This is a genomic window from Bacillus sp. DX3.1, from assembly GCF_030292155.1.
Classification (GTDB): Bacteria; Bacillota; Bacilli; order Bacillales; family Bacillaceae_G; genus Bacillus_A.
On sequence record NZ_CP128153.1, the window covers coordinates 327501 to 385171 of the forward strand.

A 57671-nucleotide genomic window follows, 5' to 3' on the forward strand; every position below is an offset into this window, starting at 1 on the left:
ACTCTGCGCCGAAAATGTACCGGGGCTAAATACACCACCGAAGCTGCGGATTGATACCTATGGTATCAGTGGTAGGGGAGCGTTCTAAGGGCAGTGAAGTCAGACCGTAAGGACTGGTGGAGCGCTTAGAAGTGAGAATGCCGGTATGAGTAGCGAAAGACGGGTGAGAATCCCGTCCACCGAATGCCTAAGGTTTCCTGAGGAAGGCTCGTCCGCTCAGGGTTAGTCAGGACCTAAGCCGAGGCCGACAGGCGTAGGCGATGGACAACAGGTTGATATTCCTGTACCACCTCTTTATCGTTTGAGCAATGGAGGGACGCAGAAGGATAGAAGAAGCGTGCGATTGGTTGTGCACGTCCAAGCAGTTAGGCTGATAAGTAGGCAAATCCGCTTATCGTGAAGGCTGAGCTGTGATGGGGAAGCTCCTTATGGAGCGAAGTCTTTGATTCCCCGCTGCCAAGAAAAGCTTCTAGCGAGATAAAAGGTGCCTGTACCGCAAACCGACACAGGTAGGCGAGGAGAGAATCCTAAGGTGTGCGAGAGAACTCTGGTTAAGGAACTCGGCAAAATGACCCCGTAACTTCGGGAGAAGGGGTGCTTTCTTAACGGAAAGCCGCAGTGAATAGGCCCAAGCGACTGTTTAGCAAAAACACAGGTCTCTGCGAAGCCGTAAGGCGAAGTATAGGGGCTGACACCTGCCCGGTGCTGGAAGGTTAAGGAGAGGGGTTAGCGCAAGCGAAGCTCTGAACTGAAGCCCCAGTAAACGGCGGCCGTAACTATAACGGTCCTAAGGTAGCGAAATTCCTTGTCGGGTAAGTTCCGACCCGCACGAAAGGTGTAACGATTTGGGCACTGTCTCAACCAGAGACTCGGTGAAATTATAGTACCTGTGAAGATGCAGGTTACCCGCGACAGGACGGAAAGACCCCGTGGAGCTTTACTGTAGCCTGATATTGAATTTTGGTACAGTTTGTACAGGATAGGCGGGAGCCATTGAAACCGGAGCGCTAGCTTCGGTGGAGGCGCTGGTGGGATACCGCCCTGACTGTATTGAAATTCTAACCTACGGGTCTCATCGACCCGGGAGACAGTGTCAGGTGGGCAGTTTGACTGGGGCGGTCGCCTCCTAAAGTGTAACGGAGGCGCCCAAAGGTTCCCTCAGAATGGTTGGAAATCATTCGTAGAGTGCAAAGGCATAAGGGAGCTTGACTGCGAGACCTACAAGTCGAGCAGGGACGAAAGTCGGGCTTAGTGATCCGGTGGTTCCGCATGGAAGGGCCATCGCTCAACGGATAAAAGCTACCCCGGGGATAACAGGCTTATCTCCCCCAAGAGTCCACATCGACGGGGAGGTTTGGCACCTCGATGTCGGCTCATCGCATCCTGGGGCTGTAGTCGGTCCCAAGGGTTGGGCTGTTCGCCCATTAAAGCGGTACGCGAGCTGGGTTCAGAACGTCGTGAGACAGTTCGGTCCCTATCCGTCGTGGGCGCAGGAAATTTGAGAGGAGCTGTCCTTAGTACGAGAGGACCGGGATGGACGCACCGCTGGTGTACCAGTTGTTCTGCCAAGGGCATAGCTGGGTAGCTATGTGCGGAAGGGATAAGTGCTGAAAGCATCTAAGCATGAAGCCCCCCTCAAGATGAGATTTCCCATAGCGTAAGCTAGTAAGATCCCTGAAAGATGATCAGGTTGATAGGTTCGAGGTGGAAGCATGGTGACATGTGGAGCTGACGAATACTAATAGATCGAGGACTTAACCATATAATATGAAGCAATGTTATCTAGTTTTGAAGGAATATACCTTCATCAGTTTGGTGATGATGGCAGAGAGGTCACACCCGTTCCCATACCGAACACGGAAGTTAAGCTCTCTAGCGCCGATGGTAGTTGGGACCTTGTCCCTGTGAGAGTAGGACGTCGCCAAGCAAAAACCTAAGTCGATTCGACTTAGGTTTTTTTGTGTTTATTTTTATCCCGCTATTCGTGGGCAGCAATATCCCCACCTCAAGATTCAGAGTAAAATCAGTGGGGGATGAAGAAAAAACCATTGATCAAAGTTTCATTTTATATGGAAGAGATTTTCATAAACTAGGTTCACCATTGAAGTTGAAAAAATCTTATTACAAGTGGAAATTTCAAACTTGTTCTTTTTTCATTTAAGCTGTTTGTGCTAAACGTGTAGTCCCCTCTTTATCCAACTCTAATGGGTAGAAAAACTCATATTATTCCATCTTCTAACACCTGTAATACTGATTCAAGGTGCAGAATGCATATATTCTCGTATTTTCATCTGAATTTACTATTTTACCTGCATATATTTTCACTTCTTCTTTTGATTATAACTAAAACACGAACGTTATAGATTAGTAATAAAAAAACATTCGATTATTTGTTGACATTGTTTATGAAATATTGTTAATATAACCATAGAAACAATATTATATCGCACCTCATATAATCGCGGGGATATGGCCTGCAAGTCTCTACCTAACGACCGTTATTCGTTAGACTATGAGGGAAAGTCACTCGGTATTTTTCTATTCTCATGGGATACGTATGCCTGAGTAGAGCGCTTTCTCTCATAGTAAAAGAGAAAATGTTCTATTTCAGGCTTTTTTTATTTGAATCGGGGGGATTCTAATATGAAATCACTAGTTGGAGTCATAATGGGAAGCACGTCAGACTGGGAAACAATGAAATATGCTTGTGACATCTTAGATGAATTACACATTCCGTATGAGAAGAAAGTTGTATCCGCTCATCGGACTCCGGATTATATGTTTGAATATGCAGAAACAGCTCGTGAACGTGGGTTAAAAGTTATTATTGCTGGAGCTGGAGGAGCCGCTCATTTACCAGGTATGGTTGCCGCTAAGACAAATCTTCCTGTAATCGGCGTTCCTGTTCAGTCAAAAGCGTTAAATGGTCTAGATTCGTTACTATCCATTGTTCAAATGCCAGGAGGAGTTCCAGTTGCAACTGTTGCGATCGGCAAGGCTGGGTCAACAAATGCAGGACTACTTGCAGCGCAAATACTTGGGTCGTTTCATGATGATATACATGATGCATTAGAACTGAGACGAGAAGCTATCGAAAAAAATGTGCGCGAAGGTAGTGAACTGCTATGACGAAAATCATTTTACCTGGAAGAACGATTGGTATTATTGGCGGTGGCCAACTTGGAAGAATGATGGCACTTGCAGCTAAGGAAATGGGTTATAAAATTGCTGTGTTAGATCCGATAAAACATTCACCATGTGCACAAGTTGCTGATATTGAAATTGTTGCATCGTATGATGATTTGAAAGCGATTCAGCATTTAGCAGAAATAAGCGACGTTGTGACATATGAATTTGAGAATATTGATTATAACTGCTTACAATGGCTCGAAAAGCATGCATATTTACCGCAGGGTAGTCAGTTATTGCACAAAACGCAAAATCGTTATACAGAAAAAAATGCGATTGTAAAAGCTGGTTTACCAGTAGCACCGTACAAACTCATTCAGAAGCAAGAGGAGCTGTTAGAAGCAATTGCTGAGCTTTCCTTACCTTGTGTGTTGAAGACAACAACAGGAGGATATGATGGAAAAGGGCAAGTTGTTTTAAGAAGTGAAGCTGATATTGTGAGAGCGGTGGAGCTCGTAAATCAAGCTGAATGTATTTTAGAAAAGTGGGTACCGTTTGAAAAAGAAATCTCTGTCATTGTAACCCGCAGTGTAAGCGGTGAAACAAAAGTCTTTCCAGTAGCTGAAAATATTCACGTAAATAACATTTTGCATGAATCCATCGTACCGGCTCGCATTACAGAAGAGCTATCACAAAAAGGAATTGGGTATGCACAAGTGCTCGCGGATGAACTTCAGCTTGTGGGAACACTAGCGGTAGAGATGTTTGCTACGGCAGATGGTGAGATTTATATTAATGAATTAGCACCGAGACCTCATAATTCTGGGCACTATACAATCGATGCATGTGAAACGAGTCAATTTGGGCAACACATTCGAGCAATCTGTAATTTACCTCTTGGAGAAACAATTTTGTTAAAACCAGTTGTCATGGTAAACATTTTAGGCGAACATATAGAAGGGGTCCTAAAGCAAGTGAATAGATTAACCGGGTGCTATTTACACTTGTATGGAAAAGAAGAAGCAAAGCTGCAACGTAAAATGGGGCATGTAAATATTTTAAATCAAGATATTCATGTTGCTTTAGAAAAGGCGCGAGCATTGCATATTTGGGACCATCAAGAACAACTGTTGGAGGGAAAAAGATGATTAATCGTTATACACGCCCTGAGATGGGTGCAATTTGGACGGAAGAAAACAAATTTAAAGCGTGGTTAGAAGTTGAGATTTTAGCTTGTGAAGCATGGGCTGAACTTGGTGATATTCCGAAAGAAGATGTAAAAAAGATTCGTGAACATGCATCATTTGATATGGATCGTATTTATGAAATTGAAAAAGAAACACGTCATGATGTAGTTGCTTTCACTCGTGCTGTATCTGAAACACCAGCATTAGGTGAAGAGCGTAAATGGGTTCACTACGGCTTAACATCTACAGACGTAGTAGATACAGCGTTATCTTACATCTTAAAACAAGCAAATGAAATCTTATTACAAGACTTAGAAAACTTTACTAACATTTTAGCTAATAAAGCAAAAGAGCATAAATACACAATTATGATGGGAAGAACGCACGGTGTTCATGCTGAACCAACAACATTTGGTTTAAAACTTGGTCTTTGGTATGAAGAAATGAAACGTAACTTAGAACGTTTTAAACAAGCAGCTGATACAGTTCGCGTTGGTAAACTTTCTGGTGCGGTTGGTACATATGCAAATATCAATCCATTTGTAGAAAAATATGTTTGCGAACAATTAGGCCTAGAAGCAGCGCCGATTTCAACACAAACATTGCAACGTGATCGTCATGCGCATTACATGTCAACACTTGCATTAATTGCAACATCTATCGAGAAAATGGCAGTTGAAATTCGCGGTTTACAAAAGAGTGAAACACGTGAAGTAGAAGAGGCCTTTGCGAAAGGACAAAAAGGTTCTTCTGCAATGCCACATAAACGTAATCCAATCGGTTCTGAAAATATGACTGGTTTGGCACGTGTCATTCGCGGCTATATGATGACTGCTTACGAAAACGTTCCATTATGGCATGAACGTGACATTTCACATTCATCTGCAGAGCGTATTATCTTACCAGATGCAACAATCGCATTAAATTATATGTTAAACCGTTTCGGTAATATCGTGAAAAACTTAACGGTATTCCCAGAAAACATGAAACGCAATATGACACGAACATACGGTTTAATTTACTCTCAACGCGTAATGCTTACGCTAATCGATAAAGGTATGGTACGTGAAGAAGCTTATGATATCGTACAGCCTAAAGCGATGGAAGCGTGGGAGACACAAGTACAATTTAAAGAACTTGTAGAAGCTGATGAGCGTATTACAAGTAAATTATCACAAGAAGAAATTAATGAATGTTTCAACTATGAGCATCATTTGAAGCAAGTTGATACAATCTTTGAACGTCTTGGCTTAAACGGATAATTTTATATGGCACAGAATAGAGTCATTCTGTGCCATTCTTTATAAATATACTATTCATATTTTTCAAACTACAGGGGGCTTGCGAAATGCAAAAGCTAGAATTGCTGTATGAAGGTAAGGCAAAAAGAATTTATCGTACAGAAGCAGCAGATATGGTTTGGGTAGAGTACAAAGATAGTGCTACTGCTTTCAATGGGGAGAAAAAAGCGACGATTACAGGAAAAGGTCGTCTGAACAATGAGATTACAACTCTCTTATTCAGAAAGTTACAAGAAGTAGGAATTAATACACACTTTGTTGAGAAGTTATCTGAAACAGAGCAAATTGTGAAAAAGGTAAGCATTATTCCATTAGAAGTTGTCACTAGAAACGTAATTGCAGGAAGTCTTTCGAAAAGATTAGGAATGGAAGAAGGCACTGCACTTGCAGCACCAATCGTAGAATTTTACTACAAAGATGATGATTTAGGAGATCCACTTGTAACAGAAGATCATATTCGCGTGTTAAACGTTGCAACGCCAGAGCAAGTTAGTACATTACGAGAGAAAGCTCTACAAATCAATCAAGTATTGATTGAGCATTTCGCAAGCTGTCGTGTAAGACTAGTAGATTTTAAATTAGAGTTTGGTTTAACAGAAGAAGGCGAAATATTATTGGCAGATGAAATTTCACCGGATACTTGCCGCTTATGGGATGAAGCGAGCAATGAGAAATTTGATAAAGATGTATTTAGACGTGATCTTGGTAATTTAACAGATGCGTACGAAGAGATTTTAAAACGTTTAGGGGGAGCTTCACATGTATAAAGTAAAGGTATATGTAACGTTAAGAGAGAGCGTATTAGATCCACAAGGAACTGCAGTAAAAGGAGCTCTTCATAGTCTTGCTTTTACAGAAGTACAAGATGTTCGCATCGGTAAATATATGGAGTTAACAATTGACAAATCAGTATCTGATCTGGATAGCAAGATAAAAGAAATGTGTGAGAAACTATTAGCGAACGTTGTAATGGAAGATTATCGTTACGAGGTTGAGGAGGTTGTCGCACAGTGAAATTTGCAGTAATCGTTTTTCCAGGTTCGAACTGTGATGTCGATATGTTTCATGCGATTAAAGATGAGCTGGGCGAAGAAGTAGATTACGTTTGGCATGATACAGAGAATTTAGATGAATATGATGCGATTCTTTTACCAGGAGGTTTCTCTTACGGAGATTACCTTCGCTGTGGTGCAATTTCTCGTTTCGCTAATGCGATGAAGGCTGTACAAAAAGCCGCTCAGCAAGGAAAACCAATTTTAGGTATATGTAATGGATTCCAAATTTTAGTTGAATCTGGATTGTTACCAGGCGCATTAATGCGCAATAAAAACTTAAAGTTTATGTGCCGTACGGTTCAATTACGTGTTGAAAATAACGAAACGATGTTTACATCACAATATGAAAAAGGTGCAGTAATCAACATTCCAATCGCACACGGCGAAGGAAACTACTACTGTGATGAAGCAACACTCAAAGAATTAGAAGAAAAGAATCAAATTGCATTCCGTTATGTAGAAAATCCAAACGGAAGCGTTTCAGATATTGCTGGTATTGTAAATGAAAAAGGAAACGTACTTGGCATGATGCCACATCCAGAGCGTGCTGTCGATGAACTTCTTGGCGGTGCTGAAGGTTTAAAAGTCTTTCAATCTATTTTGAAACATTGGAGGGAAACATATGTCGTTACTGCTTGAACCAAATCCAACACAAATTAAAGAAGAACGCATTTATGCGGAAATGGGATTAACAGACGAAGAGTTTGCCATGGTTGAAAAGATTTTAGGCCGCTTACCAAACTATACAGAGACAGGATTATTCTCTGTTATGTGGTCAGAGCATTGTAGCTACAAAAACTCAAAACCAGTTCTTAGTAAGTTTCCAACAACAGGAGAACATGTACTGCAAGGACCTGGTGAAGGTGCAGGAATTGTAGACATCGGTGATAACCAAGCGGTTGTATTTAAGATGGAAAGTCATAACCATCCTTCTGCGATTGAACCATATCAAGGTGCTGCAACAGGTGTTGGCGGTATCATTCGTGATGTGTTTTCTATGGGTGCACGCCCAGTCGCTCTATTAAACTCACTTCGTTTTGGTGAATTACAGTCACCACGCGTGAAATATTTATTTGAAGAAGTTGTGGCTGGAATTGCAGGATACGGTAACTGCATCGGGATTCCAACTGTTGGTGGAGAAATACAATTTGATCCATGCTATGAAGGGAATCCGCTTGTAAATGCAATGTGCGTTGGCTTAATTAACCATGAAGATATTAAAAAGGGGCAAGCGCACGGTGCTGGCAATACTGTTATGTACGTTGGTGCTGCAACAGGTCGTGACGGCATTCACGGTGCAACTTTCGCATCTGAAGAGCTGTCTGAGAACTCGGAAGCAAAACGTCCAGCAGTGCAAGTAGGCGATCCATTTATGGAAAAACTTCTAATTGAAGCTTGCTTAGAGCTTATTAAATCTGATGCGCTTGTTGGGATTCAAGATATGGGAGCTGCAGGCTTAACATCATCTGCTGCGGAAATGGCAAGTAAAGCAGGTATGGGTATTGAAATGTACTTAGATGATGTACCGCAGCGTGAAACAGGCATGACACCATATGAAATGATGCTGTCCGAGTCACAAGAGCGTATGCTAATTGTCGTGAAAAAAGGTAGAGAGCAAGAGATTGTAGATTTATTTGAAAAGTATGGCCTTGCAGCGGTTACGATGGGGAAAGTAACGGAAGATAAAATGCTTCGTTTATTCCATAAAGGCGAAATGGTTGCTGAAGCGCCAGCAGATGCGTTAGCAGAAGAAGCGCCAATCTACCATAAACCTTCAAAAGAAGCAGCATACTTTGCAGAGTTCCAACAAATGAAGATGGAAACACCAAAAGTGGATGATTATAAAGAAACATTGTTCGCTTTATTACAACAACCAACGATTGCAAGTAAAGAGTGGGTATATGATCAATATGATCACCAAGTACGCACAAGCACAGTTGTCAAACCGGGATCGGATGCAGCAGTTGTACGTGTACGTGGCACAGAAAAGGCATTAGCAATGACAACAGATTGTAACTCTCGCTATATTTACTTAGACCCTGAAATGGGCGGTAAAATTGCGGTAGCAGAAGCAGCACGTAACATCATATGTTCTGGTGGGGAGCCACTTGCGATCACCGATTGCTTAAACTTTGGTAACCCAGAAAAACCAGAGATTTTCTGGCAAATTGAAAAATCAGTAGATGGTATGAGTGAAGCTTGTCGTACACTACAAACGCCAGTTATCGGCGGAAACGTATCAATGTACAACGAACGCAGCGGCGAAGCTGTATATCCAACACCAACTGTTGGTATGGTCGGTCTAGTTCATGATTTAAAACATGTTACAACACAAGAGTTTAAGCAAGCTGGAGATCTTGTTTATGCAATTGGCGAAACGAAGGCAGAATTTGGTGGAAGTGAATTGCAAAAAATGCTACATGGTAAAATTTTCGGTCAATCACCAAGTATCGATTTAGAAGTAGAATTAAAACGCCAAAAACAAGTGTTAGCAGCGATCCAAGCAGGGCTTGTTCAATCAGCACATGATGTTGCAGAAGGTGGCTTAGCGGTTGCGATTGCTGAAAGTGCAATGGGTGCAAAAGGCTTAGGCGCTACTGTGAAGTTAGATGGAGAAGCAACAGCAGTATTATTTGCAGAATCACAATCTCGCTTCGTTGTAACAGTAAAACGTGAACAAAAAGAGGCATTCGAGAGCATGGTAGAAGCGCTTCACATTGGGGAAGTAACAAATATGAATGAAGTGACAATTCTGGGTGAAGAAAGTGAAGTATTACTTACAGCAAATGTTGATGAAATGAGAACGGCTTGGAAAGGGGCAATTCCATGCTTGCTGAAATAAAGGGGCTAAATGAAGAATGTGGCGTTTTCGGAATTTGGGGGCATGAAAATGCAGCACAAGTTACGTATTACGGATTGCATAGTTTACAGCACCGTGGTCAAGAGGGCGCAGGCATTGTTGTAAATAATGGGGAGAAAATCGTTGGTCATAAGGGGCTTGGTTTAGTATCCGAAGTGTTTTCACACGGTGAGTTAGATGGTTTAAACGGAAAATCAGCTATTGGGCACGTGCGTTATGCAACAGCAGGAGGAAATGAAGTTGCAAATGTTCAGCCGCTGTTATTCCGATTTTCTGATCATAGTATGGCACTTGCACATAACGGTAACTTAATTAATGCGAAAATGCTTCGCCGTGAATTAGAAGCGGAAGGCAGTATTTTTCAAACAAGTTCAGATACAGAAGTATTACTCCATTTAATTAAACGTAATACAAAAGGCTCACTTATCGAAAGTGTGAAAGACGCATTAAATAAAGTAAAAGGTGCATTTGCCTATTTGTTACTAACAGGAAACGAAATGATTGTTGCATTAGATCCAAACGGATTCCGTCCTCTTTCAATCGGAAAAATGGGGGATGCATATGTCGTAGCATCTGAAACATGTGCTTTCGATGTAGTTGGTGCAACCTATATTCGTGATGTAGAGCCTGGAGAATTACTTATCATTAATGATGAGGGCATCCAGGTAGATCGTTTTACAAATGAAGTAGATCACGCAATTTGTAGCATGGAGTACATTTACTTTGCTCGTCCTGATTCTAATATTGCTGGTATAAATGTCCATGCAGCACGTAAAAATATGGGGAAAACTTTAGCGAAAGAGGCTCCGATTGAAGCGGATGTTGTAACAGGTGTACCGGATTCTAGTATTTCCGCGGCAATCGGTTATGCAGAAGCAACAGGAATTCCATATGAACTAGGACTTATTAAAAATCGTTATGTCGGACGTACCTTTATTCAACCTTCTCAGGAATTGCGTGAGCAAGGGGTAAAAATGAAGCTCTCAGCAGTACGAGGTGTTGTAGAGGGAAAACGTGTAGTGATGATCGATGATTCCATTGTACGTGGTACAACAAGTAGACGAATTGTTCGTTTACTTCGAGAAGCGGGAGCAACAGAAGTACATGTACGAATTGCTTCACCACCACTTAAATATCCATGTTTTTATGGAATTGATATTCAAACGAGAAAAGAATTAATTGCAGCAAACAATTCGGTGGAAGAAATACGTCAAATCATCGGCGCAGATTCCTTAACGTTTTTAAGTGAAGATGGCTTAGTAGATGCAATTGGACGTCCATATGAAGGGAAATACGGCGGTCTATGTATGGCTTACTTTAATGGAGATTATCCAACGGCCCTTTATGATTATGAACAAGAGCTTTTAGAGAGTATGAAATAAGAAAGCATAAAGGCTTCTACCACACGCTGTGTAGAAGCTAGCTTTTTTCTTGAAACATACAGTGCTGATAATAAGAGAAAGTATGGGGTCTTACTGCCCGCTTGGGTGGGAGAAATTAAAAGACGAGGTGTATATAAACGATGGCGAATGCATATAAGCAAGCAGGAGTAGATATTGAAGCTGGATATGAAGCGGTATCTCGCATGAAAAAACACGTGCAAACAACAATGAGAAAAGAAGTACTAGGCGGTCTAGGCGGTTTTGGAGGTATGTTTGATCTATCAAAATTTGCACTTAAAGAGCCGGTACTAGTATCTGGAACAGACGGCGTGGGAACAAAATTGATGCTCGCTTTTATGATGGATCGACATGACACAATTGGCATTGATGCAGTTGCAATGTGTGTGAATGATATTGTTGTCCAAGGAGCAGAACCGCTTTTCTTCCTTGACTATATTGCTTGTGGTAAAGCAGAACCTAGTAAAATTGAAAACATCGTCAAAGGAATATCAGAAGGATGTCGTCAAGCTGGCTGTGCACTAATTGGTGGAGAAACAGCAGAGATGCCAGGCATGTATTCACAAGAAGAATATGATTTAGCTGGTTTTACAGTTGGTATTGTTGATAAAAAGAAGATTGTTACAGGTGGATCTATTGAAGCGGGTCATGTATTAATCGGATTAGCATCTAGCGGTATTCATAGTAATGGTTATTCTCTAGTACGAAAAGTGTTGTTAGAAGATGGACAGCTTTCTTTAGATAGTATACATGGTCGTTTGGAGCTACCTCTTGGTGAAGAGTTATTAAAACCAACGAAAATTTATGTCAAACCTATTTTAGAACTATTGAAGAAATTTGAAGTGTACGGCATGGCACATATTACTGGCGGCGGTTTTATTGAAAATATTCCACGCATGTTGCCAGAAGGAATTGGGGCAGAGATTGAGCTAGGTTCTTGGGGAATTCAGCCGATTTTCAGCTTACTTCAAGAGGTTGGACAGCTAGAAGAACAAGAAATGTTCAATATTTTTAACATGGGTATTGGTATGGTAGTAGCAGTGAAGGAAGAAGATGCACAATCTGCGATTAAACTTCTAGAAGAACAAGGAGAAAAAGCGCATATCATCGGAAAAACTGTACAAGGATCAGGTGTTACATTTCATGGAGGAGCTGGACTATGAGTAGATTGGCAGTCTTTGCTTCTGGAAGCGGTTCTAACTTTCAAGCGCTGATTAATGCAGTGGAAGAAAAAAGACTAGATGCTGATATCAGTTTACTAGTATGTGATCAGCCTGAGGCACGTGTTGTTGGACGAGCGCATTATCATCATGTTCCTTGCTTTGCTTTCTCACCGAAAAAATATGAGTCAAAAGAAGTATTTGAACAAGAGATATTAAAGAAATTACAAGAATATGAGATTGATTGTATCATTTTAGCTGGTTATATGCGTCTAATTGGTCCGACTTTACTGGAGGCATACGGTGGAAAAATCATCAACATTCATCCGTCATTATTACCGAGTTTTCCAGGGAAAGATGCTGTCGGTCAAGCGCTAGAAGCAGGTGTGAAAGTAACAGGAGTGACTATTCATTACGTGGATGCAGGTATGGATACAGGACCAATTATTGCACAAGAATCCGTAACTGTTTCTGAAACGGATACAAGAGAGAGTTTACAAAAGAAGATTCAAAGCGTTGAGCATAGATTGTACGTAGATACGGTGAACGAAATCGTTCAATCTATGGAAAAGCCGACTGTTAAATAACATTCAACTAGGGGTGAAGGATAAATGAAAAAGCGTGCATTAGTAAGTGTTTCAAATAAAGCTGGAATTGTAGAATTTGTAAAAGGGTTACTTGAGCAAGGAATTGAAGTTATTTCAACAGGCGGAACGAAAAAATTATTAGAAGAAAATGGTTTACAGGTCATTGGAATTTCTGAAGTAACAGGTTTCCCGGAAATTATGGATGGCCGTGTAAAAACATTACATCCAAACATTCATGGTGGCCTGCTTGCAGTACGTGATAATGATACACATGTAGCGCAAATGAATGAATTAGGTATTCAGCCAATCGATTTTGTTGTTGTAAACTTATATCCATTTAAAGAAACGATTACGAAGCCAGACGTGACGTTTGCAGATGCAATTGAAAACATTGATATCGGCGGCCCAACAATGATCCGTTCCGCTGCAAAAAACCATAAATTCGTATCAGTTATTGTTGATCCAGTAGACTATGATGTTGTATTAGCTGAGTTAAAAGAACATGGTGAAGTTGCAGTTGAAACAAAACGTAAATTAGCAGCAAAAGTATTCCGTCATACAGCAGCATATGATGCATTAATCTCAAACTACTTAACAGAACAAATGGGAGAAGAAAGCCCAGAAACACTGACGGTTACGTTTGAGAAAAAACAAGATTTACGTTACGGCGAAAATCCACATCAAAAAGCAACATTTTATAAAGCGCCGTTTGCAGCAACTTCTTCTGTTGCATATGCAGAACAATTACATGGAAAAGAGTTATCTTACAATAATATTAACGATGCAGATGCAGCGCTTAGCATTGTCAAAGAATTTACAGAACCAGCAGTTGTAGCAGTGAAACATATGAATCCATGCGGCGTTGGTGTTGGTGCTGATATTCATGAAGCATATACACGTGCTTATGAAGCTGATCCAGTATCAATCTTTGGCGGTATCATTGCGGCCAATCGTGAAATTGATAAAGCAACAGCAGAAAAGCTACATGAAATTTTCTTAGAAATCATCATTGCACCTTCCTTCTCAAAAGAAGCGTTAGAAGTGTTGAAAAGTAAGAAAAACTTACGTCTTTTAACTGTAAATATTGAAAAAGCAGTATCAGCAAGTAAAAAGCTAACTTCTGTACAAGGTGGTCTCCTTGTTCAAGAAGAAGATACATTATCATTAGATGAAGATACAATCACGATTCCAACAAAACGTGAACCAACAGAGCAAGAATGGGACGATTTAAAATTAGCTTGGAAAGTTGTAAAACACGTGAAATCGAACGCAATTGTATTAACGAAAGATAATATGACAGTTGGTGTTGGTGCAGGGCAAATGAACCGTGTTGGCTCTGCGAAAATTGCAATTACACAAGCTGGCGACAAAGCACAAGGAAGTGCACTTGCATCTGATGCATTTTTCCCAATGCCAGATACGGTGGAAGAAGCAGCAAAAGCAGGTGTAACAGCGATTATTCAACCAGGTGGATCGATTCGCGACGAAGATTCTATTAAAAAAGCAGACGAGTTTGGCATTGCGATGGTGTTCACTGGCGTACGTCATTTCAAACATTAATAGAGGGAGTTTAAAAAGTCCGGTCAAGATAACCTTCGCATTTCTTCGTTGCATTGCCAGTCCGGTACTCATGTAGTTCCAGCTACACTCCGTGTCCTCCTGGCTGCAGCGCCTCGAACTGCTCGGTTCTCTTGATCCTCCTTTTTAAACTTGTATTAATAGAGGATGTTCAAAAAGTCCGGTAAAGATAGCTGTCGCATTTCTTCGTTGCATTGCCAGTCCGGTACTCGTGTAGTTCCAGCTACGCTTCGTGTCCTCCTGGCTTCCGTGCCTGGAATTGCTCGGCTCTCTTGATCCTCCTTTTTGAACACGAACTATAGGAAGTTCAAAAAGTCCGGTAAAGATAGCTGTCGCATTTCTTCGTTGCATTGCCAGTCCGGTACTCGTGTAGTGTCAGCTACACTCCGTATCCTCCTGGCTTCTGCGCCTCGAACTGCTCGGCTCTCTTGATCCTCCTTTTTGAATACGAACTAATAGAAACAAAATAGGAGCTATGCTCCTATTTTGTACTTATGAATAATGGAGGTTGAAATATGAATGTTTTAGTAATCGGCCGCGGTGGACGTGAGCATGCGTTAGCATGGAAGTTTGCACAATCAGAGCAAGTAGAAACAGTGTATGTAGCGCCAGGAAATGAAGGAATGAAAGATGTCGCAACACCTGTTGCGATTGATGAAAATGATTTTGATGCACTTGTTGCATTCGCGAAAGAAAATCATATTGGCTTAACGTTTGTCGGTCCGGAGATTCCGCTTATGAATGGGATTGTGGATCGTTTTGAAGAAGAGGGACTTCGCGTTTTTGGTCCTAATAAAGCGGCAGCTGTGATTGAAGGAAGTAAAGCTTTTACGAAAGAGCTTATGGAAAAGTATGAGATTCCAACAGCAGCATATGAGACGTTCACAAACTATGAAGAAGCAGTAGCATATATTGAAAAAGTTGGTGCGCCAATTGTCATTAAAGCGGACGGATTAGCAGCTGGTAAAGGTGTAACGGTTGCGATGACATTAGAAGAGGCACTGCAAGCTGTAAAAGAAATGCTACAAGATGTGAAGTTTGGCGACGCGAGTAAAAAAGTTGTCATTGAGGAATTTTTAGATGGACAAGAATTTTCTCTTATGGCATTCGTGAATGGAACAACTGTATATCCGATGGTGATTGCGCAAGATCATAAACGTGCTTTTGACGGTGATAAAGGTCCAAATACAGGAGGAATGGGTGCTTATTCTCCAGTGCCACAAATTCCAGGGGCGGCAGTGAAGCAAGCGATTGAAACAATTCTATATCCGACTGCTGAGGCAATGATACAAGAAGGACGCTCGTTCACAGGTATTTTATATGCAGGTCTTATTTTAACAAACGAAGGCCCGAAAGTGATTGAGTTTAACGCTCGTTTTGGTGATCCAGAAACAGAAGTGGTACTACCTCGCCTAGAGAGTGACTTAGTAGACGTATGTAACGGTGTGTTAGATGGAGAAGACCTCACACTTGGATGGTCTGAGGAAGCAGTGATTGGCGTTGTACTTGCTTCAAAGGGATATCCAGAAGCATATGAAAAAGGTGCTGTCATTGGCGGACTAGATACATTAGAAGATGCAATTGTCTTTCATGCAGGTACAGCTGTGAAAGAGGGAGAGTTTGTTACAAACGGTGGCCGTGTTTTATTTGTTGCTTGCAAAGCGAAAGACTTACAAGAAGCGAAAGCTACAGTGTATAAAGAAATTACAAAAATCGAGAGTGATGGTTTATTTTATCGAAGTGATATTGGATATCGGGCGACTGCAAAAGTGGATTGTTAAGAGCTAACATACTTTATGTTAGCTTTTTTTTTGATTTCTCTATTTGGGATATATATAAATACAAATTAAAAAATCGATATAAAACCCTTCTTTTTAGGTGGAAGAGAGCATCCGGCCATGCATAGAAGCGGTCAGATCCTTTTCCTGCCCAGACACAGTGAAAACAAAGAGAGAAAACAAGTGCAGGTCACCTTTTGTTATCCATAGCCGCGGCTTATATGTCGAAAAATCAAAATGGATTTATATAGTATACATTTTTGATTTTCACACAAGAAATAATTTCTCCTAATACTGGTGGGAATGTTGTAATTGGAGTAACTCTTATAGGTTTTCTTCATAAAAATATCCCTTTTAGGTAAACAGTATGGCTCTTTCTCTGAGCTGTCTACTTAAAAGGGATAATATCATCCATCATAACAGACGGACTCTTTTTTTACTGTCTACCTAAAGGGGATAATACTACTCTTCACTTCTTTATCCCGCTATTCTTGGGCAGTAATACCCCCACCTCAAAGTTCAGCAAAAAGTAAAGAAGTTAGGTGAGGGCTAATGATCAATGGGGGATGAAGAAGACCCCCACTGATCAAAGTTTCACTTTATATTGTCAAAAAATGTTTGCGCCAGAACCGAAAGAATGATTGGCGGCTCTTGTAACTCTAAAAATTCATTTGTTTAAATGGGAGCTGTTCCTGTTGATTCTCTAACCATAAGTTTAGTAGATAGTAAAATTTCCTGAAAAGGCTCATCACGATGATTAAAACGCCAGAAAAGCTGTTCGACAGCTTTTTTTCCGTATAACTCTAAGTCAATATCTACGGTCGTAATTTTGGGAGTGGTCATACGGGATAATAAACCATTATCAAAACTGCAAATGGATGCTTGAGATGGGATTTGGATTCCTTTTCTTTGTAAACAAGAATTTACAAAAAATCCAAGTCCATCATTCACACAAAACCATGCCGTTGGTAACGAAGGTAAATTCGTTAGCTGTTCCCAAACTACTTCTTCGGATTCCGTTATATCCGTCAATAGAAATGCTGGATTAACTTCTATATTAGAATGTTCCAAAGCAAGAAGATATCCATCAAGCCGCTCTCTATAGCTTGGAGAATAGTTAATATTTCCTACGAATGCTATATTTTTATGTCCTTGCTCTATTAAGTGGTGAACTGCTGTGTACGCTCCGAACCGGTTATTCGTTAATATAGCATCAGCATGAATAAAAGGATGGTGATGATCGATAAGTACAGTTGGAATATCCTGCTGAGTGACCTTTTGAATATAAGCTGTACTTAAATGAGAAAGAATGAGTACTCCATCAACGGATCTGTCTTCAATAAAACTTGGAAGTTCTAAATTATTAATGGCTTCTTTATTTATAGGTTGTATAAAAAGATTTAGGTTACGCTTCCGCGCTTCTTTTTCTATACTCAGATAAATTTCCCCAAAAAAACTTTTAGCAGAGAACGCAAAATCAGAAGCGATGAGCGCTATATCCTTTGTCTGTTTTCTTGTTTTCAGCACTGTTTTACTTTTAGGATATTCATATCCTAATTCTTGAGCTGCTTGTTGAACGCGTTTTCTCGTTTCTTCGCTTACACCAGGTTTTCCGGTCAATGCTTGCGAGACTGAGTTTTTAGATATGTTCAAATGATTAGCTATTTCTTGCATTGTTACTTTTCTAGTCATAGTATCACCTTTCAGTTTAATGGAAAATATTTTAAATTATATTACCAAAAAGGTAACGTTTTTGAGAATATAAATCAACTATTGACTTAAAACGCTTTCAATAGTATAAATATATTGTAACGTGACTTTTATAATTATAAAACATTTATTTTTTATAAGTAACGTTACAAAACTATTTATGTAATGTTACTTAGGTTGAGATTTTGTAGAATAATAGTTAAATGAGGTAAATGCAAATTTTTTTGCTGATACTAAAAATAAGGAGGGGACGAAGGGATAGTCGCTTTATTTATTAAGATAATTATGGGAAACGTTTTCATATCGGAGTAAGAGGAGTGGAGAGAACATCGATCATCTTACACATAAATATGGAAATTATCTTTTGCAATTCTTAGTATTTATATATTTTTAAGAAATGATATTAGTATCATTGTCAATAAAGTAGAGTGTAGTGCTATAAGAGGAGGAGAAATTTGATGAAGAAAAAGCTTTTATCCAAGCTAGCTGTTCTTGTGGGAGTAAGTGTATTAACAATAGGGGGAATTGCTGGATGTTCAAGTAATAAAGCTGACACAGCAAAGAAAGATGGTCCAGTGGAGTTGAAAATTGCTACATGGGCAAATGAACGTGAATCAAAGGAATTCGATGAAATTATTAATAAATTAAATGCTAAGCAACATGATTATAAGCTTAAACAGATGGTCATTCCAAAAGATTACTATGCTAAAGTTCAAACGATGATAGCTGGGAAACAAGCACCAGATTTGATGTGGTTAGCTCAGGAATATATTCCGGCTTACGCTGCAAACAATGCACTTGTAGATATTTCAAGTGAACTTAAATCTCAGAAACAAATTAATATGGATGATTATTTTTCCGGTTCTTTAGATACTGCAAAGTATGAAGGTAAAACATATGGATTACCTTGGATTGGTCAAGCATATGTAGTTTATTACAATAAATCAATGTTTAAGGAAGCAGGAATTCAGGATCCGAGCTTAACTTGGAAGTGGAATGATTTTCATAATACAGCTAAAACGCTAACGAAAGACGACAAATATGGATTTGCTACAGCAGGAAGTCCACCACTTTCTGTGTTTGCCTGGGGTGAAGGTGGAGACATTATTAATAAAAAAGGAAAAGTAGTGTTAGATTCACCGGAAACAATTAAAGGGCTAGAAGTAGGTAAAGACATAATTACTGATAAAAGTGCAACGATGCCATATGAAGATGTTAAATCTATGGGATCCGAACAAGCATTTGTCAATGGAACAGTTGGAATGATAATTGGTGGAGCAAACGATGATGTTGAGCGAAAAGTAAAAGAGGCGGGAAATAAATTTGAAGTAGGGATGGCGGTAATGCCAAGTGGTTCAAAAGAGCAAGTTACTTTTAACTGGACAGCTTCAACGGTGATCTCTTCCCAAACAAAAAATAAAGAAGCAGCATCTAAAGCATTACTTGATGTAACAAATGAAATGATGGAATGGAAAGTGCCATCACCATTAAAATCAAAATTACAAAATATTGCAGAAATTAATCCGCATAAAGCGTATGCACTAGAGGTTATTCAAAAATCTACTGAAATGTCACGTGGATTTAACAATGCTGTACAACAAAATGAAATTGCGGCTACTCAAGGACAAGGATTAGATGAGGTTATTCTTTCTAACAATAATGGTAAAGGGAACGTGGATGTAAGTAATTTAGCAAAAGATGTTGCGAAAAAGTTGAGAAAAATAACAGAGTAAAATAACTGAATTACTAATGTTTGTGAAGTCCTGGTAATTTTTTTAGGGGGAAGTGAACATGGAAAATCCATCTCAGTTCAATCGTGAAGAGAAGATAGATTTTTTGCTTAAAAATAGTCTCGAAAAGAAAAAACGGATAAGCCCTGGTTATTTTTATATTGCGCCTTGGTTTATCGGATTTATCTTATTTAGTTTGATTCCAATGATTATGTCACTCGTAATGAGTTTTATGGATTGGCCAGTTATTGGTGAACCAAGGTTTGTTGGATTCGAAAATTTCACCAATATGTTTCATGATGACAATTTCTTAAACTCGTTATTAGTTACAGTAAGGTATGCAATTGTAGCAGTTCCAATTGGAATGATTGCATCATTTACTATTGCTTTAATTATGAACTCAAAAATAAAGGGTTTAAGTATTTATAGAACGGTTTATTATTTACCGGCTGTTGTATCAGGTGTAGCAGTAGGGATTATTTGGCGTTGGATTTTAGATCCATCTAACGGTTTAATAAACAACTTGTTACATATAGTGGGAATTCAAGGGCCTGGCTGGTTTACTGATCCAAACTGGGTACTTCCCTCATACATCATGATTAGTTTATGGGGTGCTGGAGCAGGGATGCTAACATACTTAGTTGCATTAAATGAAGTTCCTAAAGACCTATATGAATCAGCTTCTATTCAAGGAGCAAATGCTATGACCAGATTATTAAACATTACGTTACCTATGATGAAACCAATCTTGTATTATAACTTGATTATGGGGATTATTGGAGCCTTTAAAAAGTTTAATGATGCATATATCTTGGGTGGAGCTGGGAATCAAGGACAATTTATCCTGCTTCAAATTTATGACACAGCATTTAAATATTTTAAAATGGGTTATGCTTCAGCGATGTCTTGGGTATTTTTAATTATTGTTCTATTAATAACAATGCTCGTACTCAAATTTACTGATTTTTGGACATATGGGTCAAAACAGGAAGAATAGGTGGTGGTTTAAGTGAGCTCTGCTGAAGCAAATAATACAGAGAAGATTAATGAAATACTTCGTTTAAGTAAAAAAAATAAAAATTACAAATCTATTGTGTTTACTGTTATAAAACATTTCTTACTTATTATGGTGGCAATCTCAATGATTGCACCGTTTTTTTGGATGATATCTACTTCTTTAAAAACAGGTAATAATGTATTTAGTGTACCCCCACAATGGATCCCAAATCCTGTTAATTGGGGTAACTATGCAGAAGTTTTTGTAAAGGTTCCTTTTTTACAATATATCTTGAACACTACATTTTACACTGTGTCTGTAACATTTCTAGAAGTTAGTGTATCACTAATTGTAGCTTACGGTTTTGCACGTTTTCAGTTTAAAGGAAAAAATCTTTTATTTATGTTTTTACTAATAACAATTATGCTTCCAGGTGAAATTACAATTGTGCCAGGATATATATATTGGGCAAAAATTGGAGAGGTTCTAGGTATTCCAACGATAAACACTTATATTCCTTTAATTTTGCCAGCACTTGGTGGGCAAGCTGTTCATGTGTTTTTTATGAGCCAATATTTTAGGACAATTCCAAAAGATTTTTCAGAAGCTGCATATATTAATGGAGCGAGTAGCTGGAAGATTTTATGGAGAGTATATGTTCCAATGTCAATCCCAGCTATTATCACGATTGCTATATCATCATTTATGGGAACGTGGAATTCATTTTTAGGGCCTCTTATCTATTTGAACGATATAGATAAATTTACAGTTCAAGTTGGTTTAGCGATGTTCCAAGGTATGTTTGAAGTAAACTGGCCATTATTAATGGCAGCAACAACTTTATCAATTATTCCGATATTAGTACTATTCTTCTCGGCCCAAAAATATTTTGTGGGATCGAATAAAGCAGATGGAGTTAAATAGAGGGATGATTATATGAGGTTAATCAGAAAATTAAAATCATTAATTCAAAAAACACCAGTTTATATTAGTTTTATTTTATTTTTTATAGCTATTGCAAACATGTCGGCACCTTTTTTAGTAAATGCAATAAATCAAAAAAATGATCTAACACAAGAATTGCATTCTTATTTAAAGGAGTATGAAGGTACTTTCATCATAGAAGACTCTGAATTCCAAATAACGGAAAAAACAAAAATTGAAATGGATGAATTTAATGTTTATTTAAACTATCCACGCAATGAAATAAACAAATCAAATTATGTGTTATTTGAGAGAGATAAGACAATTTTTAGCTATGGTAATCAAGTTGTCGAACAGCAGTATAAGGAAAATTCGATGAGTGTTAGTCAATTTATTGCTGATTTTCAAGATATTACCTTTCAATTAAATGCATCGAATATACTAATAACCCTTTTAAAGGTTGCGCTAAAATTTTTCTTTGTTTCATTAGTTTTATTAATTGTGATTCAAATGATGACTCGTAAATCAATAAAATTTTTGCAAGGCTTCCGATATTTAAGCGCATCTGCAATAATATCAAGCTTTATTCTTGTAATTTCAAGATCTTTGATATTTATATCCGATGCACATTTAGAATTAATGAGTTTTCTTATGGTTTCAATAATACTATGCCTTTTCATTGCAGACGAATTTAAAAAATATATTACAAAAGATTATATGGGAGAGGGGTTGAACGAACGTGGCATTCGTTAAAATAGATAATCTGTATAAAGTATACAGTAACAAGGCACTTGCAATAGATGATTTCAATCTTGAAATTCAAAAAAATGAATTTGTTGCCATTATTGGACCATCTGGATGTGGGAAATCAACACTCTTACGAATGATTGCAGGACTTGAAGATATTACATATGGAGAATTAGTGGTTGATGGGAAAGTCATGAATCATGTGCATGCTAAAGACCGTAATATGTCTATGGTTTTTCAAAACTATGCATTATATCCGCATATGACTATTTTTCAAAATATCGCTTTCGGTTTGAAACTTCGGAAAGAGAAAAAAGAAATTATTAATAATAAAGTAAAAGAAGTAGCGGAACTTTTAGGATTGAAAGATTATTTAGATAAAACACCAAGTGAATTATCTGGTGGACAACGACAACGTGTCGCTCTTGGACGTGCAATGGTTCAAGAATCATCTATATTTTTGATGGATGAGCCTCTTTCTAATTTAGATGCAAAATTAAGAAGTAAAATGCGTATGGAACTTCTAAAGCTTCATAAAAAATTAGGTATTACAACTATCTATGTAACACACGATCAAGTGGAAGCTATGACAATGGCAGATAAAATTGTAGTAATTAAAAAAGGCGTAGTTCAACAAATCGGGACGCCTAAAGAACTTTACTACAAGCCAGCAAATATATTTGTTGCAACGTTTATCGGCGATCCTGAAATTAATTTATTGCCTGCAAAAATTGAAGGAAACAAATTGCGGATCAATGATCAGTATTTCCCTTTAACAGAAAAAATGAAAGGCGTTTTAGGAAACTACGCTGAGGATGAAGTTCTGCTAGGCGTTCGACCTGAGGATATTCGAACAGAAAATGTATATTTAGAAAATTATTCAGAGGGAATTATCAACTCAACTGTAGATTTAGTTGAGATGCGTGGAGATGTTTCGATTATAATTACCCGTGCATTAAATCACGATCTCTATTTAAAAATACCTTCATATCATGACTATGAAGTGAATTCAAAAATTGAATTTGTATTTAATATGAATAAAGCTCATTTATTTAATCCAAAAACAGGTGAAAGATTGTAGTAAAAAACTTTGGAAATCGGTGTCTTAAGTATGTATTGGTCAGTAATACATTTGAAAGTGTAATGAATATTATACTATTTTCATATAAAGCAATGATGTTGAAATGATAAAGGGGGAATAACAAAGTGAAGCTATCAAAAACAAATGTTAAGACATGTAAAGAATTAGTAAAAGAATTTAAAGTCAAAAAAGAGACGATTGCAAATGCAGAAAAAATTGAGTTTGTAGGAGTTGCTGATAAAGACGTATACAACATTACTGCACCGTTTGAAGACCAAGGAGAGCTTGTAATTGCGGGTCGTGTCGAATCTCGTGACAGTGAGCATTCTCAAGTATATTTTTTCGTTGAGAAAGATGGAAAGTGGGCTCCAAGAGAAGGAGCACCTGTTTTTGAGCTGCAAGATCCTTTTGTTACGAGAATTAATGATGACTTGGTATTTGGGGGAGTTCAAATTTTCCCACATCCAGAAAGACAAGGTAGCCTTGGCTGGAGAACGGTATTTTATAAGGGAAAAAACATTTCGGACTTGAAGGAATTTGCCAAAGGTCCAAATGGAATGAAAGACTTACGTTTGGTTCAATTGCAAGATGGTTCAATTGGTGTGTTAACACGCCCACAAGGGGAAAAAGGAGGACGTGGGAAAATCGGATTTTCTCGTATCCCTTCTCTTGATCAATTCACTACAGACTTAGTTAATGAAACACCACTATTAAAAGGACAGTTTATTGATGAAGAATGGGGTGGCGCAAATGAACCTCGTCTTTTATCGAATGGATTAATAGGGGTTTTGGGTCACATTGCTTATTTTGATGAAGAAGAGAATCGTCATTATTACCCAATGGCATTTGCCTTGGATCCACATACAAGTGAAATAACAGATATTCAATTGATTTCAATGCGTTCAAACTTTTTACCAGGACCAGCAAAACGTCCTGATCTAGAAGATGTAGTATTTAGTGGCGGTCTGATTCGTAAAGGTGATGGAACTGCTGACATTTATGCTGGTATAGGCGATGCAGAAGCGCAAAAAATGACAATAGTAGATCCATTTATACAATACGAACAATAGAATGAATGTTATGAAAAGATATCGTTATGAGGAAAATCCGCTTATTACACCAAATGATATTAGTCCATATCATGAAGGATTTGAAGTGATGGTATCTTTTCGTGCAGGTGTTGTAGACATTTTGACATATTATTAAAAATGAGAACAAAGTATCTAAAAACAATTAAATTTTTAGGTGTCCAGCCTTTTTGTTCTGAAAATTCTAAATATAATTTAAAAAAATCGGAGTGTAAGATGAAGATATTCTCATTATTTTCCAAAGAAGTGAACTATTACTTGTATATGAGTGCTTTGTTTACATTTGGAAATAACTTATCTGCCGTATTTCTTACCATTTTTCTTTGGAAATTGGATTCTACGTATACATTGTTAGCTTACTATAGTTTCGTCTTGTCATTAATAATCATAATCAGCTTTTGGTTATGTGCGTGGCTTGCGAAAAAAATAACTCCGATGAATACATTGCGAATCGGGATTTTGTTTTATATTTTCGCTTATCTCATTACTCTTATTTTTCGAGATTCGCTTTCAAACTACATTATTGTTTTAGGCATATTTATGGGACTGGCAGTTAGTTTATTTGCAGTAGGTTCCCATATGGTAGCACTTGACATGATTGAAAATGAAAAAAGAGATAAGTTTCTTTATTTACAAGGAGTTATGACTACATTTGGAGGATTAGTTGCCCCCTTAGTAGCAGGTTTTTGCATTCAATTATTTCAAGGAATGACAGGATATTTTGTTGTTTTTTTCTTGACCTGTTTATTTTTGTGCCTGTCTATTTTCGTTTCTCTCCCTATAAAGGGAAAGAAAATTGAAGTGGAAAACAATATGCGTGAAGTTCTTATGCATCCGAGTAAAAAATGGAAATGGATGTATCCTGTAATGTTTATTGATGGTATTTTTTCAGGAGTGTATATTACTTTCTTAATATCTATCATGATATTTATGATTGCAGGTAACGAATTAAATTTAGGGATTTTTAATACGGGAGCAGAAGTTGTTTCTATTATTGCGTTTTTATATCTTGCTAAAATTTCAAATCCAAACAATCGATTAGAAATTTTTACAATAGGCTCTTTAGTATTGTTTTTAAGTTCGATTATGCTTTCGACTTTTCCTGTTTTTAACACTTTAATAATCTATATGTTTGCTAAATCAATTTCCATGAATATGATTCAAACTTCTATGAACGCTCTCATTTATGACGCGATAGAGAGCGATCCAAATTATAAGAAAAAACGTTTAGATTACGTTATTATTCGGGAGATTCCATTAGGATTGGGAAGGTTATTGGGAATAGTTATATTTATAAAAATTCAACAAATATTCCCCTTAGATGAAGTGATTCCTATTTCTTTTAGTATATTTCCAGTTTCCTATGTGCTAATGATACCTTTGCTTTACTATATCTCGAATAAAATTGCTGAAAAACCGATAACATACAAATTTCAATAATATTAAAAACACAAATGGAGGTTTATGTCTTGAAAGAACCTATTTTTTTAACACCCGTTTTCAAAGAACGTATCTGGGGCGGAACAACATTACATAATAAATTTGAGTATCAAATTCCTTCTGATCATACTGGGGAATGCTGGGCTATTTCTGCACATCAAAATGGTCAAAGTGTTGTAAGAGAAGGAAAATATAAAGGAATGAAATTGGAAGATTTGTATAAGAAACATCCAAGTTTGTTTGGAAATCCACAGTCTGAAGTTTTTCCACTTTTAACTAAAATTTTAGATGCAAATAAGGATTTATCAGTACAAGTGCATCCCGATGATGCCTATGCAAATGTGTATGAAAATGGTGAACTTGGAAAAACAGAATGCTGGTATATTATTGATTGCAAAGATGATGCGGAAATTATTTTTGGTCATAATGCTACAACAAAGGAAGAGTTTGTTCGAATGGTGGAAGAAAAAGATTGGAACAAGCTACTTCGCCGAGAAAAAATTCAACCTGGAGACTTTTTTTATGTCCCAAGCGGCACAATTCATGCTTTGTGTGAAGGAACGCTTGTTTTAGAAACACAACAAAGCTCTGATACTACATATCGTGTGTATGACTATGACCGGGTTGATGAGGATGGCAATACACGTGAACTTCATTTACAAAAAGCAATTGATGTAACAATGGTTCCTCATAAAAAAATTATAAGCAATCCAAAAATTGAAAAATTTCAAGGGGCAACTGTGACTACGTTTGTGGAAGAAACTTATTTTTCTGTTTATAAATGGGATGTAAGAGGAGAAGTTAAATTACGACAAGATAAAAATTATTTATTACTAAGTGTTGTTGATGGAGAAGCAGAACTGTTTAAGGATGATAAATCGTATTTCTTATCAAAAGGAGAAAATTTCATTTTACCAAGTGACTTTGGAGAATTTGAAATAAAAGGGAATATCACAATCATTGTATCAAATTCAAACCAGTGAATAGGAAGACTGGCTATTTCTTAGAAGACCCATTCATACAATTTGAAAAATAAGGAGAAATAATCATGAAAACATATCGCTATGAAAACAATCCCATTATTACCCCTTTAGATGTAAAGCCTCATCGAGAAGACTTTGAAGTAATCGGAGCCTTTAATGCAGGTGTTGCAAAGTATAAAGATGAAACGCTTCTTCTGCTCCGTGTAGCAGAGCGTCCGATAAGTGAAGATCCTAAGATTGTTAAGGCACCAGTATTCTGTCCTGAAACAAATGAATTGGATATTATAGAATTCCATACAGAAGATGAACGGTATGATTTTTCCGATCCACGTGTGATTCGAAATGTATCAAATTCACAAGCATTTGAATATTTAACATCATTATCCTATATTCGTATCGCACGTAGTAAGGACGGTCATACGTTCACTATTGACGAAAAACCGTTTGTTTACCCAACCAACAAATTTGAAACTTTTGGGATTGAAGATCCACGTGTAACACAAATTGAAGACAGGTACTATATTTACTTCAGTGCTGTTTCTCCTTTAGGCATCGGAGAATCTATGGTGTCTACAAAGGATTTCGTTACTGTAGAACATCATGGGATGATTTTTGCTCCTGAAAATAAAGATGTGCTTATTTTCCCTGAAAAAATCAATGGGAAATACTACGCTCTTCATAGACCAAGCTTAAAAAGTATTGGTGATCCTGAAATTTGGATTGCAGAATCTAATAACTTATTATATTGGGGAAATCACCAGCATTTAATGGGGCTAAGAAATAACATGTGGGACAGTGGGCGCATCGGTGGAGGTGCAGTTCCAATCAAAACAGAAAAAGGATGGTTAGAACTTTATCACGGTGCAACTCTAGAACATAGATATTGTATGGGAGCTGTTTTACTGGATCTAGAAAACCCAACAAAAGTCATTGCTCGTTCCGATAAGCCGGTTTTGGAACCAGAAGCTGACTACGAAAAAGAGGGATTCTTTGGGGATGTTGTTTTCTCATGCGGCGTACTGGTAGAAGGAGACATCGTAAAAATGTACTATGGCGTAGCAGATACTTCGATGGCATGTGCTGAATTAAGTCTTCAGGAAATCCTTGATTCACTCACATATTGCTAATTTGGAAATATACACTAAGATTTTTCCGTTCTTTTTTGTTTTTTAGTGCAAAATACAAATCATGTGAGGAGAAAGTATATGAAGCTGCATGATAACTGGAAAATTCGCGATTTTAATGTAGGAGAAATGAGAGATTTAGAGATTGCTTCTCCTGATTTTATCGATTATTTTTGGATTACTGCAAAAGTACCTGGAGATGTTCATTCTACGTTAATTGAACGTAACATCATTGAAAACCCTTTCTTCGGACATAATGACCAAAAGTGCAGATGGGTAGAAGAAAAAGTATGGTGGTATCGCACAACTTTTGAGTTTCAAGGAAACATACATGATGGGGAAATGATGGAACTTACATTTGAGGGGCTTGATACGTACGCAACCGTTTATCTCAACGGAGTCGAACTTGGTTCCACAGAAAATATGTTTATTAGCCACACATTCGATGTAACACGTGAATTGAAGATAGGAAAAAATGTACTAGCGGTAAAGTTTGATCCTATTCAAATGCGTATAAAAGATAAAGTACAGTATTATTGGTCTGGTTTCAGTAAGAAGCGTGTCTGGACCCGTAAAGCTCAAAGTCATTTTGGATGGGACTGGGGACCGCGTCTTGTTTGTGCGGGCATTTGGAAAGATGTACATTTGAAAAAAAGAAAGTATGCAAAGATCAATAACGTTTTTTCTCGTACGACTGCCATTGAAAATAATAGAGCAACAGTTCAAATCGATGTGGAGATTGCTACTCATACTAAAACAAAAGAATATGAAACAGAAATTATATTAGCATTTGGTCAGAACATAATAGAAACACAGCGAGTTAGATTTCATAACAAAAAAGCTAATATAACTTTTCATGTAGATAACCCTAATTTATGGTGGACTCATGATATTGGTACTCCAAATTTGTATACGCTCACAACTAGACTGTACGCCGATGGAGACATCGTTGATGAAGATAGTCAGGACATCGGTATTCGCACTATTGAAGTACAACGAAGCAATCAAAGTGGAGACCATTGCTTTACGTTTGTATTGAATGGGGTGCCATTGTTTGCGAAAGGTGCAAACTGGATTCCGATTGATAGCTTTTTAGCCTCTGTACCGGACTCACATTATTGTCATCTGATTCAGATGGCAAAAGATGCAAACATGAATATGCTTCGAGTTTGGGGCGGTGGCATTTATGAAAAGGAAGTCTTTTATGATGAGTGCAATAAATTGGGAATTTTAATTTGGCAAGATTTTATGTTTGCTTGTGCACTTTACCCGGACTATAACAAAAATTTCATGGAAAATGTATATCAAGAAATTGTACATGTCGTGAAACAGTTACGAAACCATCCATGCTTGGCGCTATGGTGTGGGAATAACGAGAACGATTGGCTATATGAAGCCCTAAAGTCATCTGGTGAAATACAGCATCCCTTTTATGGAGAAAAAATTTATCATGAATTAATGCCGGAATTGTTGGAAGAACTTGATCCGACCCGTCTATTTTGGCCAAGTTCCCCTTATGGTGGAAACGATCATAATTCGCGTGAACAAGGTGATTCTCACAATTGGCAAGTTTGGCATGGAAATATCGAGCCTCGTGTGTTTGGGGAACCGCAGACAGTAGATTATAGCATCGAAGGGGTATCATTTAAGAATTTTAAGAAAGATACAACTACATTTGCGAGTGAGTTTGGGATGCACGCTTCATCCAATCGATACACTTTGCAGAAAAATATTCCAGATAACCAATTTTTCTGGGGAAGCAATGAAATGGCGTATCGTAACAAAGATATCCACCATCCAAAGGGAATTTTACTTATGGAAGGATACACAGGTGCCCCTGATAACATTGAGGAATACATGAATTTTTCTATGCTAACACAAGCGGAAGGTCTGAAATATGGAATTGAACACTACAGAAGGAATAAGCTTAATACAAGCGGGGCTTTAGTTTGGCAGCTGAATGATTGTTGGCCTGGTACAAGTTGGTCTGTTATTGATTATTATCTTTTGCCAAAGGCCTCCTATCACTATGCACGTAAATTTTTCAGCCCGGTCTTATTAACGATTGATCACGAATCAGAACAAGATATTAAGATTTGGGTGGTTAATGATACATTGAAACCTTATGAAGATGATGTGGAGCTGTCTGTTTATGATTTCTATGGCACAAAACATTTTTCAAGAGTATGTTCTGTCTGTGTTGAACCAAATGTTTCAGCCTACATCACTAGTATCTCGGAACAGCAAGCATTAAATGGAATGGATCCTCAAACATCTTTCATTGTTATCCGTTCCTTGCGGCATGAATTAGAAGAAAATATATATTATTTCCGTGATCATAAAGAATTGGCGTTACCTTCATCCAATTTAAGCATTATGGTAGATGAAGAAAAGCAAGAGATATCTATTACCTCTAATACATTTGCACGTATGGTAAAAATAGAGATGAATATGGAACAGCTTGTATTTACTGATAATTTCTTTGATTTACAGCCAAATACAGTGAAGAAAGTAAAAGTAACACAAGCACAAGGAAAATGTATTCCTTGGGAATCTCTTTCTGTTTCTGCAATCAATAGCATAAAGTAAAACTTCTACCAGTGGGGGGTTCTTCATCCCCCACTGATTATTATCCCTCACTAATCGGGCTTTACGGACAGTTTATCCCTCACCTATCTTCTTTGGCTTCCTTAGAATCTTGAGGTGGGGGTTTTACTGCCCGCGAATAGCGGGATAAATGAGTAAAGAAAAGAGGAAATACATATGAAGGCAGCTGTATTTCAAGGCAAAGGAAACATACACGTAGAGGATCAAGAGGAACGAGCATTGTACTCGAAAGAAGTGCACATTCGAGTAAAAGCGTGTGGAATTTGTGGAACGGACCAACACATTTTTCACGGACATCCCGGATCAGCGGAAGTGATTCCTCCCGTTATTCTTGGGCATGAATTGTCTGGGGAAGTTGTAGAGCTTGGCGGAAATGTTACGTCTTTGCAGGTAGGAGATAGAGTTTCTGTAGACCCTAATATTTACTGCGGAGGGTGCGAATATTGTAGGAATGGTCGTCCGCATTTATGTAATCACTTGCAAGCCATTGGGGTTACGAGAGATGGGGGAATGGGTGAGTACTGTATAGTTCCGGAAGAAAATTGTTACCGCCTCCCAGATGAAATAAGTTTTGTTGAAGGAGCGATGGTAGAACCACTTGGATGCGTGCTTCATGGATTTAGAAAATTGGACATCCGATTTAATCAGACTGTATTAATTATTGGTGGCGGTTTTATCGGACAATTATTTTTACAACTCATAAAAAAACAGGGCGTTTCATCTATTGTGGTAAGTGAGCCTAGTGAAAATAAACATAAATTACTCCATGCACTTGGAGCAGATATTATCATCAATCCTTTATCTAATCAGTCAGGAGCCGTATTACGAAATAAAGCAGACATTGTTATAGAGTGTGTTGGCCGAAAAGAAAGCATGGAACTTGCTTGTTTAGCGGCAAAAAAAGGTGGACAAATTTTATTATTCGGTGTTTCTTCACCAGAAACAAAAATTTCAGTTTCACCATTTGAAATCTTCGCAAAAGAATTGAAAATTATGGGTTCTTTTATTAATCCGTACACACACGAAGAAGCTATTTCACTTATTCATCAAAAAATAGTTTCGATTGAACCGTTAATCAGTCATTTCTTTAACTTAGACAATATATCGGAAACTATGAAATCCTATTCGACCTTACAGGTATCGAAGGGAGTTATCGTACCACAAGAGAATGTTTAATATATAAAACCTAGTTCAAAAGCAGGAGGCGGGATAGAATGAGATTAGGCGGCATTGAAGCTGGAGGAACAAAATTTGTTTGTGGAATAGGGGACGAAACAGGAAATATAATCGAACGAATAAGCTTTCCTACTACAACACCTGAAGAAACGATGAAGCAAGCTATCTCTTTCTTTAAAAGTAAGGAGTTAGATGCGATTGGAGTAGGCTCATTTGGACCGGTAGATTTGGATGAAACAAGTGATACGTACGGGTATATTACAAGTACTCCTAAACTGCATTGGGATAATTACAATATATTAGGGGAATTGAAGGAACACTTTTCTATCCCTATTGCCTTTGACACAGATGTTAACTCGGCTGCACTTGGCGAAATGGAGTGGGGTGCAGCGCAAGATGTAGACAGTTGCATTTATATTACAGTCGGAACAGGAATAGGGGTAGGTGCCATTGTAGAAGGAAAGCTTTTACATGGAATGTCTCATCCCGAAATGGGGCACATTTTAGTCCGAACACATCCAGAAGATTCGTTTACGGGGAATTGTCCATTTCATCAACATTGCTTAGAAGGAATGGCAGCCGGCCCTGCCATCGGAAAAAGGTGGGGGGAACGCGCAGCAGAGTTGGAACATGAGGAAAAGGTATGGGAAATGGAAGCCTTTTATCTAGCACAAGCTCTAATGAATTATATATTAATTCTTTCTCCTAAAAAAATCATTATGGGTGGCGGGGTTATGAAACAGCGCCAATTATTTCCTTTAATCTATGAACAGTTACAAGATTTATTAAATAATTACATTAAAGTGAAACAGCTGGATCAGTATGTCATTGCACCTAAATTGGGTGATAACGCGGGACTATGTGGGGCATTAGCACTTGCAAAACGAGAAGTGTTACTCACTTCGTATAAATAGGCAAGAACAAATGACTAAAGCTATATTGAAAAAGAATACGATAGATTAGAGTGTTGGGAAACCCTTTAGGGGTCTTGATACTCTGATCTATCGTATTTTCATATACGTTTAAATCCACTAAGTATTTTGCAGTTCAACACAGTGGATTTGTAACTGGAGGTATGAGCGGTATTATCGATCGTTTTGAAGCAGAGGGACTTCGCGTTTTTGGCCCGAATAAAGCAGCAGCTTTTGATGAGGGAAATGATTATAGGGATTTGAATGTAAACAAATATCTATTAGTTTACATTCGAATTTTCTTAGTTAAACCTCATATTTATAAAAATTTTCTCAATATGGATATTCGGATTGATTGCAGTTAAAATATTCAAAATTAAAAATAAGTAGTATATAATAAATATTGTGAACTATTACCCTGGTTTGCCCCTAATTATGCTAATTTTAAAGATCGAGGATCTCGATCTATTTTTTTGCTATAAATACGCAAAGTGTGTCCATAAAACTATAAACAATTAACGAACGTCCCTAAATTTCATACTAAAGATTTAGGGACACTTTTACGAACATATTTAAGGAAGAGTGCAGAAATAAACAATTAATGAAGCGTACTATCCATTATGTTTTGCCTATAAAACCAGAAAAGACCTCTTTGGCTACAACAAAGAGGGGTTTCTTTATGACTTTCCATAAAATGAATAATTCTGGATTTAAAACCATTCCCAAAAACTAGTTGAGGAATATATCTACTAATTTTTGTTTATTTATGTTCCAACTATTTTTTCCCCTCTTGGCTGTACGCTATTTTGGTCTGGTTCCAACGTTATTCCAATGTTATCGAAGGTTTCATTTTCCTGAAGTTCAAATGTCAACATACCTGAACCATAGTTATTGGGTTTAAAAATCCCAGCATTTTTCCGTACGCCATCGTTTAGTAACCAAACTTGATAAACTTTTTCGCCCTCTGCTTTTTGTAAATTGTTTACTTGTACAACTAGCTTTTTTTCGTCTCCTTGCTGCACAATAAAAGCATGTCCATTAGCCTCCAATCTATTTTGATCGACGGAATTTAAAGAAAGAGTAGATAAAATTTCAACTGGCTGACTGTTTAGTTCTTTACCAGTTAACGTTTGATTGCTCATTTGGATATTTGCAATAGTGAATACCGTTGTCGTAATTAATAATATTAAAACTAATACGGTGGCCAAAGGTGTAAACTGCTGTTTGAAATAAGTTAACCATTTTTTTAGGTTACTTACGAATGAATCTGGTTCCTTTTGCTGTGGTGCAAATACAAAATCAAGCACTTCAGATTTTAATGATTCCGGTACTTCCGTTTCCTCAAAGTCAAATTGGAGTGCTTCCCACGCTTCTTTTATCTGAATATAGTCTTTATCACATTTTGGACAGTTTTTCAAATGATCTTTAAAATCTTTTTGATCATCAACACTGAGTTCATTTGTAATATAAGAAAGTAAATGATTACAATTCCTCTCCATTACTTAACCTCCTCAATTCAAATACTTTCTTAATCGTTTAAGAGATTGATGAAGCCTATTCTTAACGGTTCCTAATGGCTCATTTTCCATTTTTGCAATTTCGTTAAGTGAATATCCTCTCCAGTAAAGTAAATCAATTAATCTTTTTTGTGGTTGAGATAATTTATTCTTTGCCTCTTGGATCTCAGTATTATTTATTTTATCTTCAATCTCATTACTTGGATCTTCTAATTCAAACTGTTTGTCAGAATTAAGAGATTCAGTCCATATCCTATTAAGATTTTCTTTACTATCTTTACGGATATAATCTATACAAATATTTCGAGTGATAGTAAGTAACCAATTTACATATTCACCTTTAGAGGTATCATATGTACTTTTTGTCGTCCAAAGCCTCAAAAAAACTAGTTGAATAATTTCCTTCGTCTTTTCTTCATTCCTCTGAGTAAATTTAAAAACGAAACTATATATTAATTTAACATAACGTTCATATAGTTCTTCTAATGCAGGACGATGCTTTTTTTTGACTAAATTCATTAATTCATAATCACTTTTATCTTTCACTCGCTGCTACCCCTCCCCATGATTTATTTTCAAAAAGGTTTTTTACTTAAATTATATAATTGGAGGAGAAGAAAAGGAACAATCAACTAAGTTGATTGTTCCTTTATATGGAATGTTTATTTTAATTAAAGATAGTTTCAGTGTTCACAATATACCATACATCCTTAACTCCTTGTCCGTTCACATCTCCTTTTCCTTTATCATTAACGAAATAGTAAAGTGGGTAACCTTTATAGGTTACTTGCTTTTCTCCTGTATCTTTTCTTGTAATTGTTCCAAAATAAGCTTTATCAAAGCCTGATGGGACTTCAAATTCTTCCGCAGTAAATGGCGGCCAATTTTTTAAACATTCTCCACTACAATTACTTTTTTTAGATTTATCTTTCGTAAAATAATAAAGAGCCATTCCTTTTGAATCAGCTAAGTATTTTCCGGCTTTTTCGTTTTCTAATAATTGTAAAGTTGATGTATCCTGATTATTAGCGTTTTCATTACTAGAGGATTCTGTACTTGTTTGAGCACTTTCCTCTATTCCAATGTTACACGCAGCTAACAACAAGATTGTGGCGAAAGTTGATACGATAAACGACCATTTTCTCATCCTTATTCCTCCTCGAAAATTATTTACATTTAAGATAACGATCCTAGCTTTTAAAAGGTTTGAAAAAATTAAAATTTTTTCTTATTACTAAAATCACTTTTCAATCACAACATTATGTTGAACAGTATCAAATTAATCTTCTCCAACATCTTTTTTTAGTGAAAAATAGGTAGCTAAAATAGAGAAAGCCAAACCGAACCACTTGATTCGTTGGTATTATTCTCAATAATATTCGAACCGATCTGTTCATCTGTACGTTTACTTAGAACGAAGGCATAAAAATTCAGATATGATTACAAAAGGAGGGAATCAAAAATATGTGAGATATTTACAAAAACCCAAAGTTGTAAGCGGGAACTAAATTACGATCAGGGTGATAAAAGTAATCAATCGAAACCATCTACAAACAAGTGTAAACCGTAATAGAATAATAAATAAATACTTTGTATTGGGGTGCGAATTCTTGGTTAAATGAAGATGTTTTGTCTATGGTTAGTGATTACCGATGTCTTGTTTACCTGTTGTGCTTGCGTGGTGCTATGGAACTTATTCGCGTGTCTTTAAGATCTGTTATATAAAAAATTTTCCATCGAGGTGAAGAAATGTTTAAAAAAATGAAATTTAAAAGTGTATTGATTGCAGCTTTGATGTTTGTTGTTATTCTTCCGACTGCCATTTTTGCCTCATCTACTGAGCGCAAAAGCCCTGTGGCAGAGAAGAGCTTCGATGGCAGCATCACCAACAACTCCCTTGCCATAAGTCCCGATGAGCAGATTGCGATTGTTTCAGATAGTCGCAAACAATCCATCCGTATCTATGACCTTGCTAAAGGCACTTTACGTAAGGAAATTGATGGCTTTGTCACACCGAGGAACATCGTATTCGTTGATGGTGGCTCAGAGTTCGTCGTCTCGGACAGCACGCTAGGCACTTTGCGCTTCTACAGCGCAAAAAGCCTAACCTTAAAGGATGAAGTCGTGGTCGGTCCAGGTGCATTCGGTACCGCCGTCAGCCCTGATGAAAAGACGCTGTACGTGAACAATCAGGCACACAGTTCTGTAACCATCGTGGATCTTGAGAAACGCAAACCGACTGCGGTCATCACCGGTTTCGCCCAACCGCGCCAAGGTATTAAAGTCTCTCCGGATGGACGATATGTGTTTGTGACGAACTTTAAGGGAGATAAGGTGTCCGTAGTTGATACGGTCACTAAGAACATAGTACGTGAGATTACCGGTTTCTCTATGATTCGTGGAATCTCCGTGACTGCTGATGGTCGTACATTGTATGCCGCAAACAGCGATCGTGACAGCATTTCCGTGGTGGACACCTCTCTAGGACAAATCGTCAACGAGGTAAAAGTTGGACGTGAGCCATATGGTGCAGCCCTGTCGCCCGATGGTACCCTGCTTTTCGCAAGCAGCAAGGCGGACAATACTATCGATGTGATCAACGTCTCTGATAACCGTGTGATTAAGACAATCAGCGGTTTCACAGAACCCCGGCAAGCCATTGTCTTTAGCCGGGATGGAGAACGCGCTTACGTCCTTAATCGCGATCTCTCCATCGCCCGTGTGAATGTAAAAACCTTTTCCATCACCGATACGATCCGTGATGAGTCAAACAAATACAAGCTTCAAGTGTTAAAATCGGATGGAATCGGAAAATATTTAGCAGACGATCAAGGAATGACACTTTATTACTTCACAAAGGATGAGTCGGGAGTAAGTAATTGTAAAGATAAATGTCTTGAAATTTGGCCTCCATTTCATGCAGAAAATATAGTGGCTCCTAGTGGATTTAATAAAAGCGATTTTAGAACCATCACAAGAGAAGATGGACAGAAACAAACAACGTATAAAGGTCACCCTCTTTATTACTTTTTTAAAGATAAGCAAGTCGGTGATATAAATGGACAAGGCGTAAATAATGTCTGGTTTGTTTTGGGCAAAAAGATTTTTGAGAAATAAGCAATAGCTCCAAGTGACATAATCCGTATAAGCAAAAACGGTTCTGGTGCAAAAAGAATCATATAGCAAAATCAAAGTGAATATTAACTAATCATCAGGTACATTTTATTCGTAATTAATAATTTTACAATGAATTTTTATGATGAAAAGCAAATAGAGTGTTCAGTATTTACATTATATTTTTATTCATATTTTGACAAAATTCGAGGTTTGCACCAGAACCCATCAGCAAGCCTTATTTAACGCAAAGTTAATTGAGTATCAATAGATTAACTCTATTGGGATGAATTTAAAATATATACGATTCAAAAACCAGTTAAAATATGGAGTGTTTCTAATTTAAAAAAGTAAAAAAACAGCGGGGAGTCGCTAATAGATTAGGATTTGCCATATAAATTTCTTACTTACGTTTTCCAGGAAGACCATTATCTGCGAATGAAAAATATGATTAATGCTACTCTTATTAACAATGCAGAGGGAACTTGCTACATTCTTATATGTAATATTGCATATAAGAATGTGTTGATAAAAATGTAAACGCTTACTATAATGAAAACATAAAGATAAATCACATCTTAGCAACAACAAAAGAGGAGAAAATAATATGACAATCGCAATGACAATTTTAAAATTTGTAGGTGGAGCACTTCCATTAGTTCAAGAACTTTTAAAAGCATTTATGTAAGTTCACTATTTAGCAATTATTTATAAATAATTATCATACCTTAATACGAAAAAAAGGAAGGGGTTGATTTTTTGAAAATTAAGAAAAATACTAAAGGAATAAAATTCCTAACATGTTTATTAGTTAGTTTATGCACTATTAATTATTCATCTATTTCCTTCGCGGAAACACAAACAGGTAATTCAGCTGATGCAACAAAAAATGCTAGTGGCATTAATACTGGCATAGCAAATTTAAAGTATGATAGTAGAGATATTTTAGCAGTAAATGGTGATAAAGTAGAGAGTTTTGTTCCGAAAGAAAGTATAAATTCAAATGGTAAATTTGTAGTAGTTGAACGTGAGAAAAAATCACTTACAACTTCACCAGTCGATATTTCGATTATTGATTCTGTGGCTAATCGTACTTATCCAGGAGCAGTACAACTTGCAAATAAAGCTTTTGCAGATAATCAACCTAGTTTATTAGTGGCTAAGAGAAAACCTTTGAATATTAGTATAGACTTACCTGGCATGAGAAAAGAAAATACAATAACTGTCCAAAATCCAACATATAGTAATGTGTCTGGAGCAGTAGATGATTTAGTATCTACTTGGAATGAAAAGTATTCAAAAACACATACGTTACCTGCAAGAATGCAGTATACAGAATCTATGGTTTATAGTAAATCTCAAATAGCAAGTGCTCTTAATGTTAACGCTAAATATCTTGATAATGGGCTGAACATTGACTTTAATGCGATTGCAAATGGAGAGAAAAAAGTGATGGTTGCGGCATATAAGCAAATATTTTATACCGTAAGTGCAGAACTACCTAACAATCCATCAGATCTTTTTGATAATAGTGTTACTTTTGGTGAGTTAACTCGTAAAGGGGTAAGTAATACGGCTCCGCCTGTTATGGTGTCAAATGTAGCTTATGGCAGAACAATTTATGTGAAATTAGAAACAACATCTAAGAGCAAAGATGTACAAGCTGCCTTTAAAGCCTTAATTAAGAATAACAGCGTCGAAACGAGTGGACAGTACAAAGATATTTTTGAAGACAGTACTTTTACCGCTGTGGTATTAGGCGGAGATGCAAAAGAGCATAACAAGGTTGTTACAAAAGATTTTAATGAAATACGAAATATCATTAAAGATAATGCAGAATTAAGTCCTAAAAATCCAGCATACCCAATTTCATATACAAGCACTTTCTTAAAAGATAACGCAACTGCTGCTGTTCATAACAATACAGATTATATTGAGACTACAACTACAGAATATTCAAGTGCTAAAATGACGCTTGATCATTCTGGTGCATATGTTGCTCAATTTGATGTATCTTGGGATGAATTCTCATATGATCAAAATGGAAAAGAAGTACTAACACATAAAACTTGGGAAGGAAGCGGCAGAGACAAAACTGCTCATTTCTCTACAGTCATACCACTTCCACCGAATTCAAAAAATGTAAAAGTCGTAGCGAGAGAATGTACAGGTCTTGCATGGGAATGGTGGAGAACAATTATTAATGAACAAAATGTTCCATTAACAAACGAAATAAAGGTTTCAATTGGAGGAACAACATTATACCCAACTGCTAATATTAGTCATTAGGTAAAAGTGAAGCGCCCTGTTTACAGGGCGCTTCACGTTGTTGAAAAAAGATTATGTTAAGAAAATGCCGAATTTTTTTGGCATTTTCTTGATTTCTATTTGTTTTATAGAATGGTTTCTTCTATAATTTGATGTGTTAGGTGTAAACCAACTTGCTTAAGCGAGCGTAGTTTGGTCCACTTTTTTAAGTTTTGTATGATGGCGGTCATCAAAACTTGTACTTTAACCTTTTGAACTCCACGGTATCGTGCATAGCGCAAACCGTGGAGTTCTTTACTATGTGCGAAACTCAGTTCAACCGTAGACGGACGAACGGAACGGAGAATTTTTCCTCTTATTGATAAGCGCTGTTCTCTTAACTGATCGTAAATTTCTTGATGGATAGAAATTCGCAACACACGATCTTGGTTTTCTTTTTTCGCAAATGGACAGGATTGACAACTTCCTTTAGGTGGTCTGAATTCATGATAACCTTGACGATTCGTTGTTTTATAATAAAACGGTACACCGCAAGGACAGGCGTAGAGATCCTCGTTTACTTGTTTAAATTGATAACGACGGCACTTTGGATGATCCTTCGTTGTAAATCGACGATAAGACATGTAGACGAAGAAGCCACGTTGAAACAACCTTCGCGCGAGGGAAGCGTTGTAGTAGCCTGAATCAAGGGCGATTTCTTTCGCATACTTCCCCAATAATTGATTTAACCGTTCAACTTGTCCGATCAATTTACGATGCCCAGGCACATTCGCGGCGGTGACATCTGTGGCGATGATAAAGTTATGAAGCGAATCCACGATACGGTGCTCAAAATAGGCAAAGCGTCCGCGTTGATCGTGTTTGACGGACAAGCGAGCGTCAGAATCTACAGGGCTAATGTTTGTCTGTTTTTCTTCTATTTTTGAGCCTTTCGCTTGTAAAGGTTTCTTCCCATGACGCACACGGTGATCGTTAATCATCACTAAATCCTCATCTTTTTCTTCTATTACTTTTTCTTCCGCCAAGATTTCGCGTACACGCTTATTCGCATTCGCTTTTAATTCTGTTTCATCCGCCACCCATGTTTCGTTTGCGATAAACCCTTCTTGTTGAATCACACGAAGGCAATGCTGAAAAAGCTCCTCCCAAAACGTCGCATTTCGTAGACGTTGCGAGAGAAACTTAGAGATTGTTGAGTGATCTGGAATCTTCTCATTCGAGGAAATCCCTAAAAACCAACGATACGTCGCATTCTGTTTTACTTGATTACATGTAAAACGAACCGAGCGAAAGCCTTCCAAATACTGAATTAATAAGATTTTCACTAACATAATCGGATCTTTCGTTGGTCGACCGATACGATGTGGATAGAACACTTCCAATCGCCTTGTCACAAAATCCCAATCCATCACTTGATCCATCTTTACTAAATGATGCGAAGCATCATACATCATTTCATAGTACTTTCGATTTTCTTCAATTTCTTTCATGGAATATGTAACGTACATAAAAAATCTCCTCGCTTCATTTCATTCACGAGGAGATTTTATCGAAATTTTCAGGTTTTGTCTATTGACTAGATTGTTTTTCAACAGTATGAAGCGCCCTGTTTACAGGGCGCTTTTTTACTTGGTCACAAGTATATCGGCGCTTTTTCAAATATATCATACTCATCTAATTGGAGAGTCAACATACTATTTTAAGTAAAGAAAAAACGTCCAAAAAGGCGGTTTACTTTTATATTGGCCTGTTCCAAGTCAAACTGTTCACCGACTTTTAAACTCATTAAACTAACTTCGGGTTGCGCCGAATCGTTGCATTTAAAATACGCCCTTCTACTTCACGACTTTTGGCAAAGCGAACAAGGGCAAGTTTAGGTAATTTCATTTTGTTGCCTTCAATCGCAATATTTTCGTTATGGGGGGATTTTGATTCTTTAGGTTGATGGGCATGTGAGCTGTAACTATAATAAATCCACCTTGAATTGCAGATTTAATTTCAACATCTGTTACAACAATATCTATATTTCCCTCTGTTTTCATATGTTTTATTGCAACCTCAGTAGCTCTTTTTTTGTTGTATTTTTGTCATGAACTATGTATGTAGTAGATCCTATTGCTAAAATTATAATTATGTTTTTTATTTTATTTTGGATCATCTAATCCCCAACCCATGACCAAATAGTTTTGAGTTTTATTTATTGTGACATGGAATTTTCTATTTTTATCATTTTTAGTATGACCTTCGACATCAATAAAACCTGCACGCATCATGTGTTGAATTTCAACTTTAGTAACTGTTACATCAATATTTTCCTTTGTTTTCATATGTTTTATTGCAACTTCAGTTGCTATTTCTTTTGTTGTATTTCTGTCATGAATGATGTAGCTAGTAAATCCTACTATTAAAATTAAAATCGTTAAAATTATAATGTTTCTTTTTGGGGCTTTTGTCATCAGTTGCCCTCCTAAAAAATGTTATATAATTAATATAAATCATTTTTGGGGCGAGGAAAATAATGAGTAGTTCTGTTACAGATAAAAGTCTTGATTTTTTAGCAGAAGGTAGTTATAAAGTTGCATCATGTGCTATTTTATAATTTGTTTTAAAAATCCTTTCAAATCGAATTTCATAATCGGTGTTATATGGATATCACAAAGTTTATTGGTGATTTCATTTTCAATAATTAGAAAAAGCAACTAAATTTAGTTGCTTTTTTGTGTAGAGAAGAAAGCCACTTAACATAAATTTAAGACTCTTTCTCTTTTTTTAGTTTTCCTTTTTGCTTTGCCATCTCTCGCAGTAAATATTCGATATGTGCGTTGACGCTGCGAAATTCATCATTCGCCCATTTTTCGATGACTGCGTGCAATTCAGGATCAATACGTAATGGAAAGCTTTTCTTTTTGGCCATGATTACCTACAACCTTTAATAGAGACTTCCTGTATTAATAACCGGTTGTGCACCTTTATCTGAAACAATTGCAACTAATAAGTTGTTGACCATGTTTGCTTTACGCTCGTCATCTAAATCTAGCGTACCTTCTTCAGCTAACTTTTGGATAGAGTCTCTCGCAATTTGGACAGCACCTGCAACAATTTCTTTTCGGGCGGCTAAGACTGCTTTTGCTTGTTGACGCTGTAACATCGCATGGGCAATTTCTGTTGCGTATGCTAAATGTGTTAAGCGTGTTTCTAAAACTTCTACACCAGCAATTTCTAAGCGTGCTTCTAATTCACGTTTTAATTCCTCTGATATTTCTTCAGAATTTCCACGTAATGTTATGCAATTTTCATCTTGGAAATTGTCATACGGATATTTTGTTGCCACATGGCGAATTGCTGTTTCACTTTGAATTTCTACGAATTCATCATAGTGTTCAACGCCAAAGATTGCTTTTGCTGAGTCGACAACTTTATAGACAACAACGGCAGCAATTTCAATGGGGTTTCCATCGACATCGTTTACTTTTAATTTTTTACTATTAAAGTTCTCGACGCGAAGAGAAACAGTTTGACGAAATGCAAAAGGAATAGTTAAAAATAAGCCATTTTCACGGATTGTTCCTAAATAGCTACCGAAAAATGTAATCACTTTTGCTTGGTTTGGCTGAACAATTCCAATGCCAGTTCCAAGAATTCCAGCTAACGCAAGACAGGGTGCGGCTACTACGAACATTTCCTGTACAAGGAAAAATACGCCGATACCTGCTAAAACTAAAAGACCGATAACACCTAGAAAGCCATTTACGTAAAACACTTGTTTTTCTCTCATATGATCGCCTCCTTTTGATATAAAAATGATATCACTTTTATATCAAAAGGTGCAAGAGAAAAATACCTATTTTTCTAAAAATTTCAAAATAAAGGATATTTCTTGAGTGATGTTGTTTGGTTAATAACTGTAAGCGATGAAGAATCGATAAATTAAAAAAAGAAGATGCGCCGTAAAAGATTGGTAAAATCGTACTTTTAGAACACCTTTCATTTTATCCCGCTATTCGTGGGCAGTAAGACCATCATCTCAAGATTCAGAGAGAAATAAAGAAGATAGATGGGGAGATAAAATTCCTGTAAAAGCCCGATTGGTGAGGGCTAATTCTCAGTAGGGGATGAAGAAAACCCCCACTGAGAAAAGTTTCACTTTATCGTCCCTATAATTTAAAAAAGATAAATAAAAAAGAACGTTTGTTCTATTTTGTGGTAAAATAAAGAAGACTTAGCCGCCCACTGCAGCAACTAAGTCTCTTTGAGAGCATCATGCATCATGACAAATGATTCAAAGCGGTTTCGTCAAGAGAGCTTTTTCAATCTCTGACTCAATCTCTTTGTCAGAAGCGTCATAACTTCCTGTTGTTTCTTTCTTGTCGTGGTTGGAAGTATGAGTTGCTTCTTCTGTATTAACATGTCCTTTTTTATTTAAGTTCATGCTAGGCATTTTTAAATCGGTCATGTTCATATACTTTCCAAATTTACACGCTTCAACAATGGGACAGAAACGAACGATTCCCTCTGCAATTTTCATTGCACCAAGCCAAAGTAGTACTTTGAACCAAGTACACCATGGTTTACGTACAAGCTTAGCAGTGCTACAGCTCAGTACGACAAAACCGATTGTAATACGAATTAGGGCATTGATTGTGCCGATGTTTGGCTTCATCAAGAGAAAACACTCCTTCTTCATCAGCTTCGAAATAGAAAACACTATTTCAGTTGTTATTATTCCATGTAAGTTTCACGATATGTAATCCAACATTTGACGGTGAAAAAGATGTTGGATTGGACGTGTGTGTACGAGGTTTTTTTTGTTATAATGTAAGAATGCATAAAGAGGATGTTCAAAAAGTCCGGTAAGATAGCCGCCCTATTTCTTCGTTACATCGCCAGTCCGGTACTCATGTAGTTCCAGCTACACTCCGTATCCTCCTGGCTTCCGTGCCTCGAACTGCTCGGCTCTTTCTATCCTCCTTTTTGAACACGCACATAAAGGCGATTAGACAAAAGAAAGGGTGTTTTCATGTACGAGATTTCCGAATGGAAACATGTATTTAAGCTTGATCCGAATAAGGAGTTAAGCGATGAACAATTAGAAATGATTTGTGAATCTGGAACGGACGCCGTTATTGTAGGCGGTAGTGATGGAGTTACAATTGATAATGTATTACATCTGCTAGCAAGCATTCGTAGATATACAGTCCCTTGTGTACTGGAGGTTTCTGATCTTGAAGCTCTTACACCGGGATTTGATTTTTATTACATCCCAAGTGTGTTAAATAGCCAAAAAGTAGAATGGGTAACGGGACTTCATCATAAGGCATTAAAAGAATTTGGAGATATTATGAACTGGGATGAAATTTTCATGGAAGGATATTGTGTATTAAATCCGGAAGCGAAAGTAGCAAAGCTGACCGAAGCGAAGTGTGATTTAACAGAAGATGATGTAATTGCCTATGCACGTATGGCGGACAAGCTCCTTCATTTACCTATTTTTTATTTGGAATATAGTGGTATTTACGGGGACGCCCAGCTTGTTAAAAACGTAAAAGCAGAATTACAACAAGCTAAGCTGTATTATGGTGGCGGAATTTCAAGTGCAAAAGAAGCAAAAGAAATGGCACAGTATGCCGATACAGTTGTGGTTGGAAATGTAATTTATGATGATATGAAAGCAGCTTTACAAACTGTAAAAGCTGTAAAAGGATAGTAGGTGACGGGACAAATGAATACGACAAATAAATTATTAAATGGTTTAAATCCAGAGCAACAAAAGGCAGTGAGAACAACGGATGGCCCGCTTTTATTAATGGCAGGTGCTGGGAGTGGTAAGACGCGTGTACTAACGCATCGCATCGCTTACTTACTTGGTGAAAAAGGTGTGGCACCTTGGAATGTTTTAGCAATCACCTTCACAAACAAAGCGGCTCGTGAAATGCGTGAGCGTATTGATACGCTCGTTGGACCAGAAGCGGAAGATATTTGGATTTCTACGTTCCACTCGATGTGTGTGCGTATTTTACGTCGTGATATTGACCGTATTGGTATTAATCGTAATTTTACAATTCTAGATGCAAGCGATCAACTTACTGTTGTAAAAAAAATTATGAAAGAACGTAATATCGATCCAAAGAAATTTGATCCACGTTCTGTTCTTTCAGGTATTAGCAATGCAAAAAATGAATTGTTATCCGCTGACAAATATGCAAAACAGATAACAAATGCCGATCCATTTGAAAAATTAATCAGTGATGTGTATACAGAATATCAAAAACGTCTGTTAAAAAATAATTCATTAGATTTTGATGATTTGATTATGACGACGATTCATTTATTTGAGCGTATTCCAGAAGTGCTGGAGTTTTATCAACGTAAGTTCCAATATATTCACGTGGATGAGTACCAAGATACGAACAGAGCACAATATATTCTCGTAAATAAATTGGCGTCTCGCTTTAAAAATCTTTGCGTTGTTGGTGATTCCGATCAGTCAATTTATCGCTGGCGCGGAGCGGATATTGCTAACATCTTGTCATTTGAGAAGGATTATGACAATGCGCAGGTCATTTTGTTAGAACAAAACTACCGCTCATCGCAAAATATTTTAAATGCAGCGAACGCTGTAATTGAAAATAATTCAAATCGCAAGCCGAAGAAATTATGGACGGATAATCAAGTTGGAAGTAAAATTTCGTATTATCGTGCTGCAACTGAAAAGGATGAAGCCTATTTTGTTGCGAAAAAAATTCGTGATGAAATTCAGATGGGAAATCGAAAGTATACAGATTTTGCGGTGCTTTACCGTACAAATGCTCAGTCTCGTATGGTCGAGGAAATTTTCTTAAAGTCCAACATTCCATATAAAATTATTGGCGGGATTAAGTTCTACGACCGTAAAGAGATTAAAGATATTTTGGCATACTTACGTTTAATTGCGAATCCGGACGATGAACTTAGTTTTGCACGTATTATTAACATGCCGAAGCGCGGAATCGGTGCCACGTCTATCGATAAAATTATTAACTACGGCGTACAAAATGGACTTTCATTAACAGCTGTAATGGATGAAATCGAACATGTCGGTGTAAGTGCAAAAATCACGAAAGCTGTAAAGGAATTTGCGAGTCAATTATACAATTGGGTCAATATGCAAGAATATTTATCCGTTACCGAGCTTGTAAAAGAAGTAATTGAGAAAACCGGTTACCGTGAGATGCTACACAATGAGCGTTCTTTAGAAGCAGAAGGACGTCTTGAAAACTTAGAAGAGTTTTTATCTGTTACGCAAACGTTTGAATCACAGAGTGAAGATAAGAGTCTTGTTGCGTTCTTAACAGATTTAGCGCTTGTTGCGGATATCGATCGCGTGGATGAAGATCCAACTGCTGGAGAAGAAGTCATTTTAATGACGATGCACTCCGCAAAAGGGTTAGAATTCCCGGTTGTCTTTATTGTTGGATTAGAAGAAGGAGTCTTCCCACATACTCGTTCTCTTATGGAAGAAGATGAAATGCAAGAGGAACGTCGCCTTGCGTATGTCGGGATTACACGTGCGGAAGAAGAGTTGTACTTATCAAATGCCCAAATGCGTACTTTATTTGGTAGAACAAACATGAATGCAACGTCTCGTTTTATTTCAGAAATTCCTGCAGAATTAATTGAATCTCTTAATGAGACAAAACCGAAGCGTGAAACATTCGGTGCAAAAGCAAGAACCGCGGCAACGACAACTCGTTCTCGTTCGGCGATTGTACATCCAACTGTTAAAACAACAGGAGGAGAGCAGATTGGCTGGGCTGTCGGTGATAAAGCGTCCCATCAAAAGTGGGGAGTTGGTACGGTTGTAAGTGTAAAAGGTGAAGGCGATGCAAAAGAGTTAGATATTGCATTCCCAAGTCCGATTGGAATAAAACGCTTATTAGCAAAATTTGCACCTGTGACGAAACAATAGGAAAGGAATGAGGATATGTCAAAAGAAGCAGCGAAGCAGCGCATAGAAGAACTTCATGATATTTTGAATACATTCAATTACGAATATCACGTACTAGACAATCCTTCTGTTTCTGATGCAGAATATGATCACCACATGCAGGAGCTCATTAAGCTAGAAGCAGAAAACCCAGAATTTTTAACAGAAGACTCTCCCTCCATCCGTGTTGGGGGAGAGGTGCTTGATATATTTGAAAAAGTAATGCATCAATCACCGATGTTAAGCTTAGGAAATGCCTTTAATGAAGGGGATTTACGCGACTTTGATCGCAGAGTACGTCAAGGAATTGATGGTTCAAATGTAAGATATATATGCGAACTAAAAATTGACGGTCTTGCTGTTTCCCTTCATTATGAAAAAGGACGCTTCGTGCAGGGGGCAACACGCGGTGATGGTGTAACCGGCGAAGATATTACACAAAACTTAAAAACGATTAAAGCAATTCCACTTCGTTTGAAAGAAGAAGTAACATTAGAAGCACGCGGTGAGGCGTATATGCCAAAACGTTCGTTTGTAAAGTTAAATGAAGAGAAAGAGCAAAATGGTGAAGCTGTATTTGCAAACCCGCGTAACGCAGCGGCCGGATCACTGCGTCAGCTTGATCCAAAAATTGCGGCAAAGCGTAATTTATCTATGTTTGTATACGGCCTTGCTGATGTGAAAGAAAAAACGATTGCAGCTCATAGTGAAGCATTGAATTTGTTAGGAGAACTTGGATTCAAAACAAATCCAAATCGTCGCACATGTGAAACGATTGAAGATGTGATTGCTTATGTAGAAGAGTGGCAAGAAAAACGTCCAAATCTTGATTATGAGATTGATGGTATTGTAATTAAAGTAGATGATGTAGCTCTTCAGGAAAGTTTAGGAACAACCGCAAAAAGTCCGCGCTGGGCAATTGCGTATAAGTTTCCAGCGGAAGAAGTAGTAACGCAGTTAACGGGCATTGAACTAAGCGTGGGACGTACAGGTGTTGTGACGCCAACTGCTGAATTAGAGCCAGTGCGAGTAGCGGGAACGATTGTCCGTCGTGCATCTCTACATAATGAAGACTTAATTCGTGAAAAAGACATTCGAATTGGTGACTACGTTGTTGTGAAAAAAGCTGGAGACATTATTCCAGAGGTAGTTAACGTAATTTTTGATAAGCGTACGGGTGAAGAAGAAGAATTTCATATGCCAACGCATTGTCCAACATGTGAGAGTGAGCTTGTTCGTTTAGAAGAAGAAGTAGCGCTGCGCTGTATTAATCCAGCTTGTCCAGCACAAATTCGTGAAGGACTGATTCATTTCGTATCACGAAATGCAATGAATATTGATGGATTAGGTGAACGTGTTATTACACAGCTGTTTGATGCTGATTATATTCGTACATTTGCAGATCTTTATCCGTTAACCGAAGAACAGTTGTTACAATTAGAACGTTTTGGCGAGAGGTCAGCTTCGAAATTAGTGCAAGCGATTGAAGCTTCTAAGGAAAATTCATTAGAGCGACTATTGTTTGGGCTTGGCATTCGTCATGTTGGAGCAAAAGCTGCGCGCACATTAGCGGAGCATTTTGAAACGATGGATCATCTCGTAAAAGCAACAGAAGAAGAATTAAAAGCAATTAATGAAATTGGTGAAAAGATGGCACAATCGATTGTCACGTACTTTGATAACGAGGACGTACTAGGATTGTTACAACAATTTAAAGAATATGGCGTTAACATGACTTATAAAGGTATGAAACGTGCTGATCTACAAAATATTGCATCGTACTTTGCTGGCAAAACGATTGTTTTGACAGGAAAACTTGAAGTAATGGGACGTAGTGAAGCAAAGAAGAAGATTGAAGAATTAGGTGGAAAAGTAACAGGAAGTGTAAGTAAAAGTACAGATTTAGTCGTTGCTGGTGAAGCAGCAGGATCAAAACTGGCGCAAGCAGAGAAGCATAACGTTGAGGTTTGGAATGAAGAGAGGTTCTTACAAGAGCTGAATAAGTAAGAGGTGCAAACTTACCATGAAAAAAATAGCATTAGCGGTATTGAGTCTGGGACTACTCGTAAGTGGATGTAGCATAGGCATAAAAAAAGAAGAAAAAGTTGTCGAGAAATCTGGTAACTCAAAAGAGCAAGCAATTGTTCCGAAGTACGCCATTTCTGATGAGTATTACAAAACGACGGTGCCATTCGAAAAAGGTTCTGCTCGTGGTTTAGTTGTACAAGGATTAAATAGTCGCTTAGATATTGACGAGTTTGAAACAGGATTAATGCGTATTGCAAAAGAAACGTTCAATACGAAAGATTATTTATTCCAAGGTGGTCAATTTTTAGATAAAGAAACGGTTCAAATGCTTGTGAAGAGAAAACGAACAGAACAAGAACAAGCAGAGTTAGACGAGTCGTTGAAAAAACAAACTGGCGCCCAAAAGGTTCCAAATATTGGACTGAATCCAATGTTAGAACAAGGACCTCCAGAAACATTAGAAGTGAGAAATAAAAAATCCCCAATTTATCTTTCTAATATTTTAGAGCACGATTATTATGCTCGAACAGGCGATAAGGAAGTTGAATTGGGTGGGGTTGTTATTGGTCTTGCGATGAATTCGGTTCATTATTTTAATGAGCAACATGGATACCCTCGTGAAGAAAAAATTGATCCAGCAAAGCTGTTGGAAGAAGGTAAGCGCATGGCGCAAGAAATTTTACCTATTTTACAACAGAAAGATTCAAGGCTTAAAAATGTTCCAATTACATTTGCTATTTACAGTCAAGAAGGGAAATCATCGCTCGTGCCAGGATCATTTGTATCATATGCTCAAGTAGATAAAGGCAGTGATAAAATAGGAAATTGGAAAGCAATTGATGAAAAGTATTACTTATTCCCATCTCAAGCAGGACTAGAAAATCAGCGTGAAGATTATACAACTATTCAAAACTTCACGGCAAAGCTGAGTGAGTATTTTAAAGGTGATTACACAGCTGTTGTTGGTAGAGGATTTTACAAAGATGGTCAATTAAAAGAGATGAAGATTGAAATCCCTGTTCAATTTAATGGGAAAGCAGAAGTAATTGGGTTTACGCAGTATGTAGCTGGACTTGTTATGGAATATTTCCCGAACTATATTAAGGCGCAAGTAACGATTAAATCTGTCGATCGTCCAGAAGCGGTTATTATTCGTGATGTGAAGCAGGATGAACCGTTTGTGAAAATTTTAGATTAAGAATAAAATGAAACTTGGATCAGTGGGGTTTTCATCCCCACTGATCATTAGCCCGCAAATAGCGGGATAAAAAAAGCTGTTCCTTTAAGGAACAGCTTTTTTTATTTTGAAATTTTGTTATAATTTCTAATGTTATGAACAAAAAAGGTGAGGGGAAAAGGTATGGATGAATTAAGTTTACAGGTTATTGTATTGCTGGTTGCTTTTGGTTTTTTAGCTGCATTTATCGATTCGGTTGTTGGAGGAGGAGGGTTAATTTCCCTTCCGGCACTTATGTTTGTAGGTTTGCCACCAGCTTCGGCAATTGCGACAAATAAGTTAGCTGCAACGATGGGCACATTTACAAGTACGATTTATTTTATTCGTTCGAAAAAGGTTGATTTTCGTATAGTGGGAAAGTTAATCCCGTTAACCATTATTGGAGCAATTGCAGGAGCATTAGTGGTGAAATTTATTCCGCCAGATATTTTACGTCCGCTTGTACTAGTCATGCTTGTTTTCATTGCCATTTATATTATTGTAAAAAAAGATTGGGGTAGTGTTTCCAACTATAAAAAGATGACAAAAGGAAAAGCATTAATATTTTACTTCGTTATTTTAATTGTCGGATTTTATGATGGGTTTTTCGGCCCAGGGACAGGATCCTTTTTAATTTTTGCATTTCTATTAATTGGTTTGGATTTTATTCGAGCCGCTGCATCTGGAAAAGTTTTGAATTTTGTTAGTAATATTGTATCTTTAATTACATTTTTATTTTTAGACGTTATTCATTTTGAATACGGCATTATTATGGGGTTATCTATGATTGCAGGAGCTTATTTAGGTTCAAGATTTGCTGTGCAAAAAGGGGTAGGATATGTTCGTACTTTATTTTTATGGGTGACAATTTTACTAATTGGAAAAAATATTTTGGAATATGTTCATATTTTATAAGCTTCATACATACGTATGAAGCTCTTTTTTTTGTTATATTTTAAAAATTTATTAATTTTTAAAATATAAGTCTAGGAATATTTGAATTAATCTAAATTATCGTGTAGAATAATATTGTAAAATGTAAACGTTTTTTTTAAGGGGAGGCTAAAAGTAATGGTAGTAGCATACAAACATGAGCCATTTACAGATTTCACAGTAGAGGCAAACAAAGTGGCATTTGAAGAAGGTTTAAAGACGGTAGAATCTTATCTTGGACAAGACTATCCATTAATTATCGGGGGAGAAAAAATCACTACAGACGATAAAATCGTTTCTGTGAACCCTGCAAATAAAGAAGAAGTCGTTGGCCGTGTTTCAAAAGCAAGCCGTGAATTAGCAGAAAAAGCGATGCAAGTGGCGGATGAAACATTCCAAACTTGGAGAAAATCAAAACCAGAAATGCGTGCAGACATTTTATTCCGCGCTGCAGCAATCGTTCGTCGTAGAAAACATGAGTTTTCTGCTATTCTTGTAAAAGAAGCAGGTAAACCATGGAATGAAGCAGATGCTGATACAGCAGAAGCAATCGACTTTATGGAATATTATGGTCGTCAAATGTTAAAATTGAAAGACGGTATTCCAGTAGAAAGCCGTCCAATTGAATATAACCGTTTCTCTTACATTCCATTAGGAGTAGGTGTTATCATTTCTCCTTGGAACTTCCCATTTGCAATTATGGCAGGTATGACAACAGCTGCAGTAGTTTCTGGTAATACAGTATTACTGAAGCCAGCTAGTACAACACCTGTAGTAGCTGCGAAATTTATGGAAGTATTAGAAGAAGCAGGATTACCTGCAGGCGTAGTAAACTTTATTCCTGGTAGCGGTTCTGAAGTTGGTGACTACTTAGTAGACCACCCACGTACACGCTTCGTGAGCTTCACTGGATCAAGAGAAGTAGGTATTCGTATTTACGAACGTGCAGCAAAAGTACAACCAGGTCAAATTTGGTTAAAACGTGTTATCGCTGAAATGGGCGGTAAAGATACAATCGTTGTTGATAAAGAAGCTGATCTTGAATTAGCAGCAAAATCTATCGTTGCATCTGCATTCGGATTCTCAGGACAAAAATGTTCTGCTTGCTCTCGTGCAGTAATCCATGAAGATGTATATGATCATGTATTAAATCGTGCTGTTGAATTAACAAAAGAATTAACAGTAGGAAACCCAGCTGAACTAGGCTTAAACATGGGACCAGTTAACGACCAAGCAGCATTTGATAAAGTAATGAGCTATGTTGCAATTGGTAAAGAAGAAGGTAAAATTGTAGCAGGTGGCGAAGGTGATGATTCTAAAGGTTGGTTCATTCAACCAACAATCGTTGCTGATGTTGCAGAAGATGCTCGCTTAATGAAAGAAGAAATCTTCGGACCAGTAGTCGCATTCTGCAAAGCAAAAGACTTTGATCATGCGCTTGCAATTGCAAACAATACAGAATACGGTTTAACAGGAGCTGTTGTTTCTAATAACCGTGAACATATCGAAAAAGCACGTGAAGACTTCCACGTTGGTAACTTATACTTCAACCGTGGATGCACAGGTGCAATCGTAGGTTACCAACCATTCGGTGGCTTTAACATGTCTGGTACAGACTCTAAAGCAGGTGGACCTGATTACCTAGCACTACACATGCAAGCAAAAACTACTTCTGAAACACTGTAAGAAGTATAAGAAAGGCCTTCTCAGTAATGGAGAAGGTCTTTTCTTATACATATATAAATACAAAATAAAAAACCGACATAAAACCCTTCTTTTTAGGTGGGAGAGAGCATCCGTTCATGCATAGAAGCGGTCAGATCCTTTTCCAGCCCAGACATAGTGAAAACAAAGAGAGAAAACGAGTGCAGGTCACCTTTTGTTATCCATAGCCGTGGCTTATATGTCGAAAACTCAAAATGGATTTATATAGAAACAAAAGTCGTCAGAAAATTATTTCTGCTCGTCATATTTTTTAGTATGAATTTTACAAATTTCCTGTATAATACAATTTGAAAGAAAATCTATGGTTTGACAAAAAGGCACCACCATCAGTTTTGCTCACTGATGGTGGTGTGTTTTTTTATAACAAATTTTCCCTTTAAATCACTTGTAACATATTATGGAAAATGCTACAATTTACTTCGTAAAGTTCTGAAAAAACAGTTAATCATCGCGCGGTACTAAATAATATACGGTACTGAATAATAAAAGCTATATAAGTTTTTTAGAAGAGTCTTTTAAAGTGTTTTTGCTGTACGGAGTAAGAATCATACATGAAATGGAGGATTTTTATTTATGAAAAAGGTCGTTTTTATTGCATTGTTTTTATTAATCATAGGGATTATTGGTGCAGGAGCAATAACGGTTTTGGGAGGGGCGTTTAATGATACTGAAATCCATAAAAAAGAAACGGTAGCTAGTGAGAAAATTGATGACATTCAAGTAGAGGCTCCTGCAGCAGATGTTGAAATCGTTCCAACTGATTTGAAAGAAATTGAAGTTTCATTAGATGGAAGTGTTAGCAAAAATGTAGAAGATAAGTATAAATTTACGGTGAAGGAAACGAATAATAAGTTAAATGTTGAGTTTGTAACAGATGATAGTTTATTTGGACTGCAACTTGGAACAGTTACAGATGTTAAACTGCAAATTAAAATTCCGAAGAAAATGTATGAAAATATACAAGCTACAACATCATCTGGAGATGCTGTAGCAAGAGGATTAGAGACAAAGGAGTTAACGATGAAAACTTCATCGGGGGACCTATCTCTAATAGATTCCAAAATAAATAACAAATTAACAGCTACAACATCATCTGGAGATGCTGTAACAAGAGGGATAGAGGCAAGGGAGTTAACAATGAAAGCTTCATCGGGGGACCTATCTTTATTAGATTCCAAAATAGATGACAAATTAACAGCTAAAACGTCTAGTGGCGCTATTGAAAGTAAGAAAAATGACATTGAGATGGCCGATTTCAATACAAGTAGTGGGAAAATTCAAGTAGATGGTCTTCGTTCTAAAAATGTAGTATTTAAAACTTCATCGGGTAATATTGAATATAATGATAGTAATTTAAAGGGCGATGTAGAATGTAGTACATCAAGCGGGGATATTAGTATGAGATTTGAGACGCTACCCGATTCTTTAAAAGTGGATTTTGATGGAAGTTCTGGAAAAGCAGATGTAAACGTAGATGGTCTATCATATGAAGAAAAATCGAAGAATACATTAATTGGAGTAAAGGGATCAGGAGAAAATAATATTAAAGTGAGAACAAGTTCAGGTGACTTTAAATTACGATAGTTTATGCGTGAAAGTTCTTGTATTCTCAAAAAACATGTCCCACTACAAGTAGGGACACGTTTTTTTATCCTGCATTAATGGATAGTGAATTCTTCAATTACAGATGTAAGCAAGACAGAAGATAGGTCGGAGCATAACTGTTTGTAAAAAAACGATTGATTATATAGTCCTTTCAAGATTCAAAAATTCTTCTGTACTCATAACATCCGCATATACGTCATTTAAACTTGCCAAAATTGTATTGTGAATATACACAGCAGGAATCGTTGCATTTTTAAATATAAGATCTTTTGTTGCACACGCATCATGTACAACAGTACAACTAAAGCCAAAATCAAACGCAGCCCTTACTGTGGCATCAATACACATGTGAGTCATCATACCGCATATAATGACCTTTTCAATGTCAATTTGTTGCAATTGCTCCAGTAATGTTGTTTCTCGAAAACTATTTGGATAGTGTTTTAGAATGACTGTTTCATCTCGTAAAGGACGAACATTCTCATGAATATGGACACCTTCTGTATTAGGAAGGAAAAATGTAGCACTTTCTTTTGTAGATACATGCTGGATATGGAAAATTGGTTGATTTGTTTCTCGAAAATATTGAAGAAGTTGACTTGCATATTCGCTAGCTTCTACTGCACTACGTAGTTCCATCTTTCCGTTTGGAAAATAGTCGTTTTGAATATCGACGAGTAAAAGGGCTGTTTTCATATGTTCTATCGTCCTCCGTTTTCATTTTATCCCGCTATTCGTGGGCAGTAAGCCCCCCATCTCAAGATTCTGAGAAATGCAAAGAAGATAGATGGGGGATAACTGCCTGTAAAAGCCCTACTGATCAAAGTTTCACTTTATGTTATTCCATTAGAGACTAGTATTTTCCTTTTGGAAAGAGAAGTATATAAATACAAATTAAAAAAACGACATAAAACCCTTCTTTTTAGGTGGGAGAGAGCATCTGGCCATGCATAGAAGCGGTCAGATCCTCTTCCTGCCCAAACATATTGAAAACAAAGAGAGAAAACGAGTGCAGGTCACCTTTTGTTATCCATAGCCGCGGCTTATATGTTGAAAAATAAAAATGGATTTATATAGTAAGAAGAAATTTACGTAAAATGAAAATCTACTGCTGAGTAATGAAAATGTAACGTATTTTTCATTCGAACATCTTGATAAAAGAATAAATAACGTATTTTTCAAATATTTTTGTTGACTCTTTCTTTTCGGAGTTTTATAATAAATCTTAATTAAACGACAATTAAATCGATACACTCTTATCCAGAGAGGTGGAGGGACTGGCCCTTTGATACCTCAGCAACGGATTTTTTGAATACCGTGCTAATTCCAGCAAGCTAATAAGCTTGGAAGATGAGAAGATGTGAATGAGTATATAAGTGCTCTTCTTCTTATTTGTATTATGGATAAGAAGAAGAGCACTTTTTATTTTGCCTCAAGAACTGCTTCAAGTTGTTACAACACATGGGAGGGAAGAACATGATTTCATTTGAGAGCGTAAGTAAAGTGTATGAGTCAGGAGGTCAATCGGTTCATGCAGTAGACGATGTAACATTAACAGTGGAAAAGGGTGAGATTTTCGGCATTATTGGTTTTAGCGGTGCTGGGAAAAGTACACTGTTACGCTTAGTAAATATGCTAGAACGCCCAACATCGGGAACGATTTTAATTGATGAAAAAGATATCACGTCATTATCAACAAAAGAGCTACGTCAGCTAAGACAGCGAATCGGGATGATTTTCCAAGGTTTTAATTTATTCAAATCTAGAACAGTGTATGGAAATATTGCTTATCCACTGAGGTTAGCGAAGTTGTCAAAGAAAGAAATAAAAGAGCGCGTAAATGAGCTATTGAAGTTTGTCGGATTAGAAGATAAAGCTGACTACTATCCAGAACAATTATCAGGTGGACAGAAACAACGTGTAGGGATTGCAAGAGCACTTGCAACATCACCAGATATTCTCATTTGCGATGAAGCAACATCTGCTTTGGATCCAGAAACGACAACAGAAATTTTGAATCTATTAAAGAAGGTAAATCGAGAATATAATGTAACGATTCTTCTTATTACACACGAGATGCAGGTTGTGAAAGAAATTTGTCACCGCGTGGCCGTTATGGAAAAAGGGAAAGTAATTGAAGAAGGAATACTGTTCGATGTGTTTACAAAACCAAAAACAAAAATAACAAAAAACTTCGTGCGTTCTATTATTAACGATCACTTACCAGAAAGTGTCCTTGCTAAAATTCAAAATGGTGGATTGATCTATCGTTTAACATTTACTGGTGAGGCGACGGGACAGCCGGTGTTATCTTATATCGCGAAAAATTATAATGTTGATGTAAATGTACTCTATGGAAATATCATTGAATTACAAGGTGTTTTATTTGGAAATCTCCTCGTAGAACTAAAAGGGGAGCAAAAAGAAATTCAAAAAGTGCTACAACATCTACGATTACAAGTGCAACTGAAGGAGGTTGAAAGTCATGCGAGTTGATTGGAGTATATTTTGGCCCCGTATTTTAGATGCGACAGGGGATACACTCTTAATGGTAATTGTCACCCTTATATTCGCTATAATTCTGGGTATACCTCTAGGTTTGCTTTTATATGTGACGAGAAAAGGGAACTTTTTAGAAAATAAACTGGTCTTTTCTATTCTTAATATTATTATTAACACGATTCGTCCGGTACCATTTATCATCTTTTTAGTCGCTCTTAGTCCGTTGACACGTACTGTTATCGGAACG

General features: G+C 37.2%; 46 protein-coding genes, 2 rRNA genes, 3 pseudogenes and 2 riboswitches (2 of these 53 cut by a window edge). Of the genes and pseudogenes, 40 read left to right on the plus strand and 11 right to left on the minus strand.

Annotation, left to right across the window (positions count from 1 at the left end):
* The 14 genes from QRE67_RS01730 to purD form a co-directional block, all read left to right on the plus strand.
* Positions 1-1762, plus strand: a 23S ribosomal RNA gene (locus QRE67_RS01730); it begins 1160 nt to the left of the window's first position.
* Between the two features lie 49 nt (positions 1763-1811).
* A 5S ribosomal RNA gene (gene rrf / locus QRE67_RS01735) occupies positions 1812-1927 on the plus strand.
* 504 nt (positions 1928-2431) lie between these two features.
* Positions 2432-2533: riboswitch (purine riboswitch) on the plus strand.
* Positions 2534-2643: 110 nt separating this feature from the next.
* Positions 2644-3129 (plus strand): 5-(carboxyamino)imidazole ribonucleotide mutase, encoded by a 486-nt coding sequence (gene purE / locus QRE67_RS01740; protein WP_286123259.1) that lies wholly within the window; start codon positions 2644-2646, stop codon positions 3127-3129.
* A complete protein-coding gene (gene purK / locus QRE67_RS01745) occupies positions 3126-4277 on the plus strand; it encodes a 5-(carboxyamino)imidazole ribonucleotide synthase (RefSeq protein WP_286123260.1) in 1152 nt (383 codons plus the stop codon). Before purE ends, purK begins: the two co-directional genes overlap by 4 nt.
* Positions 4274-5578 carry an adenylosuccinate lyase gene (gene purB, locus QRE67_RS01750; protein ID WP_286123261.1) on the plus strand — a complete coding sequence of 435 codons (1305 nt, stop codon included), beginning with the start codon at positions 4274-4276 and terminating at the stop codon, positions 5576-5578. The genes purK and purB overlap by 4 nt, the downstream gene beginning before the upstream one ends.
* Positions 5579-5664: 86 nt before the next feature.
* Entirely contained in the window at positions 5665-6384 is a 720-nt protein-coding gene (gene purC / locus QRE67_RS01755; protein ID WP_286123262.1) for a phosphoribosylaminoimidazolesuccinocarboxamide synthase, read from the plus strand.
* Positions 6377-6631: a phosphoribosylformylglycinamidine synthase subunit PurS gene (gene purS / locus QRE67_RS01760; RefSeq protein ID WP_286123263.1), complete on the plus strand. Its 255-nt coding sequence runs from the start codon at positions 6377-6379 to the stop codon at positions 6629-6631. The genes purC and purS overlap by 8 nt, the downstream gene beginning before the upstream one ends.
* On the plus strand, positions 6628-7311 hold the full coding sequence (gene purQ, locus QRE67_RS01765; RefSeq protein ID WP_286123264.1) for a phosphoribosylformylglycinamidine synthase subunit PurQ: 684 nt from the start codon (positions 6628-6630) through the stop codon (positions 7309-7311). The genes purS and purQ overlap by 4 nt, the downstream gene beginning before the upstream one ends.
* The gene (gene purL, locus QRE67_RS01770; RefSeq protein ID WP_286123265.1) at positions 7295-9514 is read left to right on the plus strand and encodes a phosphoribosylformylglycinamidine synthase II; all 2220 of its coding nucleotides are present in this window, start codon (positions 7295-7297) and stop codon (positions 9512-9514) included. Before purQ ends, purL begins: the two co-directional genes overlap by 17 nt.
* Complete coding sequence (gene purF / locus QRE67_RS01775) at positions 9499-10914, plus strand: amidophosphoribosyltransferase (RefSeq protein ID WP_286123266.1); 1416 nt, start codon at positions 9499-9501, stop codon at positions 10912-10914. Before purL ends, purF begins: the two co-directional genes overlap by 16 nt.
* 140 nt (positions 10915-11054) lie before the next feature.
* Positions 11055-12095 carry a phosphoribosylformylglycinamidine cyclo-ligase gene (gene purM, locus QRE67_RS01780; protein ID WP_286123267.1) on the plus strand — a complete coding sequence of 347 codons (1041 nt, stop codon included), beginning with the start codon at positions 11055-11057 and terminating at the stop codon, positions 12093-12095.
* The gene (gene purN / locus QRE67_RS01785) at positions 12092-12679 is read left to right on the plus strand and encodes a phosphoribosylglycinamide formyltransferase (protein WP_286123268.1); all 588 of its coding nucleotides are present in this window, start codon (positions 12092-12094) and stop codon (positions 12677-12679) included. Before purM ends, purN begins: the two co-directional genes overlap by 4 nt.
* Positions 12680-12703: 24 nt before the next feature.
* Positions 12704-14239: a bifunctional phosphoribosylaminoimidazolecarboxamide formyltransferase/IMP cyclohydrolase gene (purH, locus tag QRE67_RS01790; protein WP_286123269.1), complete on the plus strand. Its 1536-nt coding sequence runs from the start codon at positions 12704-12706 to the stop codon at positions 14237-14239.
* A 533-nt stretch (positions 14240-14772) separates the two neighbouring features.
* A complete protein-coding gene (purD, locus tag QRE67_RS01795; RefSeq protein WP_286123270.1) occupies positions 14773-16038 on the plus strand; it encodes a phosphoribosylamine--glycine ligase in 1266 nt (421 codons plus the stop codon).
* Positions 16039-16710: 672 nt separating this feature from the next.
* Here the strand turns inward: purD and QRE67_RS01800 are convergent.
* Entirely contained in the window at positions 16711-17727 is a 1017-nt protein-coding gene (locus QRE67_RS01800) for a LacI family DNA-binding transcriptional regulator (protein ID WP_286123271.1), read from the minus strand.
* Between the two features lie 476 nt (positions 17728-18203).
* On the opposite strand from QRE67_RS01800, the gene QRE67_RS01805 reads away from it, so the two are divergent.
* The 14 genes and pseudogenes from QRE67_RS01805 to QRE67_RS01870 all read left to right on the plus strand — a co-directional run bounded on the left by QRE67_RS01805 (position 18204) and on the right by QRE67_RS01870 (position 32918).
* A complete protein-coding gene (locus tag QRE67_RS01805) occupies positions 18204-19478 on the plus strand; it encodes an ABC transporter substrate-binding protein (protein WP_286123272.1) in 1275 nt (424 codons plus the stop codon).
* A 58-nt stretch (positions 19479-19536) separates the two neighbouring features.
* Positions 19537-20472: a carbohydrate ABC transporter permease gene (locus QRE67_RS01810; protein WP_286123273.1), complete on the plus strand. Its 936-nt coding sequence runs from the start codon at positions 19537-19539 to the stop codon at positions 20470-20472.
* A gap of 12 nt (positions 20473-20484) precedes the next feature.
* Positions 20485-21396, plus strand: coding sequence for a carbohydrate ABC transporter permease (locus QRE67_RS01815; protein ID WP_286123274.1), 912 nt, complete (start codon positions 20485-20487; stop codon positions 21394-21396).
* 12 nt (positions 21397-21408) lie between these two features.
* Positions 21409-22149 (plus strand): hypothetical protein, encoded by a 741-nt coding sequence (locus QRE67_RS01820; protein ID WP_286123275.1) that lies wholly within the window; start codon positions 21409-21411, stop codon positions 22147-22149.
* Positions 22136-23224: an ABC transporter ATP-binding protein gene (locus QRE67_RS01825; RefSeq protein WP_286123276.1), complete on the plus strand. Its 1089-nt coding sequence runs from the start codon at positions 22136-22138 to the stop codon at positions 23222-23224. The genes QRE67_RS01820 and QRE67_RS01825 overlap by 14 nt, the downstream gene beginning before the upstream one ends.
* 125 nt (positions 23225-23349) lie before the next feature.
* Positions 23350-24294 carry an MTP-1 family protein gene (locus tag QRE67_RS01830; RefSeq protein WP_286123277.1) on the plus strand — a complete coding sequence of 315 codons (945 nt, stop codon included), beginning with the start codon at positions 23350-23352 and terminating at the stop codon, positions 24292-24294.
* 10 nt (positions 24295-24304) lie between these two features.
* Positions 24305-24406: pseudogene (locus tag QRE67_RS01835) on the plus strand (hypothetical protein); the annotation flags it as partial.
* Positions 24407-24747: 341 nt separating this feature from the next.
* Entirely contained in the window at positions 24748-25752 is a 1005-nt protein-coding gene (locus QRE67_RS01840; protein ID WP_286125168.1) for an MFS transporter, read from the plus strand.
* A gap of 29 nt (positions 25753-25781) precedes the next feature.
* Complete coding sequence (gene manA, locus QRE67_RS01845; protein WP_286123278.1) at positions 25782-26735, plus strand: mannose-6-phosphate isomerase, class I; 954 nt, start codon at positions 25782-25784, stop codon at positions 26733-26735.
* A 65-nt stretch (positions 26736-26800) separates the two neighbouring features.
* Positions 26801-27862, plus strand: a complete 1062-nt coding sequence (locus QRE67_RS01850; RefSeq protein WP_286123279.1) for a BtaManbiosPhlase — start codon at positions 26801-26803, stop codon at positions 27860-27862.
* Between the two features lie 78 nt (positions 27863-27940).
* Positions 27941-30448, plus strand: a complete 2508-nt coding sequence (locus QRE67_RS01855; protein ID WP_286123280.1) for a beta-mannosidase — start codon at positions 27941-27943, stop codon at positions 30446-30448.
* A 174-nt stretch (positions 30449-30622) separates the two neighbouring features.
* On the plus strand, positions 30623-31642 hold the full coding sequence (locus QRE67_RS01860) for a zinc-dependent alcohol dehydrogenase family protein (RefSeq protein WP_286123281.1): 1020 nt from the start codon (positions 30623-30625) through the stop codon (positions 31640-31642).
* 38 nt (positions 31643-31680) lie between these two features.
* Complete coding sequence (locus QRE67_RS01865) at positions 31681-32556, plus strand: ROK family protein (protein ID WP_286123282.1); 876 nt, start codon at positions 31681-31683, stop codon at positions 32554-32556.
* 161 nt (positions 32557-32717) lie between these two features.
* Positions 32718-32918 (plus strand): hypothetical protein, encoded by a 201-nt coding sequence (locus tag QRE67_RS01870; RefSeq protein WP_286125397.1) that lies wholly within the window; start codon positions 32718-32720, stop codon positions 32916-32918.
* Between the two features lie 399 nt (positions 32919-33317).
* On the opposite strand, the gene QRE67_RS01875 is transcribed toward QRE67_RS01870, so the two are convergent.
* From QRE67_RS01875 to QRE67_RS01885, 3 genes are all read right to left on the minus strand, one after another.
* On the minus strand, positions 33318-34052 hold the full coding sequence (locus QRE67_RS01875) for an anti-sigma factor (RefSeq protein ID WP_286123283.1): 735 nt from the start codon (positions 34050-34052) through the stop codon (positions 33318-33320).
* Between the two features lie 12 nt (positions 34053-34064).
* Positions 34065-34616 (minus strand): RNA polymerase sigma factor, encoded by a 552-nt coding sequence (locus tag QRE67_RS01880; protein WP_286123284.1) that lies wholly within the window; start codon positions 34614-34616, stop codon positions 34065-34067.
* A gap of 121 nt (positions 34617-34737) precedes the next feature.
* Positions 34738-35217 carry a COG4315 family predicted lipoprotein gene (locus tag QRE67_RS01885; protein WP_286123285.1) on the minus strand — a complete coding sequence of 160 codons (480 nt, stop codon included), beginning with the start codon at positions 35215-35217 and terminating at the stop codon, positions 34738-34740.
* A gap of 602 nt (positions 35218-35819) precedes the next feature.
* Between QRE67_RS01885 and QRE67_RS01890 the strand changes: the two genes are divergently transcribed.
* From QRE67_RS01890 to QRE67_RS01895, 3 genes and pseudogenes are all read left to right on the plus strand, one after another.
* Positions 35820-37187 carry a beta-propeller fold lactonase family protein gene (locus tag QRE67_RS01890; protein WP_286123286.1) on the plus strand — a complete coding sequence of 456 codons (1368 nt, stop codon included), beginning with the start codon at positions 35820-35822 and terminating at the stop codon, positions 37185-37187.
* A gap of 347 nt (positions 37188-37534) precedes the next feature.
* Positions 37535-37630, plus strand: a pseudogene (locus QRE67_RS28810) (DUF4158 domain-containing protein); the annotation flags it as partial.
* A 313-nt stretch (positions 37631-37943) separates the two neighbouring features.
* Positions 37944-39473 carry a thiol-activated cytolysin family protein gene (locus QRE67_RS01895; protein WP_286123287.1) on the plus strand — a complete coding sequence of 510 codons (1530 nt, stop codon included), beginning with the start codon at positions 37944-37946 and terminating at the stop codon, positions 39471-39473.
* A 104-nt stretch (positions 39474-39577) separates the two neighbouring features.
* Here QRE67_RS01895 and QRE67_RS01900 read toward each other — a convergent pair whose 3' ends face one another.
* The 6 genes and pseudogenes from QRE67_RS01900 to QRE67_RS01925 form a co-directional block, all read right to left on the minus strand.
* Positions 39578-40960, minus strand: coding sequence for an IS1182 family transposase (locus QRE67_RS01900; RefSeq protein ID WP_286120780.1), 1383 nt, complete (start codon positions 40958-40960; stop codon positions 39578-39580).
* 289 nt (positions 40961-41249) lie between these two features.
* Positions 41250-41369, minus strand: a pseudogene (locus QRE67_RS01905) (IS200/IS605 family element RNA-guided endonuclease TnpB); the annotation flags it as partial.
* Between the two features lie 227 nt (positions 41370-41596).
* Positions 41597-41908, minus strand: a complete 312-nt coding sequence (locus QRE67_RS01910; protein ID WP_286123288.1) for a hypothetical protein — start codon at positions 41906-41908, stop codon at positions 41597-41599.
* A 293-nt stretch (positions 41909-42201) separates the two neighbouring features.
* On the minus strand, positions 42202-42366 hold the full coding sequence (locus QRE67_RS01915) for a type II toxin-antitoxin system antitoxin (protein ID WP_003194620.1): 165 nt from the start codon (positions 42364-42366) through the stop codon (positions 42202-42204).
* A gap of 15 nt (positions 42367-42381) precedes the next feature.
* Complete coding sequence (locus tag QRE67_RS01920; RefSeq protein WP_286123289.1) at positions 42382-43227, minus strand: SPFH domain-containing protein; 846 nt, start codon at positions 43225-43227, stop codon at positions 42382-42384.
* A 504-nt stretch (positions 43228-43731) separates the two neighbouring features.
* Complete coding sequence (locus QRE67_RS01925) at positions 43732-44112, minus strand: YgaP family membrane protein (RefSeq protein WP_286125169.1); 381 nt, start codon at positions 44110-44112, stop codon at positions 43732-43734.
* 357 nt (positions 44113-44469) lie between these two features.
* On the opposite strand from QRE67_RS01925, the gene pcrB reads away from it, so the two are divergent.
* The 7 genes from pcrB to QRE67_RS01960 all read left to right on the plus strand — a co-directional run bounded on the left by pcrB (position 44470) and on the right by QRE67_RS01960 (position 54901).
* Positions 44470-45156, plus strand: a complete 687-nt coding sequence (gene pcrB / locus QRE67_RS01930) for a heptaprenylglyceryl phosphate synthase (protein WP_286123290.1) — start codon at positions 44470-44472, stop codon at positions 45154-45156.
* 15 nt (positions 45157-45171) lie between these two features.
* Positions 45172-47397: a DNA helicase PcrA gene (gene pcrA / locus QRE67_RS01935; RefSeq protein ID WP_286123291.1), complete on the plus strand. Its 2226-nt coding sequence runs from the start codon at positions 45172-45174 to the stop codon at positions 47395-47397.
* 15 nt (positions 47398-47412) lie between these two features.
* Complete coding sequence (gene ligA, locus QRE67_RS01940) at positions 47413-49422, plus strand: NAD-dependent DNA ligase LigA (RefSeq protein WP_286123292.1); 2010 nt, start codon at positions 47413-47415, stop codon at positions 49420-49422.
* Between the two features lie 16 nt (positions 49423-49438).
* Positions 49439-50641 carry a CamS family sex pheromone protein gene (locus QRE67_RS01945; RefSeq protein WP_286123293.1) on the plus strand — a complete coding sequence of 401 codons (1203 nt, stop codon included), beginning with the start codon at positions 49439-49441 and terminating at the stop codon, positions 50639-50641.
* Positions 50642-50803: 162 nt separating this feature from the next.
* Complete coding sequence (locus tag QRE67_RS01950) at positions 50804-51574, plus strand: TSUP family transporter (protein WP_286123295.1); 771 nt, start codon at positions 50804-50806, stop codon at positions 51572-51574.
* 156 nt (positions 51575-51730) lie between these two features.
* Positions 51731-53278, plus strand: coding sequence for an L-glutamate gamma-semialdehyde dehydrogenase (gene pruA / locus QRE67_RS01955; protein ID WP_286123296.1), 1548 nt, complete (start codon positions 51731-51733; stop codon positions 53276-53278).
* A gap of 612 nt (positions 53279-53890) precedes the next feature.
* Positions 53891-54901: a DUF4097 family beta strand repeat-containing protein gene (locus QRE67_RS01960; RefSeq protein WP_286123297.1), complete on the plus strand. Its 1011-nt coding sequence runs from the start codon at positions 53891-53893 to the stop codon at positions 54899-54901.
* Between the two features lie 159 nt (positions 54902-55060).
* On the opposite strand, the gene QRE67_RS01965 is transcribed toward QRE67_RS01960, so the two are convergent.
* On the minus strand, positions 55061-55618 hold the full coding sequence (locus QRE67_RS01965) for a cysteine hydrolase family protein (protein WP_286123298.1): 558 nt from the start codon (positions 55616-55618) through the stop codon (positions 55061-55063).
* A gap of 557 nt (positions 55619-56175) precedes the next feature.
* Positions 56176-56279: riboswitch (SAM riboswitch) on the plus strand.
* A 119-nt stretch (positions 56280-56398) separates the two neighbouring features.
* On the opposite strand from QRE67_RS01965, the gene QRE67_RS01970 reads away from it, so the two are divergent.
* Together QRE67_RS01970 and QRE67_RS01975 are read left to right on the plus strand one after the other, a co-directional pair.
* The gene (locus QRE67_RS01970; RefSeq protein ID WP_286123299.1) at positions 56399-57418 is read left to right on the plus strand and encodes a methionine ABC transporter ATP-binding protein; all 1020 of its coding nucleotides are present in this window, start codon (positions 56399-56401) and stop codon (positions 57416-57418) included.
* Positions 57408-57671, plus strand: the beginning of a protein-coding gene (locus QRE67_RS01975) for a methionine ABC transporter permease (protein WP_286123300.1). It continues 402 nt past the right edge of the window; only the first 264 of its 666 coding nucleotides appear in the window; the start codon lies at positions 57408-57410; its stop codon lies beyond the right edge, outside the window. Before QRE67_RS01970 ends, QRE67_RS01975 begins: the two co-directional genes overlap by 11 nt.

What these genes read in the sequence shown, in the direction of transcription:
- QRE67_RS01950 (WP_286123295.1), top strand. Translation starts at nt 50,804, where the DNA reads ATGGATGAATTAAGTTTACAGGTTATTGTATTGCTGGTTGCTTTTGGT.
- QRE67_RS01970 (WP_286123299.1), top strand. Translation starts at nt 56,399, where the DNA reads ATGATTTCATTTGAGAGCGTAAGTAAAGTGTATGAGTCAGGAGGTCAA.
- purM (WP_286123267.1), top strand. Translation starts at nt 11,055, where the DNA reads ATGGCGAATGCATATAAGCAAGCAGGAGTAGATATTGAAGCTGGATAT.
- pruA (WP_286123296.1), top strand. Translation starts at nt 51,731, where the DNA reads ATGGTAGTAGCATACAAACATGAGCCATTTACAGATTTCACAGTAGAG.
- purN (WP_286123268.1), top strand. Translation starts at nt 12,092, where the DNA reads ATGAGTAGATTGGCAGTCTTTGCTTCTGGAAGCGGTTCTAACTTTCAA.
- pcrB (WP_286123290.1), top strand. Translation starts at nt 44,470, where the DNA reads ATGTACGAGATTTCCGAATGGAAACATGTATTTAAGCTTGATCCGAAT.
- QRE67_RS01920 (WP_286123289.1), bottom strand. Translation starts at nt 43,227, where the DNA reads ATGAGAGAAAAACAAGTGTTTTACGTAAATGGCTTTCTAGGTGTTATC.
- QRE67_RS01810 (WP_286123273.1), top strand. Translation starts at nt 19,537, where the DNA reads ATGGAAAATCCATCTCAGTTCAATCGTGAAGAGAAGATAGATTTTTTG.
- QRE67_RS01875 (WP_286123283.1), bottom strand. Translation starts at nt 34,052, where the DNA reads ATGGAGAGGAATTGTAATCATTTACTTTCTTATATTACAAATGAACTC.
- QRE67_RS01860 (WP_286123281.1), top strand. Translation starts at nt 30,623, where the DNA reads ATGAAGGCAGCTGTATTTCAAGGCAAAGGAAACATACACGTAGAGGAT.
- purB (WP_286123261.1), top strand. Translation starts at nt 4,274, where the DNA reads ATGATTAATCGTTATACACGCCCTGAGATGGGTGCAATTTGGACGGAA.
- QRE67_RS01840 (WP_286125168.1), top strand. Translation starts at nt 24,748, where the DNA reads ATGAATACATTGCGAATCGGGATTTTGTTTTATATTTTCGCTTATCTC.
- QRE67_RS01900 (WP_286120780.1), bottom strand. Translation starts at nt 40,960, where the DNA reads ATGTACGTTACATATTCCATGAAAGAAATTGAAGAAAATCGAAAGTAC.
- purL (WP_286123265.1), top strand. Translation starts at nt 7,295, where the DNA reads ATGTCGTTACTGCTTGAACCAAATCCAACACAAATTAAAGAAGAACGC.
- QRE67_RS01925 (WP_286125169.1), bottom strand. Translation starts at nt 44,112, where the DNA reads ATGAAGCCAAACATCGGCACAATCAATGCCCTAATTCGTATTACAATC.
- purE (WP_286123259.1), top strand. Translation starts at nt 2,644, where the DNA reads ATGAAATCACTAGTTGGAGTCATAATGGGAAGCACGTCAGACTGGGAA.
- QRE67_RS01855 (WP_286123280.1), top strand. Translation starts at nt 27,941, where the DNA reads ATGAAGCTGCATGATAACTGGAAAATTCGCGATTTTAATGTAGGAGAA.
- QRE67_RS01890 (WP_286123286.1), top strand. Translation starts at nt 35,820, where the DNA reads ATGTTTAAAAAAATGAAATTTAAAAGTGTATTGATTGCAGCTTTGATG.
- QRE67_RS01865 (WP_286123282.1), top strand. Translation starts at nt 31,681, where the DNA reads ATGAGATTAGGCGGCATTGAAGCTGGAGGAACAAAATTTGTTTGTGGA.
- QRE67_RS01945 (WP_286123293.1), top strand. Translation starts at nt 49,439, where the DNA reads ATGAAAAAAATAGCATTAGCGGTATTGAGTCTGGGACTACTCGTAAGT.
- QRE67_RS01965 (WP_286123298.1), bottom strand. Translation starts at nt 55,618, where the DNA reads ATGAAAACAGCCCTTTTACTCGTCGATATTCAAAACGACTATTTTCCA.
- QRE67_RS01820 (WP_286123275.1), top strand. Translation starts at nt 21,409, where the DNA reads ATGAGGTTAATCAGAAAATTAAAATCATTAATTCAAAAAACACCAGTT.
- QRE67_RS01910 (WP_286123288.1), bottom strand. Translation starts at nt 41,908, where the DNA reads ATGACAAAAGCCCCAAAAAGAAACATTATAATTTTAACGATTTTAATT.
- purF (WP_286123266.1), top strand. Translation starts at nt 9,499, where the DNA reads ATGCTTGCTGAAATAAAGGGGCTAAATGAAGAATGTGGCGTTTTCGGA.
- purD (WP_286123270.1), top strand. Translation starts at nt 14,773, where the DNA reads ATGAATGTTTTAGTAATCGGCCGCGGTGGACGTGAGCATGCGTTAGCA.
- purK (WP_286123260.1), top strand. Translation starts at nt 3,126, where the DNA reads ATGACGAAAATCATTTTACCTGGAAGAACGATTGGTATTATTGGCGGT.
- QRE67_RS01800 (WP_286123271.1), bottom strand. Translation starts at nt 17,727, where the DNA reads ATGACTAGAAAAGTAACAATGCAAGAAATAGCTAATCATTTGAACATA.
- QRE67_RS01915 (WP_003194620.1), bottom strand. Translation starts at nt 42,366, where the DNA reads ATGGCCAAAAAGAAAAGCTTTCCATTACGTATTGATCCTGAATTGCAC.
- QRE67_RS01805 (WP_286123272.1), top strand. Translation starts at nt 18,204, where the DNA reads ATGAAGAAAAAGCTTTTATCCAAGCTAGCTGTTCTTGTGGGAGTAAGT.
- QRE67_RS01960 (WP_286123297.1), top strand. Translation starts at nt 53,891, where the DNA reads ATGAAAAAGGTCGTTTTTATTGCATTGTTTTTATTAATCATAGGGATT.
- QRE67_RS01850 (WP_286123279.1), top strand. Translation starts at nt 26,801, where the DNA reads ATGAAAACATATCGCTATGAAAACAATCCCATTATTACCCCTTTAGAT.
- QRE67_RS01885 (WP_286123285.1), bottom strand. Translation starts at nt 35,217, where the DNA reads ATGAGAAAATGGTCGTTTATCGTATCAACTTTCGCCACAATCTTGTTG.
- ligA (WP_286123292.1), top strand. Translation starts at nt 47,413, where the DNA reads ATGTCAAAAGAAGCAGCGAAGCAGCGCATAGAAGAACTTCATGATATT.
- pcrA (WP_286123291.1), top strand. Translation starts at nt 45,172, where the DNA reads ATGAATACGACAAATAAATTATTAAATGGTTTAAATCCAGAGCAACAA.
- purS (WP_286123263.1), top strand. Translation starts at nt 6,377, where the DNA reads ATGTATAAAGTAAAGGTATATGTAACGTTAAGAGAGAGCGTATTAGAT.
- purH (WP_286123269.1), top strand. Translation starts at nt 12,704, where the DNA reads ATGAAAAAGCGTGCATTAGTAAGTGTTTCAAATAAAGCTGGAATTGTA.
- purC (WP_286123262.1), top strand. Translation starts at nt 5,665, where the DNA reads ATGCAAAAGCTAGAATTGCTGTATGAAGGTAAGGCAAAAAGAATTTAT.
- QRE67_RS01870 (WP_286125397.1), top strand. Translation starts at nt 32,718, where the DNA reads ATGAGCGGTATTATCGATCGTTTTGAAGCAGAGGGACTTCGCGTTTTT.